At 41.6% G+C, this 57671-nt stretch carries 46 protein-coding genes, 7 tRNA genes, 3 rRNA genes and 1 other annotated feature (2 of these 57 cut by a window edge); of the genes, 36 read left to right on the forward strand and 20 right to left on the reverse strand.

Going from position 1 to position 57671, the window contains the following annotated elements; all coding sequences use genetic code 11:
* The 17 genes from frsA to luxS all read left to right on the forward strand — a co-directional run.
* Positions 1–48, forward strand: the 3' portion of a protein-coding gene (frsA, locus tag P3L56_RS04945) for an esterase FrsA (RefSeq protein WP_071547818.1). Its footprint begins 1203 nt before the window's first position; 48 of the gene's 1251 nt are visible here — the last part of the coding sequence; the start codon falls outside the window, past its left edge; its stop codon occupies positions 46–48.
* Positions 49–119: 71 nt separating this feature from the next.
* Positions 120–521, forward strand: a complete 402-nt coding sequence (gene crl, locus P3L56_RS04950; RefSeq protein WP_042848695.1) for a sigma factor-binding protein Crl — start codon at positions 120–122, stop codon at positions 519–521.
* A 117-nt stretch (positions 522–638) separates the two neighbouring features.
* Positions 639–1742, forward strand: a complete 1104-nt coding sequence (gene proB / locus P3L56_RS04955; protein WP_042848747.1) for a glutamate 5-kinase — start codon at positions 639–641, stop codon at positions 1740–1742.
* A gap of 2 nt (positions 1743–1744) precedes the next feature.
* Positions 1745–2998 carry a glutamate-5-semialdehyde dehydrogenase gene (gene proA / locus P3L56_RS04960; RefSeq protein ID WP_042848694.1) on the forward strand — a complete coding sequence of 418 codons (1254 nt, stop codon included), beginning with the start codon at positions 1745–1747 and terminating at the stop codon, positions 2996–2998.
* A 128-nt stretch (positions 2999–3126) separates the two neighbouring features.
* Positions 3127–3624, forward strand: coding sequence for a shikimate kinase AroL (gene aroL, locus P3L56_RS04965; protein ID WP_042848746.1), 498 nt, complete (start codon positions 3127–3129; stop codon positions 3622–3624).
* A 137-nt stretch (positions 3625–3761) separates the two neighbouring features.
* Positions 3762–5909 (forward strand): bifunctional acyl-ACP--phospholipid O-acyltransferase/long-chain-fatty-acid--ACP ligase, encoded by a 2148-nt coding sequence (gene aas, locus P3L56_RS04970; protein ID WP_042848693.1) that lies wholly within the window; start codon positions 3762–3764, stop codon positions 5907–5909.
* A 1-nt stretch (position 5910) separates the two neighbouring features.
* Positions 5911–7113 carry a lysophospholipid transporter LplT gene (lplT, locus tag P3L56_RS04975; protein ID WP_042848691.1) on the forward strand — a complete coding sequence of 401 codons (1203 nt, stop codon included), beginning with the start codon at positions 5911–5913 and terminating at the stop codon, positions 7111–7113.
* 14 nt (positions 7114–7127) lie between these two features.
* Positions 7128–7643, forward strand: a complete 516-nt coding sequence (gene pncC / locus P3L56_RS04980) for a nicotinamide-nucleotide amidase (RefSeq protein ID WP_048608226.1) — start codon at positions 7128–7130, stop codon at positions 7641–7643.
* Between the two features lie 92 nt (positions 7644–7735).
* Positions 7736–8803 (forward strand): recombinase RecA, encoded by a 1068-nt coding sequence (gene recA, locus P3L56_RS04985; RefSeq protein ID WP_048608224.1) that lies wholly within the window; start codon positions 7736–7738, stop codon positions 8801–8803.
* 325 nt (positions 8804–9128) lie between these two features.
* Positions 9129–11756: an alanine--tRNA ligase gene (alaS, locus tag P3L56_RS04990; protein WP_042848688.1), complete on the forward strand. Its 2628-nt coding sequence runs from the start codon at positions 9129–9131 to the stop codon at positions 11754–11756.
* Positions 11757–11984: 228 nt separating this feature from the next.
* Positions 11985–12170 (forward strand): carbon storage regulator CsrA, encoded by a 186-nt coding sequence (gene csrA / locus P3L56_RS04995; RefSeq protein WP_004264815.1) that lies wholly within the window; start codon positions 11985–11987, stop codon positions 12168–12170.
* Between the two features lie 436 nt (positions 12171–12606).
* Positions 12607–12699, forward strand: a tRNA-Ser gene (locus tag P3L56_RS05000).
* 10 nt (positions 12700–12709) lie between these two features.
* Positions 12710–12786, forward strand: a tRNA-Arg gene (locus tag P3L56_RS05005).
* 139 nt (positions 12787–12925) lie between these two features.
* Positions 12926–13002, forward strand: a tRNA-Arg gene (locus tag P3L56_RS05010).
* 93 nt (positions 13003–13095) lie between these two features.
* A tRNA-Arg gene (locus P3L56_RS05015) sits at positions 13096–13172 on the forward strand.
* A gap of 183 nt (positions 13173–13355) precedes the next feature.
* Positions 13356–14915 carry a glutamate--cysteine ligase gene (gene gshA, locus P3L56_RS05020; protein WP_042848687.1) on the forward strand — a complete coding sequence of 520 codons (1560 nt, stop codon included), beginning with the start codon at positions 13356–13358 and terminating at the stop codon, positions 14913–14915.
* 154 nt (positions 14916–15069) lie between these two features.
* Entirely contained in the window at positions 15070–15585 is a 516-nt protein-coding gene (gene luxS, locus P3L56_RS05025; protein WP_042848686.1) for an S-ribosylhomocysteine lyase, read from the forward strand.
* An 88-nt stretch (positions 15586–15673) separates the two neighbouring features.
* Here luxS and P3L56_RS05030 read toward each other — a convergent pair whose 3' ends face one another.
* Together P3L56_RS05030 and P3L56_RS05035 are read right to left on the reverse strand one after the other, a co-directional pair.
* A complete protein-coding gene (locus P3L56_RS05030; RefSeq protein WP_042848685.1) occupies positions 15674–16960 on the reverse strand; it encodes a CNNM domain-containing protein in 1287 nt (428 codons plus the stop codon).
* A gap of 39 nt (positions 16961–16999) precedes the next feature.
* Entirely contained in the window at positions 17000–17791 is a 792-nt protein-coding gene (locus P3L56_RS05035; RefSeq protein ID WP_272686169.1) for an inner membrane protein YpjD, read from the reverse strand.
* Between the two features lie 388 nt (positions 17792–18179).
* Between P3L56_RS05035 and ffh the strand changes: the two genes are divergently transcribed.
* From ffh to P3L56_RS05075, 8 genes are all read left to right on the forward strand, one after another.
* Complete coding sequence (ffh, locus tag P3L56_RS05040) at positions 18180–19541, forward strand: signal recognition particle protein (RefSeq protein ID WP_272686170.1); 1362 nt, start codon at positions 18180–18182, stop codon at positions 19539–19541.
* 136 nt (positions 19542–19677) lie between these two features.
* Positions 19678–19926, forward strand: a complete 249-nt coding sequence (gene rpsP, locus P3L56_RS05045) for a 30S ribosomal protein S16 (RefSeq protein WP_042848682.1) — start codon at positions 19678–19680, stop codon at positions 19924–19926.
* An 18-nt stretch (positions 19927–19944) separates the two neighbouring features.
* On the forward strand, positions 19945–20490 hold the full coding sequence (rimM, locus tag P3L56_RS05050; RefSeq protein WP_042848681.1) for a ribosome maturation factor RimM: 546 nt from the start codon (positions 19945–19947) through the stop codon (positions 20488–20490).
* A 38-nt stretch (positions 20491–20528) separates the two neighbouring features.
* On the forward strand, positions 20529–21293 hold the full coding sequence (trmD, locus tag P3L56_RS05055; RefSeq protein ID WP_042848680.1) for a tRNA (guanosine(37)-N1)-methyltransferase TrmD: 765 nt from the start codon (positions 20529–20531) through the stop codon (positions 21291–21293).
* Positions 21294–21334: 41 nt separating this feature from the next.
* Positions 21335–21688, forward strand: a complete 354-nt coding sequence (gene rplS / locus P3L56_RS05060) for a 50S ribosomal protein L19 (RefSeq protein WP_042848679.1) — start codon at positions 21335–21337, stop codon at positions 21686–21688.
* A gap of 979 nt (positions 21689–22667) precedes the next feature.
* Positions 22668–23762 (forward strand): 3-deoxy-7-phosphoheptulonate synthase, encoded by a 1095-nt coding sequence (locus P3L56_RS05065; protein WP_042848677.1) that lies wholly within the window; start codon positions 22668–22670, stop codon positions 23760–23762.
* Positions 23763–23775: 13 nt separating this feature from the next.
* A complete protein-coding gene (gene tyrA, locus P3L56_RS05070) occupies positions 23776–24897 on the forward strand; it encodes a bifunctional chorismate mutase/prephenate dehydrogenase (protein WP_042848676.1) in 1122 nt (373 codons plus the stop codon).
* A gap of 316 nt (positions 24898–25213) precedes the next feature.
* On the forward strand, positions 25214–26761 hold the full coding sequence (locus tag P3L56_RS05075; RefSeq protein WP_129466806.1) for a methyl-accepting chemotaxis protein: 1548 nt from the start codon (positions 25214–25216) through the stop codon (positions 26759–26761).
* 76 nt (positions 26762–26837) lie between these two features.
* Here P3L56_RS05075 and pheA read toward each other — a convergent pair whose 3' ends face one another.
* The 3 genes from pheA to bamD form a co-directional block, all read right to left on the reverse strand.
* The gene (gene pheA / locus P3L56_RS05080; RefSeq protein WP_198861164.1) at positions 26838–28010 is read right to left on the reverse strand and encodes a bifunctional chorismate mutase/prephenate dehydratase; all 1173 of its coding nucleotides are present in this window, start codon (positions 28008–28010) and stop codon (positions 26838–26840) included.
* Between the two features lie 25 nt (positions 28011–28035).
* Positions 28036–28157: a sequence feature (Phe leader region), on the reverse strand.
* Between the two features lie 140 nt (positions 28158–28297).
* Entirely contained in the window at positions 28298–28627 is a 330-nt protein-coding gene (raiA, locus tag P3L56_RS05085) for a ribosome-associated translation inhibitor RaiA (RefSeq protein ID WP_042848673.1), read from the reverse strand.
* Between the two features lie 315 nt (positions 28628–28942).
* On the reverse strand, positions 28943–29674 hold the full coding sequence (bamD, locus tag P3L56_RS05090; RefSeq protein ID WP_042848672.1) for an outer membrane protein assembly factor BamD: 732 nt from the start codon (positions 29672–29674) through the stop codon (positions 28943–28945).
* A 138-nt stretch (positions 29675–29812) separates the two neighbouring features.
* Here bamD and rluD point away from each other — a divergent pair, with 138 nt between their 5' ends.
* The 9 genes from rluD (at position 29813) to P3L56_RS05135 (ending at position 40302) form a co-directional block, all read left to right on the forward strand.
* Positions 29813–30790 carry a 23S rRNA pseudouridine(1911/1915/1917) synthase RluD gene (gene rluD, locus P3L56_RS05095; RefSeq protein ID WP_042848671.1) on the forward strand — a complete coding sequence of 326 codons (978 nt, stop codon included), beginning with the start codon at positions 29813–29815 and terminating at the stop codon, positions 30788–30790.
* On the forward strand, positions 30790–31524 hold the full coding sequence (gene yfiH, locus P3L56_RS05100; protein ID WP_042848670.1) for a purine nucleoside phosphorylase YfiH: 735 nt from the start codon (positions 30790–30792) through the stop codon (positions 31522–31524). Before rluD ends, yfiH begins: the two co-directional genes overlap by 1 nt.
* Positions 31525–31647: 123 nt before the next feature.
* Positions 31648–34221 carry an ATP-dependent chaperone ClpB gene (clpB, locus tag P3L56_RS05105; protein WP_042848669.1) on the forward strand — a complete coding sequence of 858 codons (2574 nt, stop codon included), beginning with the start codon at positions 31648–31650 and terminating at the stop codon, positions 34219–34221.
* Positions 34222–34744: 523 nt separating this feature from the next.
* Positions 34745–36284 (forward strand): 16S ribosomal RNA (locus P3L56_RS05110).
* 65 nt (positions 36285–36349) lie between these two features.
* Positions 36350–36426 (forward strand) — tRNA-Ile (locus P3L56_RS05115).
* A gap of 155 nt (positions 36427–36581) precedes the next feature.
* Positions 36582–36657: transfer RNA gene (locus P3L56_RS05120), tRNA-Ala, on the forward strand.
* 336 nt (positions 36658–36993) lie between these two features.
* Positions 36994–39901 (forward strand): 23S ribosomal RNA (locus P3L56_RS05125).
* Positions 39902–40047: 146 nt separating this feature from the next.
* Positions 40048–40163: ribosomal RNA gene (rrf, locus tag P3L56_RS05130) — 5S ribosomal RNA — on the forward strand.
* The 16S, 23S and 5S rRNA genes sit together here with 3 tRNA genes alongside, the layout of an rRNA operon.
* 62 nt (positions 40164–40225) lie before the next feature.
* Positions 40226–40302, forward strand: a tRNA-Asp gene (locus P3L56_RS05135).
* Between the two features lie 82 nt (positions 40303–40384).
* Here the strand turns inward: P3L56_RS05135 and P3L56_RS05140 are convergent.
* The 7 genes from P3L56_RS05140 to P3L56_RS05170 all read right to left on the reverse strand — a co-directional run bounded on the left by P3L56_RS05140 (position 40385) and on the right by P3L56_RS05170 (position 47433).
* A complete protein-coding gene (locus P3L56_RS05140) occupies positions 40385–41095 on the reverse strand; it encodes an ArsR/SmtB family transcription factor (protein ID WP_272678746.1) in 711 nt (236 codons plus the stop codon).
* Complete coding sequence (locus tag P3L56_RS05145) at positions 41055–41480, reverse strand: amino acid-binding protein (RefSeq protein WP_042848415.1); 426 nt, start codon at positions 41478–41480, stop codon at positions 41055–41057. Before P3L56_RS05145 ends, P3L56_RS05140 begins: the two co-directional genes overlap by 41 nt.
* A gap of 5 nt (positions 41481–41485) precedes the next feature.
* A complete protein-coding gene (locus P3L56_RS05150) occupies positions 41486–41797 on the reverse strand; it encodes an antibiotic biosynthesis monooxygenase family protein (RefSeq protein WP_042848413.1) in 312 nt (103 codons plus the stop codon).
* Between the two features lie 145 nt (positions 41798–41942).
* The gene (locus tag P3L56_RS05155) at positions 41943–42275 is read right to left on the reverse strand and encodes a YfiM family lipoprotein (RefSeq protein ID WP_131680524.1); all 333 of its coding nucleotides are present in this window, start codon (positions 42273–42275) and stop codon (positions 41943–41945) included.
* A 68-nt stretch (positions 42276–42343) separates the two neighbouring features.
* Entirely contained in the window at positions 42344–43699 is a 1356-nt protein-coding gene (gene pssA / locus P3L56_RS05160) for a CDP-diacylglycerol--serine O-phosphatidyltransferase (protein WP_042848412.1), read from the reverse strand.
* A gap of 159 nt (positions 43700–43858) precedes the next feature.
* Positions 43859–46504, reverse strand: a complete 2646-nt coding sequence (locus P3L56_RS05165; protein WP_048606336.1) for a bifunctional acetate--CoA ligase family protein/GNAT family N-acetyltransferase — start codon at positions 46502–46504, stop codon at positions 43859–43861.
* A 227-nt stretch (positions 46505–46731) separates the two neighbouring features.
* Complete coding sequence (locus tag P3L56_RS05170) at positions 46732–47433, reverse strand: tRNA-uridine aminocarboxypropyltransferase (RefSeq protein ID WP_042848409.1); 702 nt, start codon at positions 47431–47433, stop codon at positions 46732–46734.
* A 171-nt stretch (positions 47434–47604) separates the two neighbouring features.
* Between P3L56_RS05170 and P3L56_RS05175 the strand changes: the two genes are divergently transcribed.
* A complete protein-coding gene (locus P3L56_RS05175; protein ID WP_131680476.1) occupies positions 47605–48690 on the forward strand; it encodes a tRNA/rRNA methyltransferase in 1086 nt (361 codons plus the stop codon).
* 89 nt (positions 48691–48779) lie between these two features.
* On the opposite strand, the gene P3L56_RS05180 is transcribed toward P3L56_RS05175, so the two are convergent.
* Complete coding sequence (locus P3L56_RS05180; RefSeq protein ID WP_042848406.1) at positions 48780–49343, reverse strand: NAD(P)H-dependent oxidoreductase; 564 nt, start codon at positions 49341–49343, stop codon at positions 48780–48782.
* Positions 49344–49446: 103 nt separating this feature from the next.
* Here P3L56_RS05180 and P3L56_RS05185 point away from each other — a divergent pair, with 103 nt between their 5' ends.
* The gene (locus tag P3L56_RS05185) at positions 49447–49800 is read left to right on the forward strand and encodes a winged helix-turn-helix transcriptional regulator (RefSeq protein ID WP_198861166.1); all 354 of its coding nucleotides are present in this window, start codon (positions 49447–49449) and stop codon (positions 49798–49800) included.
* Positions 49801–49958: 158 nt separating this feature from the next.
* Here the strand turns inward: P3L56_RS05185 and P3L56_RS05190 are convergent, their stop codons facing one another.
* The 7 genes from P3L56_RS05190 to proW all read right to left on the reverse strand — a co-directional run.
* Positions 49959–50381: a hypothetical protein gene (locus P3L56_RS05190; RefSeq protein ID WP_233102491.1), complete on the reverse strand. Its 423-nt coding sequence runs from the start codon at positions 50379–50381 to the stop codon at positions 49959–49961.
* Between the two features lie 109 nt (positions 50382–50490).
* Positions 50491–52026, reverse strand: a complete 1536-nt coding sequence (emrB, locus tag P3L56_RS05195) for a multidrug efflux MFS transporter permease subunit EmrB (RefSeq protein ID WP_042848401.1) — start codon at positions 52024–52026, stop codon at positions 50491–50493.
* Between the two features lie 14 nt (positions 52027–52040).
* Complete coding sequence (emrA, locus tag P3L56_RS05200; RefSeq protein WP_042848400.1) at positions 52041–53222, reverse strand: multidrug efflux MFS transporter periplasmic adaptor subunit EmrA; 1182 nt, start codon at positions 53220–53222, stop codon at positions 52041–52043.
* A gap of 216 nt (positions 53223–53438) precedes the next feature.
* Positions 53439–53954 (reverse strand): transcriptional repressor MprA, encoded by a 516-nt coding sequence (gene mprA / locus P3L56_RS05205; RefSeq protein ID WP_042848398.1) that lies wholly within the window; start codon positions 53952–53954, stop codon positions 53439–53441.
* A gap of 663 nt (positions 53955–54617) precedes the next feature.
* Positions 54618–55817: an MFS transporter gene (locus tag P3L56_RS05210; protein WP_042848397.1), complete on the reverse strand. Its 1200-nt coding sequence runs from the start codon at positions 55815–55817 to the stop codon at positions 54618–54620.
* A 134-nt stretch (positions 55818–55951) separates the two neighbouring features.
* Positions 55952–56947 carry a glycine betaine/L-proline ABC transporter substrate-binding protein ProX gene (proX, locus tag P3L56_RS05215; RefSeq protein WP_042848394.1) on the reverse strand — a complete coding sequence of 332 codons (996 nt, stop codon included), beginning with the start codon at positions 56945–56947 and terminating at the stop codon, positions 55952–55954.
* A gap of 94 nt (positions 56948–57041) precedes the next feature.
* Positions 57042–57671, reverse strand: the 3' portion of a protein-coding gene (proW, locus tag P3L56_RS05220) for a glycine betaine/L-proline ABC transporter permease ProW (protein ID WP_042848392.1). It continues 534 nt past the right edge of the window; the window shows 630 of its 1164 coding nt (coding positions 535–1164); its start codon lies off the right edge, out of view — the gene reads right to left on this strand; it ends in the stop codon at positions 57042–57044.

The raw sequence follows: 57671 nt of genomic DNA on the forward strand, positions 1-57671 counted from the left end.
AAGGCACTAAGTGAAACTACTAATTGGCTGAAAGCAAAAATACTTTAATTATATTTAATATCTTGCTTATTTTTTCCCATTTGTTAAAAAGGGGTCTACCCAAGAAGGAGATCCTTAACATGGCTTTACCGACTGATTATTCAAATGGAAAGTATTTAAAGAAATTTGCTGCAATGGGGCCTTATTTACGCGAAAAACAATGTATCAATGGCTGTTATATATTCGATAGCCTTGTTGTTTGTATTAATGCGAGTATTGCGCCTGAGAAACGTGAATTTTGGGGGTGGTGGTTAAAATTAGTTGCAACTGAAAAAGGCTTTGAGTTCACTTATCATTTTGGTATTTATAATAGCCATGGTAGTTGGCAAGTCAAAGCATTCAAAGATGCGGCTACCACTGAAGCCGTTGAAAAAAATTTAGTATCATTTCATCAAGCACTTACTAAGCAATTACTTGAGCTTGAGTTAAGCCTCTTCCCTTCGCCACTAATGGCAGAATTAAAACTGGAATTAAGCGCATAAATTTGTTTTAAACCAACTTTTGTTGAATTTTGCGTTATGCCTGTTGGCATAACGCGCTTCTCCTGATAAAAATGGTATCTACTTTTTTGTTTTCTTAATCCTAATGGCAGAAAAATGATGAAAAATAGCCAGACGCTGGTTGTTAAGCTAGGAACCAGTGTGCTAACAGGGGGCTCGCGCCGTTTGAATCAAGCTCATATTGTTGAGTTAGTCAGGCAGTGTGCGCAGCAATATGAAAAAGGGCACCGTATTATCATTGTGACATCAGGGGCAATTGCCGCGGGTCGCGAACACTTAAATTACCCCGAATTGCCGGCTACCATTGCATCTAAACAGTTGCTTGCGGCAGTCGGCCAAAGTCGTCTTATTCAGTTGTGGGAAAGGTTGTTCTCCATTTACGGGATCCACATAGGGCAAATGCTGTTAACACGTGCAGATTTAGAAGACCGTGAGCGTTTTCTAAATGCTCGAGACACCTTACAAGCATTACTGAATAATGGCATTATTCCCGTTATTAATGAGAACGATGCCGTTGCGACAGCAGAAATAAAAGTCGGTGATAACGATAATTTATCCGCATTAGCCGCTATTCTTGGTGATGCTGATAAACTGTTGCTACTGACTGATATAGAAGGTCTATATGATGCAGACCCCCGTAGCAACCCAAATGCGAAATTAATTCCTGAAGTCTATGGTGTCAACGACGAGCTTCGTCAAATGGCAGGGGGAAGTGTCAGCGGTTTAGGTACAGGGGGCATGGCAACTAAGCTACAAGCGGCTGATGTTGCTGGCCGCGCAGGGATAGATGTTATTATCGCAGCAGGTAATAAACCTGATGTCATTAGCGCTGTGATTGAAAATATTCCAGTGGGGACTCGTTTTTATGGGCAGAAAAACCCCATGGAAAATCGTAAACGTTGGATTTTCGGGGCGCCAGCTGCGGGTGATGTGTATATTGATGATGGTGCACAATTAGCAATTATAGAAAAAGGTAGCTCATTGTTACCAAAAGGAATTAAAAAGATTGAAGGTGATTTTTCCCGAGGCGCCGTGATCCGCATTCTAAATATGGCGGGGAAAGACCTTGCACACGGTGTTAGTCACTATAATAGTGATGCACTAAGGATGATAGCAGGTCATCATTCACAAGAAATTGGCAGAATACTTGGCTATGAACACGGCTCAGTCGCTGTTCATCGTGACGATATGATAGTGAGTTAATTATGTTAGAAACAATGGGTAAGGCTGCACGAGCAGCGTCATGGCAATTAGCTCAGCTAAGCACCAAACAAAAAAACTCGGCACTATTGCAAATTGCTGAATTACTAGAAAAAGAAAGCGCGGTGATATTATCTGCTAACCAGCAGGATATGGAACAGGCAAAAGCCAGTGGTATGGCAGAAGCCTTACAAGACCGTCTATTGCTGACTCCAGAACGCTTGAAAAGCATTGCTGATGATGTCAGAAAGGTTTGTCAGCTTGCTGACCCTGTTGGGCAAATCATTGATGGTAGCCAGCTTGATAGCGGTTTAAACTTACAGCGCCGACGCGTACCTCTAGGTGTTGTCGGGGTGATTTACGAAGCGCGTCCAAACGTCACTGTCGATGTGGCTTCGTTATGTTTAAAAACCGGTAACGCAGTCATTCTACGTGGTGGTAAAGAAACCCATAATACGAACCTTGCTGTGGTGAGTGTTATCCAAAAAGCACTCAAAAATAGTGGGTTGCCAGAAGAATCTGTACAAGCTATCAATAACCCTGATCGTGAATTAGTTTCTCAATTATTAAAATTAGATCGTTATATTGATATGCTGATCCCTCGTGGTGGTGCGGGGTTACATAAATTATGTCGTGAGCAATCAACGATCCCTGTGATCACCGGCGGTATAGGTGTTTGCCACACCTTTGTCGATGAGTCAGTTGATTTTAATAAAGCGATTAACGTAATCATCAATGCAAAAGTACAGCGCCCAAGTGCTTGTAACTCACTGGAAACTTTGCTAGTTCATAAAGATATTGCGGGTAATTTCTTACCATTTTTAAGTGAGAAAATGGCTGAACAGCAAGTCACACTGCACGCTAGTGAAAAAGCAATGCCATTATTGGAACAAGGCCCAGCAACAGTTGTTGATGTAAAACCTGAAAATTTGGTTGATGAATGGTTATCCTTAGACCTCAACGTAGAGATTGTTGATGACATTGACGCCGCTATTAACCATATTCGCCAATATGGTACTGCGCATTCTGATGCTATTTTGACCGAGTCTATCCGCCAAGCAGATTATTTTGTACAGTGTGTCGATTCGGCGGCTGTTTATGTGAATGCGAGTACTCGCTTCACAGATGGTGGGCAATTTGGTTTAGGGGCAGAGGTTGCGGTTAGCACTCAGAAATTACATTCTCGAGGCCCTATGGGGCTAGATGCCTTAACAACCTATAAATGGGTTGGTTATGGCGATTTTTTAAATCGCCCATAAAGACTAAAATAGATTAATAGGCCACACTTGTGTGGCTTTATTTTTTATTATTTGCCGCATTAGGCAACTTTCATAAGCAGATACATAACCAGTTTTGCTTAGTATTCATGATGATGGGGTGGAAATTAATGTTTTACATTATCGGTCCAAGAGGTTCGGGTAAAACGACAATTGGTAAAAAATTGGCCGAATCTAAAGGCTACCAGTTTGTTGATACAGATAAATTGATACTCGAAAGAGCAGGTAAAACGATAGCAGAAATTGTTGAACAGTACGGATGGGAATATTTTCGTCAATTAGAAACGGAAACGTTAAAATCAATTCTTCAAGATAAAACGATTGTTTCAACAGGGGGCGGGCTGGTTCTTGCTGAGGAAAACCAGAAGATCATGCGTGATAACGGGACAGTGATTTATTTAAATGCTAAGCCTGACGTTTTAGCTAAACGCCTAGCCGCAGAGCCACAAGCTGACCAGCGGCCAAGCTTAACAGGCAAATCATTAGTTGAAGAAATTGAAGAAGTTATGCAGCAAAGAGAACCTATCTACCGTGCGACGGCACACCATGTTATTGATGCCACACAATCCATTGATGATATTATCGCGCAACTTAATGATTTGACTTAAACTAATTAGGTATCAGTAAAGTACGTTTTCGGAATATACCGCTTAGTAGAAAGAGCAGAGCTAAGTAAGATAGGTATGATAACGGAAATACTTCACTTATTTGCATATAAAACATAATCATAATATAGGGATTCATTATGTTGGCAAACATCATCAAGGCAATACTTAAATTTTTATTTCGCGTCCAAGTTACCGGTGATGCAAAAGAATTTAATCAAGATAAATGCTTGATTACACCCAATCATGTTTCTTTCCTTGATGGTGTTTTGATTGCACTTTTTTTACCTGTAAAACCTGTATTTGCTGTGTATTCATCATTTGCGACACCAAAAATGGTGAAGCGTCTTAAACCTTATGCGGATATTGTTCCTCTTGACCCTGCTAACCCTTTAGGGATACGTCACCTTGTTAAAGAGGTGGAAAAAGGGCGCCCAATCGTCATTTTTCCAGAAGGGCGTATTACTGTGCATGGTTCTTTAATGAAAATCTATGAAGGGGCTGCATTTGTTGCTGCAAAGTCGGAGGCAAAAGTTGTTCCTATTCGTATTGAAGGTGCGGAGCGCAGTCACTTTGGTCGGTTAAAAGGCATTATTCCATTAAAATGGTTCCCAAAAATCACATTACATATTTTGCCTGCACAAAGCATTCCTATGCCTCAAGCCCCTCGAGCTGTTGAGCGCCGAGCCTTAGCTGGAGAGCATTTGTACCAAATTATGAAATCTGCGCGTATGGCTTGTTTGCCCCAAGTCACATTGGTCGAAGAGTTTATTCAAAGTGTTCATAAGTTTGGTCGATATACGCCCTGTATTGAAGATATCGCTTTTAAAGAAGACTCCTACCAAAGCTTATTGAAAAAAGCTCTGGGAGTCGGGCGTATTATAGAACGTTATACCCATGAAAATGAGCGTGTAGGCTTATTATTGCCAAATACAACAGTTACGGCTGCGGCTATTTTTGGGGCCCTAATGAGGGGACGAGTCCCTGCGATGCTGAATTATACTGCGGGAAGCCATGGGATCAGTAATGCATTAAAAGCATCTGCAGCCACTGTCGTATTTACCTCTCGCCAATTTTTAGAAAAAGGTCATTTAACGCATATTCCCGAGCAAGTTACTGAAGCTAACTGGATTTACCTTGAAGATTTAAAAGATACAGTGACATGGCAAGATAAACTTTGGATTGTTAAGCATTTATTTAATCCACGTAAAGCCGTTATCCCGCGCAAAACGACAGATGAAGCGATCGTGCTATTCACTTCAGGGTCAGAGGGAACACCGAAAGGGGTGGTTCATAGCCACGGGAGCTTAATGGCGAATGTTGAGCAAATTAAGACCATTGCTGACTTCACTCCTCGTGACCGTTTTATGTCATCATTACCATTATTCCATGCATTTGGTCTAACTGTTGGTTTGTTCATTCCTCTATTTTCAGGAAGCCGAGTGTTTCTTTATCCAAGCCCTTTGCACTATCGAGTCATTCCGGAATTGGTCTATGACAAAAATTGTACAGTGCTTTTTGGGACTTCGACATTTTTAGGTAATTATGCGCGTTTTGCGCATCAGTATGATTTTGCACGTTTGCGCTATGTCGTTGCTGGCGCTGAAAAGCTCTCTGATAAAACTAAAAAAATCTGGTTTGATAAATTTGGTATTCGTATCCTTGAAGGGTATGGGGTGACTGAATGTGCTCCTATCGTTTCAATTAACGTACCAATGGCCGCTAAAGAAGGTTCAGTAGGTCAAATTTTACCCGAAATGGAGGCGAGGATTATCCCTATCCCAGGTATTGAACAGGGGGGGAAATTACAGCTAAAAGGGCCAAATATCATGAAGGGGTATTTACGTGTTGAAGCCCCTGGTGTCTTAGAAACGCCTAAAGCGGAAAATGAGCAAGGTGAATTAGAAGATGGCTGGTATGACACGGGTGATATCGTTACTTTAGACAATCAAAACTTCTGTACTATTAAAGGTCGTGTTAAGCGTTTTGCAAAACTTGCAGGGGAAATGGTTTCTCTTGAAAGTATTGAACAAATGGTCGCGGGTATTTCACCAAATGAGAATCATGGCGTTGTCACTAAGCCTGATAGTAGTAAGGGTGAGGCGCTTGTTTTATTCACGACAGATAAAGAATTAGACCGCAGCGCATTGTCTGCGGCAGCGAAAAGCAAAGGCTTAACTGAATTAGCTGTCCCGCGTGACATTCGTTTAGTAAAAGAACTGCCAGTTTTGGGAAGTGGTAAAACGGACTTTGTTACACTAAAACAGATGGCGTTAAAGGATGAATAATATGCAAGAAAGCATGCAAAATGCGCCATTAATGAGCCGAGGAATGAAAGCCGTATTGGCGTCTCAATTCCTCTCTGCATTTGCTGATAATGCATTATTATTTGCAATACTTGCACAGCTTAAAGCAGAGTTTTACCCTGAGTGGAGCCATCCTATTCTGCAAATGGTGTTTGTATTTACTTATATTGTACTGGCACCTTTTGTAGGGCAAATCGCCGATAGGTTCTCAAAAGGGCGCGTAATGTTGTTTTCTAACATTTTTAAATTTATTGGGGCTCTTGGTATTTGTTTGGGGTTAAACCCTTTCCTTTGCTATGGTCTAGTGGGGGTAGGCGCTGCATCTTATTCCCCTGCTAAATACGGTATTTTAGGGGAATTAACAGGGGGAGATAACCTTGTTAAAGCAAATGGAGTTATGGAAGCATCGACAATCGCGGCTATTCTAGTGGGCTCAGTGGTCGGTGGGGTGCTTTCCGATATTAACCTTATATTAGCGCTCGGAACTTGTGCTGTATTGTATGCATTAGCTGTTATTGCCAATTTCTTTATCCCACCGCTAGTGGCTGCACGGCCAGGCAAAGGCTGGAATATTAAACTATTAGTGACTGATTTTTTCGGTGCTTGCCGTATTCTATGGTCTAACCAAGAAAGTCGCTTCTCACTTGTGGGGACCAGTTTATTTTGGGGGGCGGGTGTCACCTTACGTTTTTTATTAGTGGCATGGGTACCTGTCGCTTTAGGCTTACAAGACAACACAACCCCAACAATCCTCAATGCGATGGTTGCTATAGGGATTGTCGTTGGAGCGGGGCTTGCTGCTAAATTTATTACCTTAAAAACGGTTTATCGTTGTATTCCTGCTGGGGTTATCATCGGTATCATGGTGGTTTTACTCTCATTGCAAACTAATATTATTCCAGCATATTTTATTCTGATAATACTTGGGGTATTTGGTGGCTTATTTGTGGTTCCACTTAATGCATTACTTCAAGAAAAGGGGAAAGAGACTGTTGGAGCAGGGAATGCCATTGCTGTGCAAAACTTAGGCGAAAACAGTGCAATGCTAATTATGTTAGGCTTGTACTCTTTGGCAATTAAAGCTGGTTTGTCAGTAGTGAATGCAGGGATTGGTTTTGGTGCTGTATTTGCGATAGCTATTGCGGGTTTGTGGGTTTGGGATCGCGCTCGTAAAAAAATGAAGTAAAGGTAGGTAGCATCATGATAGATGAGAAGCAACTCGAAATATTGAGTATTCAAATTGGTCAGAAATTAACAGAACAAGGTAAAACAGTCACCGCTGCTGAATCTTGTACTGGTGGCTGGGTTGCTAAGGTATTGACCGATATCGCAGGGAGCTCAGCTTACTTCCAGCGTGGCTTCGTCACTTATAGCAATGAAGCCAAACACCAAATGATTGGTGTTAAAGAGGAGTCTTTACAACAATATGGCGCAGTAAGCCAACAAGTTGTCGCAGAAATGGCTTTAGGGGCATTGCGGGAAGCGAGGGCCGATTTTGCTGTTTCAATCAGTGGAATTGCCGGCCCCGACGGCGGTAGTATAGAAAAGCCTGTTGGGACAGTCTGGTTTGGTTTTGCTAAAAAACAGGCTGATAAAACCATAACCGTAACAACACAGCACTGTGTATTCCAAGGGGATAGAAACCAAGTTCGTTTACAATCAACGGGTTATGTCCTAGAAACACTTTTAAAGTTGTTAAATGAAAAATTTTCTTGATACTGTATGATTATACAGTATAATTAATTTTAACAAACCCAATTCAATCGTTTTATTCGCAGTGGTCAAGCCATTGCACTTAGGGAGTAATCATGGCTATTGATGAAAACAAACAAAAAGCACTTGCAGCAGCATTAGGCCAAATTGAAAAACAATTTGGTAAAGGCTCCATTATGCGTCTTGGTGAAGACCGCTCTATGGATGTTGAAACGATTTCAACAGGCTCCTTATCCCTTGATGTTGCATTAGGCGCTGGTGGCTTGCCATTAGGTCGTATTGTTGAAATCTACGGTCCTGAAGCTTCGGGTAAAACAACATTAACTTTACAGGTTATTGCTGCGGCACAACGCAGTGGTAAAACTTGCGCATTTATCGATGCAGAGCACGCCTTAGACCCTATCTATGCGAAAAAATTAGGCGTAGATATTGATAACTTATTATGTTCACAACCCGATACAGGTGAACAAGCTCTTGAAATTTGTGATGCATTAACACGCTCAGGGGCGGTTGATGTCATTATCGTTGACTCTGTTGCTGCGTTAACACCTAAAGCTGAAATTGAAGGCGAGATTGGTGATTCTCATATGGGTCTAGCAGCCCGTATGATGAGCCAAGCAATGCGTAAATTGGCGGGGAATTTAAAAACGTCAAATACCTTACTGATCTTTATCAACCAAATTCGTATGAAGATTGGTGTTATGTTTGGTAATCCGGAAACCACTACAGGTGGTAACGCATTGAAATTCTACGCATCTGTCCGTTTAGATATTCGCCGTATCGGTGCGGTGAAAAACGGTGAAGAAATTGTAGGTAGCGAAACCCGTGTTAAAGTTGTGAAAAATAAAGTCGCAGCACCATTTAAACAAGCTGAATTCCAAATTCTTTATGGTGAAGGGATTAACACCTTCGGTGAGCTTATTGACTTAGGTGTAAAACATAAATTAATTGAAAAAGCGGGTGCTTGGTATAGCTATAACGGGGACAAAATCGGTCAAGGTAAAGCTAACTCAACAACTTATTTAAAAGAGCATCCTGAAATAGCACAGGAAATTGATACGAAACTACGCGAAATGTTATTAAATCATACTGGTGAATTTAGTAGCGCTGCGGAAGATTTCGTCAGTGGTTCTGATGAAGAAGAAACACCAGAAGAAATTTAATTCAAGTGTAACTATTTGATTATCATCTAAATTAGTGGCGCACCTTTCATAAGGGGGCGCCATTTTTATTTTGGCCTATTACATTAATAGTTTATCGAACAGTTTTTCTGTGGAAAAATACCCCAGCGCGGGGTATAAACATGCTTTCAGAAAATATCTAGACGCTTTACAATGAAAGCTGCTAATGGATGTATCTATATTTTACTTCTGCATAAAGAGACTTTATCTTATCAGTCACTTTTTAATCGGAGAGTTGATTAGAGGTGATGTTACATACCATCTCAACAATTCGTAATTCTGTTTCCAGCTTGATATCGGGATAAATATGAGTAAAAGCACCGCTGAGATCCGTCAAGCGTTTCTCGACTTTTTTCATACGAAAGGTCATCAAGTGGTCACCAGCAGTTCGCTAGTGCCAAATAATGACCCTACACTACTGTTCACAAACGCAGGGATGAACCAGTTCAAAGATGTATTTCTTGGCCTGGATAAGAGAGCATATTCCCGAGCGACAACTGCGCAACGTTGCGTTCGAGCAGGTGGTAAACATAACGACTTAGAAAATGTGGGTTATACCGCTCGCCACCATACATTTTTTGAAATGCTAGGTAACTTCAGCTTCGGTGATTACTTTAAGCATGATGCTATCCGCTTTGCTTGGGAACTATTAACTAGCGAAGAGTGGTTTAATTTACCAAAAGAAAGGCTGTGGGTAACTGTCTACGCGACAGATGATGAAGCGTATGATATCTGGAACAAAGAAATTGGTGTTCCAGCTGAGCGTATTATTCGTATTGGTGACAATAAAGGTGCACCATATGCGTCAGATAACTTCTGGCAAATGGGTGATACAGGCCCTTGTGGTCCATGTACAGAGATTTTCTATGACCATGGTGAGCATATTTGGGGTGGTCCTCCGGGGAGCCCTGAAGAAGATGGTGACCGTTATATTGAAATCTGGAACCTTGTCTTCATGCAATTTAACCGTCAATCAGACGGTACTATGGAGCCACTGCCAAAACCTTCAGTCGACACAGGGATGGGTTTAGAACGCATTTCTGCGGTACTTCAACACGTAAATTCTAACTATGAGATTGATATTTTCCGCGAACTCATTGCTGCTGCTGCGAAAGCAACAGGGGCAACTGATTTGGAAAATAAATCATTGCGTGTTATTGCTGACCACATTCGTTCTTGTGCATTCCTTGTTAGTGATGGTGTCATTCCATCAAATGAAGGGCGTGGCTATGTTTTACGGCGTATTATTCGCCGAGCAGTGCGTCACGGTTACATGCTTGGTGCAAAGGATACCTTCTTCTACAAATTAGTTGCTCCACTAATTAACGTGATGGGCTCTGCTGCGGATGAGCTTGCACGTCAGCAAGCAATGGTAGAAAAAGTTCTTAAAACTGAAGAAGAACAATTTGCTCGTACTTTAGAACGCGGTTTGCAATTATTAGACGAAGAACTTGCTTCCCTAAAAGGCGATACGCTTGATGGTGAGGCTGCATTCCGTTTATATGATACCTATGGCTTCCCTATCGATTTAACGGCGGACGTTTGCCGTGAACGCAATATTAAAGTCGATGAGCAAGGTTTTGAGCATGCGATGGAAGACCAACGTCGTCGTGCTAGAGAATCGAGCGGTTTTGGCGCAGATTATAACTCATTAATCAAAGTTGATAAGCGTAGCGAATTCTCTGGTTATCAATACGATGAGCAACAAGCAACAATCACGGCTTTGTATAAAGATGGTCAACCTGTTGATACCCTTAAAGAGGGTGAAGAAGGGTTGGTTATCCTAGATAAAACTGCATTCTATGCAGAGTCCGGTGGGCAAGTGGGTGACACTGGTTATTTAAATAGTGACAGTGCAAGCTTTAATGTAACAGACACTCAAAAATACGGCCAAGCGATTGGCCACATAGGTAAAGTAGAGTCAGGTACATTAGTTGTTAACCATCGTATTACTGCTTTGATTAATAGCGCGAGGCGTGATGCTATCCGCTTAAATCACTCAGCGACACATTTACTTCATGCTGCATTACGTCAGGTATTGGGTGAGCATGTGTCACAAAAAGGCTCATTGGTTAACGATAAATATCTCCGTTTTGATTTCTCCCATTTTGAAGCGATGACACAGGAAGAGCTACGTCAGGTAGAAGATATTGTGAATGCTCAAATCCGAAAAAACTCAGAAATTGAAACTGAGTTGATGGATTTAGAGGGAGCTAAAGCGAAAGGCGCTATGGCATTATTCGGTGAAAAATATGAAGAACGTGTACGCGTTTTGAGTATGGGGGATTTTTCTATTGAATTATGCGGTGGTACACATGCTAGTCGAACTGGGGATATTGGTTTATTCCGTATTCTTAGCGAATCAGGCACTGCTGCTGGCGTTCGTCGTATCGAAGCAACAACGGGGGCGATGGCGATTGAAAATATTCACAATCAATCCGAGCAACTTTCAGCAATTGCTCACCTATTAAAAGGTGACTCCAATAGTCTTGTGGAAAAAGTTAAAGCTGCATTAGACAAATCTCGTCAGCTCGAGAAAGAAATTTTGCAACTAAAAGATCAGCAAGCATCGCAAGAAAGTGCTTCAATAGGTAGTAAAGCGAAAGATGTGAAAGGCATCAAGTTGTTAGTGACTCAATTGAGCAATACTGATCCTAAGCTACTGAGAACTATGGTAGATGATCTCAAGAACCAGCTGAAATCTGCGATTATCGTGCTTTCAACAACAAGTGGTGATAAAGTCAGTATGATCGTTGGGGTGACTAATGATTTAACTGCTAAAGTTAAAGCAGGTGACTTGATTTCCTTTATTGCAGGGCAGGTTGGCGGTAAAGGTGGTGGGCGACCAGACATGGCACAGGCAGGGGGTACTGACGTGAATGCATTACCTGCTGCGATGGCAAGTGTCGAAGAATGGGTTGAATCACGGCTATAAGCGTCGACAAAGTTGCCTCATTAAAATATGAGGCAACTTTAAGCTGTTGCGGCATTGTTAATGTATCGCTTGTAGTGTTATATTTTGCTTGTAAATAATTAGAATGCTTGCATTGATGGCATCAATGCTTTAGGTGAATATCATTGCTTTACGTTTTCACGGTGTGTGATGGACAATAGCGGGGGATACCTAAAGACCCGACTCTTTTAATATTTCAAGGAGCAAAGAATGCTTATTCTGACTCGTCGAGTTGGTGAAACACTCATGATAGGCGATGAGGTAACAGTTACTGTATTGGGTGTCAAAGGCAACCAAGTTCGTATTGGTGTTAACGCCCCAAAAGAAGTTTCTGTTCACCGTGAAGAAATTTATCAACGGATCCAGGCTGAAAAAACTCAACCAGATAATCAATAATAAAAAAGAAGCGTCCAATGATTGACCACACAGCAAGAATGGACGCTTGTCTTTCCTATTCTATTATTCCCTTTTGTTAATCTAATATGCAGTTTTTTTGGTGTTTAGCGACTGTATTTTGCTGAGCATTAATTTTCATCGTGCTCGATTCATTTTTTTATTGCATGTCTATTTTTCACTTGGCTAAAAAATATACTTTTTGTTGAGTGCTATCATCATTTTTTTTCCTGCTTTTTGTTTATAAACTTAGTGAGATAAGGGCTGAAAAAGATCTTTTTCGGTGCTAAACTAATCATCTTGCTTGTGAAATGTGCAAACAGACTACGGAATGCAAAAAGTTTGGAAAAATTGTTTGACTTCTAAGTCTAGGAAAGTAATATGTGCGCCACACAGCAACGAGATGTTTGAAAAAACAAATCGTGTGTAACTAAAATATGGTGAGGTGGCCGAGAGGCTGAAGGCGCTCCCCTGCTAAGGGAGTATGCGGTCAAAAGCTGCATCGAGGGTTCGAATCCCTCCCTCACCGCCATTTTAGATATGCATCCGTAGCTCAGCTGGATAGAGTACTCGGCTACGAACCGAGCGGTCGGAGGTTCGAATCCTCCCGGATGCACCATCTTTAACCCTATAAGAGTATCTGATGGGGTTTTGTTTTGGTTCTAGAATATTGAAAACCAAAACATGCAGTAACTTAGAAGTTAGTTTTTAGTAGTTGATAAAAATTTTGAGATAAAAATCAGTCTTGCACTAAACATGCATCCGTAGCTCAGCTGGATAGAGTACTCGGCTACGAACCGAGCGGTCGGAGGTTCGAATCCTCCCGGATGCACCATCTCTTAGTTGCTAAATTTAGCATATCAATAATACATTTTAATCTAATTCATAAAAAGTTATTGGAACATCGATTTATAATCGAAATAATTTTGCATCCGTAGCTCAGCTGGATAGAGTACTCGGCTACGAACCGAGCGGTCGGAGGTTCGAATCCTCCCGGATGCACCATCATTAGAAACTCCTCACTTTGAGGAGTTTTTTTTTGCCTAAAATTAGAAAAAATGCCATTCACCTAATATCTTTGTATGTAATCCTCGATAAACCACACATCTAGACAGCGACAATTTATGTGATTTAAGCTAAAGTAATTGCCTCAATAAAATAAATTAACATCACAGGCGGGAGGTCGATTTGATCCCGGACGTATCAAAAGCGCTCTCATGGTTAGAGGCGCACCCAGAAGCACTAAATGGAATTCAACGTGGTATTGAGCGCGAAACATTGCGTGTGTCCCCAACAGGTGCGATAGCTGAAACATTGCATCCAGAAGGGCTGGGAAAAGCTTTAACACATAAATGGATCACGACAGATTTTGCGGAGTCCTTACTCGAATTTATTACTCCTGTAGATAAAAGCATCAGCCATAATTTGGCCTTTCTTCGGGACTTACATCGTTATACTGCGCGCCAACTTAAAAATGAAAGAATGTGGCCGCTCAGTATGCCGTGCTTTATTGAAAGTGAAGATAGAATCACTCTTGCTCAATATGGTTCTTCTAATGTCGGGCGTTTTAAAACCCTGTATCGAGAGGGCTTAAAAAATCGTTATGGTGCGCTAATGCAAACGATAGCAGGGGTGCATTATAACTTTTCTTTGCCAATTGAATTTTGGCAGGCTTGGGCTGGTGTAAAAGATGAAGAAAGCGGTAAGGAAAAAATTTCAGAGGGCTATTTACGTCTGATCAGAAATTATTACCGCTTCGGTTGGGTTATTCCGTATCTATTCGGCGCATCTCCAGCCATTTGTGGCTCTTTCTTAAAGGATAGAGACACAGCGTTATCATTTGATAAAACAGATTGTGGCACTTATTACTTACCTTATGCGACATCACTGCGCATGAGTGACCTAGGCTATACAAATAAGTCGCAAAGTGATCTAAATATTACGTTCAATAAACTGGATGAATATATAGAAAACTTGAAAAAAGCCATTCATAAACCTTCGGCTGAGTTTGAAAAGCTAGGAGTAAAAAAAGATGGCGAATATGTTCAGTTAAATACGAATGTATTACAGATAGAGAATGAGCTGTATGCCCCTATACGGCCGAAACGTGTACCTAAAGGTAATGAATCACCTTCAGATGCTCTAATGCGTGGTGGTATTGAGTATATTGAAGTTCGTTCACTGGATATCAACCCGTTCAGTGCAATTGGGGTAAATGAAACACAAGCTCGGTTTGTTGATCTATTCTTAATATGGTGTGTGCTTGCAGATGCACCTGAAATGAATGCTCAAGAGCTTGATTGCTGTCGCCAAAATTGGAACAGGGTGATCCTTGAAGGGCGTAAACCTGGACAAGTGATTGGTTTTGGTTGTGGTAGTGAAGTCAAACCATTAGTTGAGGTTGGTCAGCAATTATTTAATGATTTAATTCGGGTTGCTGAAGTGCTTGATACTTGCTGTGATGAAAGGTATCAAGAAGCTTGCCACCAGTTTGTTGCCATGTTTGAAGATCCAACACTGACATACTCAGCGCTCGTTATGGATGAGATGTTGGAAAAAGGCATTGGTGGTTATGGGCTAGAATTAGCTGAGAAGTATTTTGAACAGTTAGTTAATGAACCTTATGAAGTGATTACTGAAGAGCAATTTGAACAAGCACGGTTAGCTTCAATTGAGAAGCAAGCAAAGATGGAGCAAAGTGAAACTGAAAGCTTTGAAGACTATCTGCGCATCCATGCAGGACGCTAAAAGAAATGGCCACACTAGGTGGCCAAATAAAAATCTCTTAGAGAATTAGGGATGATAACAAATTGCGCGTCTTTCAATATTTCAGACTCTGCATTTTCAAAATAGTTTCATTTATTTTTAGAAATAATTTTTATATTTTTGAGGAGGTCACAAAATGCCATTATTAGATAGCTTTACTGTCGATCATACTCGCATGTCAGCGCCTGCTGTACGTGTGGCAAAAACCATGAAAACACCGAATGATGATACTATCACAGTGTTTGATTTACGTTTTACCGTGCCAAATGAAGAAGCCATGACAGAGAAAGGAACGCATACTTTAGAGCACTTATTTGCAGGCTTTATGCGTGATCATCTCAACAGTGATGGTGTAGAAATTATTGATATCTCTCCAATGGGCTGCCGTACAGGTTTTTATATGAGCTTAATCGGCCAACCAGAGGAGCAGCGTGTTGCTAATGCGTGGAAAGCGGCAATGGAAGATGTTTTGAAGGTTGAAGATCAAAACAAAATTCCTGAATTGAATGTATATCAGTGTGGTACATATAAAATGCATTCATTAGAAGAAGCGCAACAAATTGCACGTAATGTTCTCGCTTCCGAGATTGGTATCAATAAAAATGATGAATTAGCGTTACCAGCAGACAAACTAGAGCAACTGCACGTCTAGTTATCTATTTTTTAGTTGATCTATATATAAAACAAAAGAGCCAATATCTGGCTCTTTTTAGGTTGTGAGCTAAGAGTGGCAGTTTAAATTAAAGGTCTGGGATTTGGGAGCTAAATGCCAGAGGGGTTATCCTGACTTGCTTAACAATATTTTCGCTCATGACTAATACCTCGATAAGGTAATGGCCTACCACGATTTGCTCTTCAGGTTGAGGGATATCACCTATCACCTCTAATACCATGCCATTAACCGTCCTAGGGCCATCAATAGGGAGATTCCAATCGAATGCCTTATTTAGCTCACGGATATTGGCAGAACCGTCTACAAGTACGCTACCGTCACTTTGTGGCAAAACCTCTTCAGCTAGTGATGGAGACATAGATGTTGTAAAGTCCCCTACAATTTCTTCTAAGATATCTTCGACAGTAATAAGACCTTGAATTTCACCATATTCGTCAACAATGATGCCTAGCTTTTCTTTGTTATGCTGAAAATTAACAAGTTGAATATTAAGTGGCGTACTATTCGGGATGAAATAGATATTATCAGCTGCTTTAATCAGATTTTGCTTGTTGAATTCGCGTTTTTCCATCATCAAACGATAGGCTTCTCGAACACGCAAAATACCAATGGAATCATCAAGGGAATCACGATAAAGCACTATACGTCCATGAGGTGAATGCGTTAGCTGTCGAATAATTGATTTCCAGTCATCATTTACGTCAATGCCCACAATTTCATTTCTTGGCAACATAATATCGCCAACGGTGACTTTGTCTAAATCCAATATTGAAATCAGCATGTCTTGGTTGCGACGGCTAATTTTATGCTTTGATTCGTTAACAATGGTCCGCAATTCTTCCTTGTTGACGGCATCCGTACGGGCAGTTAGCGACCGTATACCTATACAACGTAACAACAAGGCTGAAATGGTATTAAATGCCAACACAATCGGCATCATAATGACTTGTAGTGGCTTTAAAAGGTAGCTGCTAGGAAACGCAATTTTTTCTGGATACAGCGCAGCGAGTGTTTTAGGCATAACCTCGGCAAATATAAGGATCACAAATGTTAGAATCCCCGTCGCCATTGCTACACCGGCATTGCCGTATAAACGCATGCCAATAATCGTCGCTAATGCAGAGGCGACAATATTGATTAAATTATTGCCAATAAGCACTAAACTTAAGAGTTTATCGGGGTGCTTGAGTAATTTTTCGACGCGGATCGCAGAGCTATTGCCATGTTTTGCTAAATGTTTTAAACGATAGCGGTTTAATGTCATCATCGCTGTTTCGGAAGCAGAGAAATAGGCCGACATAAAAATTAAAACAATCAATATGATGATTAGCGTACTGGTAGACACATCATCCAAAACAAGGTTCCTTATATGAGGCTAATGGTGGTTTAGTTGTCAAAATATTATAAATTCCTGTATAAGGCGGTTACCAAAAAAAGCCATTGTTAAGATAATGGAGCCCCCAACGTGGAAAAACAACACGCGTTTACCCCGCCATCCACCATGGAAATGCCCCCAAAGCAAAGTAATATAAACAAACCAAGCAATAACAGATAATACTGATTTATGGATATTTTCTTTACCAAAAATATTATCCATATAAATAAAGCCTGTGCATAAGGTTAATGTAAGCAAAATCACACCAACCTGAGTGATATGAAACATCTTGCGTTCTACAACCATCATGGGTGGCATATCTGGGCTAAATTTTAAGGTTTTATTTTTTAATTGGTGGTCAATCAACGCCACTTGGAGAGCATATAACGCTGCAATGAGCAACGTTGCATAGCTCAATAAAGCTAAGCCGATATGAACGAATAGAGGGACGCTCGCTTCTAGATGAGTAATAAACTCACCGGGCATGATGGTGGATAACATTAAATTAATGATAGCAAAACTATATACAATCGGAGTTAAGTACCAGGCTTTTCCCCAATAAGCCACAACGGTCATAATCACACACATAAGCAAGCTAACCGCAGAACCTAGATTCAACAGTGTGAGATTTTGCCCCTCGGCCTCACTGAAAATAAGTAATTTCAGTGTTATTGCATGAGTCACTAACGCAATAACAGCAAGCAAAATCGCTAGGCGACGATAGAATAGCTGCTTACGCACTTGACCGGGGACGATCAGTAGCAGACTGACCATGTATGTACAAACTGCTATGACTGCAAATACGGGCATAGTATAGTGTCGTTGTTCTTGGTTAGTGGAAAGTTATTACATAGTATAACTTGTACGGGTGTAGGCTCCAACCATTGGACGGGCTAATCACAGCATATTCGTTGTTGATAGCACTTCATGCGCCAACTGATTTGATTTATCACCATAAATTAGAACCATAATAACCTGTATCATCAGTTTCAAACAGGGGGCAGCGAAAAAACAATGGGCATGTTACAATAGCATAATTATTTTGCCCGAATTATTTTAGCGTTGGTTTTTCTTTCATGATTATGAAAGGATTGATACTTATAATTCAAGTCGTTATAACCAATACACTTGAAATTAGCTGTATTAGCAACCAGATCAGGCTGAGCATCGGCCCATCAACAGAATTGAGCTAAGACATATGTTTGATAATTTAACTGACAGACTATCGCGCACGTTGCGCAATATCAGTGGGCGGGGACGCCTTACTGATGACAATATTAAAGACACATTACGCGAAGTTCGCATGGCCTTACTGGAAGCAGACGTTGCTTTGCCAGTTGTCCGTGAATTTATTCAAAAAGTCAAAGAAAGTGCTGTTGGTCAAGATGTTAATAAAAGCCTAACACCTGGCCAAGAATTTATTAAAATTGTTCAAAATGAACTGACTAGGTCGATGGGGGATGAAAACCATCAGCTTAATTTATCTGCGCAACCGCCTGCGGTAGTCTTAATGGCCGGCTTGCAAGGTGCGGGTAAAACGACCAGTGTTGCCAAGCTTGGTAAGCATTTAAAAGAAAAACAAAAGAAAAAGGTACTGGTGGTCTCAGCTGACGTTTATCGCCCTGCGGCGATCAAACAGCTAGAAACATTAGCTCAATCTGTTGGGGTTGATTTTTTCCCTTCCGATGCACAGGAAAAACCCGCAGCCATCGTACAAAAAGCATTAAAACATGCACAGTTACAATTCTATGATGTGTTGTTAGTGGATACCGCCGGTCGTTTACACGTTGATGAAGCGATGATGGAGGAAATCCAAGAAGTTCACCGCATTATCAAACCCGTTGAAACCTTATTTGTCGTTGATGCAATGACAGGTCAAGATGCGGCAAATACTGCAAAAGCGTTTAATGAAGCATTACCACTGACAGGGGTTGTATTAACCAAAGTTGATGGGGATGCTCGAGGCGGTGCGGCACTGTCAATCCGTGCTATCACAGGCAAGCCAATTAAATTCTTAGGGGTTGGTGAAAAAACTGATGCCTTAGAGCCTTTTTACCCTGAGCGTGTCGCTTCCCGTATCCTTGGTATGGGGGATGTGATTTCTCTGATTGAAGAGATCGAACATAAAGTTGACCGTGATGAAGCTGAAAAATTAGCGAAAAAGCTAAAAACGGGTGATAGCTTTGATTTAAATGACTTCCTGAGCCAATTAAAGCAAATGCGTAATATGGGCGGCATGGCGAGTATGATGAGTAAAATGCCGGGGATGTCCCAATTACCTGATGCCGTCAAATCGCAAATGGATGATAAAATCACTGTTCGAATGGAAGCGATGATTAATTCTATGACGCGTAAAGAGCGTGAGAAACCGGAAATTATTAAAGGTTCACGTAAACGTCGTATCGCAGCAGGTTCTGGTACAACAGTACAAGAGGTGAACCGCCTCTTAAAACAATTTGATGATATGCAGCGCATGATGAAGAAAATGAAAAAAGGCGGCTTAGCCAAGATGATGCGCGGTATGAAGGGTATGATGCCTCCGGGTTTTCCGGGGCGTTAAACAATAAAGCCTCAAACAAAACGTACTTTTGATTGATTTTTGCGTCAAAGTGAGTAAACTTTTCGGGCTTTTTATATGACAGCCGGACTCTATCCCTCGATGGAGTCTGGTTGTTTTGTTAACTAATGAGGATGTTATGGTAACAATTCGTTTATCTCGTGGCGGCGCTAAAAAACGTCCGTTCTACCAAATCGTTGTAACCGATAGCCGCAATGCGCGTGACGGTCGTTTCATTGAGCGTATCGGTTTCTTCAACCCGATCGCAGCAGGTCAAGCAGAAGAACTGCGTTTAGATCTGGACCGTGTTGAGCATTGGGTTGGCTTAGGCGCAACTATTTCTGACCGTGTTGCACAACTGGTCAAACAAGCTAAGAAAGTAGCTTAATCTGTCACGGTGGTAACAATGAGCAAGCAAACTAAGTTACTGCCACCTGAAAACCCAATTGTATTGGGCAAATTAGGTGCAGCATACGGTATTCGCGGTTGGCTCAAAGTTTTTTCGTCCACCGAACATGCTGAAAGTATTTTTGATTATCAGCCTTGGTTTATCCAACGTTCAGGTCAATGGCAACACATTGAAATTGAAGATTGGAAACATCATAACAAGGATATCATTGTTAAGCTGGGTGGGGTCGATGACCGCGACGCAGCAGCACTCTTGACTAACTTTGAAATTGCGGTGAATTCAACCCAACTTCCTGAGTTAGAAAACGAATACTACTGGAAAGACCTTATGGGTTGCCAAGTTGTTACGTTACAAGGGTATGGCCTTGGTATTGTTACTGACATGATGGAAACTGGTTCAAATGATGTACTAGTTATTAAGGCGAATTTAAAAGATGCATTTGGCATCAAGGAGCGGTTAGTTCCGTTTCTTGATGGGCAGGTTATCAAGAAAGTCGATCTCGATGCCAAACTTATTGAAGTGGATTGGGATCCTGGTTTTTAAATCTCCGGTTGAACGGTTTTGATAAGTGGGACGAAATTATGTGGATTGGTGTAATTAGCCTGTTTCCCGAAATGTTCCGCGCAATAACCGAGTACGGGGTAACTGGTCGGGCAGTGAAAAATGGCCTGCTGACTGTTGAGTGCTGGAATCCTAGGGATTTTACCCATGATAGGCATAAAACAGTCGATGATCGCCCCTATGGAGGTGGTCCAGGTATGCTGATGATGGTTCAACCTTTAAAGGATGCAATCAACACAGCAAGAACTGAGGCCGGTGTTGGTGCAAAGGTTATTTATCTTTCACCTCAAGGGCGCAAATTAAGTCAAGACGGCGTTTGCGAACTAGCAACCAATGAGAAGCTAATTCTTGTTTGTGGTCGCTATGAAGGTATTGATGAGCGTATTATTCAAACCGAAGTTGACGAAGAATGGTCAATTGGTGATTACGTTCTCAGTGGTGGGGAACTCCCTGCTATGGTGTTGATAGACTCAGTCTCGCGGTTTATTCCGGGGGTACTTGGTCATCAAGCTTCTGCACAAGAAGATTCTTTTGCTGATGGCTTGTTAGATTGTCCACATTATACCCGCCCTGAAGTGTTAGATGGCATGCAAGTTCCTGAGGTACTGCTTTCAGGGAATCATGCCAAAATAGATAGTTGGCGCATGAAACAATCACTTGGTCGTACCTGGCTTAGAAGACCTGAGCTTCTGGAAAGCCTAGCTCTGACTGACGAGCAGAGGATGTTGCTGACTGAATTCCAAAATGAATATCAGTCCGAGCAACAAATGAATCCAGACAATTAATTGTCTAAACATATCAGTTTACCTAGGGTAAGAGAGTTATTATGAGCAATATTATTAAACAACTTGAAGACGAGCAAATGAAGCAGGACGTACCTTCGTTCCGTCAGGGTGACACCGTGGAAGTTAAGGTATGGGTCGTTGAAGGCTCTAAAAAACGTCTGCAGGCATTCGAGGGCGTGGTTATCGCTATTCGTAACCGCGGTCTGCACTCTGCATTCACTGTTCGTAAAATTTCTAACGGCGAAGGTGTTGAGCGTGTATTCCAAACTCACTCTCCAGTCGTAGATAGCATTGCTGTTAAACGTCGTGGTGCTGTTCGCAGATCTAAACTGTACTACCTGCGTGAGCGTTCTGGTAAGGCAGCTCGTATCAAAGAGCGTCTGAACGCCAAGTAATACGCTTTCGCTACATCCGAAAGTTATGTTATGAGAGAGGCCCGCAGATGCGGGCCTTTTTATATTTGTCACTATATTCGTCATATTTCAAGTCGTAGCTGTGTTGGCAGCACTCATTCGCACTAGTCACATACTTGTGTATGCTCCTAGCGCCTCATTCCTTTGCCGCCTTGCTACACCTCGAACTATTTAGAATATAGCTGAGAGAGTTTATCTCAAGTTGTAGTTGTATTGGCAGCACTCATTCGCACTAGTCACATACTTGTGTATGCTCCTAGCGCCTCATTCCTTTGCCGCCTTGCTACACCTCGAACTATTTAGAATATAGCTGAGAGAGTTTATCTTAAGTCCTAGCTGTGTTGGCAGCACTTATTCGCACTAGTCACGTACTTGTGTTTGCTCCTAGCGTCTCATTCCTTTGCCGCCTTGCTACACCTCGAACTATTTAGAATATAGCTGAGAGAGTTTATCTTAAGTCCTAGCTGTGTTGGCAGCACTTATTCGCACTAGTCACATACTTGTGTATGCTCCTAGCGCCTCATTCCTTTGCCGCCTTGCTACACCTCGAACTATTTAGAATATAGCTGAGAGAGTTTATCTCAAGTTGTAGTTGTATTGGCAGCACTCATTCGCACTAGTCACATACTTGTGTATGCTCCTAGCGCCTCATTCCTTTGCCGCCTTGCTACACCTCGAACTATTTAGAATATAGCTGAGAGATTAATCTCTTAATCTGTAAATAAATATTTACTAAAAATTGGTGTTGAACTCTGATTTAAATACTATAAATGTTAATTTTATGTAAATTGATATAATTATCAATAAATTGAACATATGTAAATTATTGTTTACACATATGGAAATATTTTACACAAATGGATTGAATTGTTTACGATGCATGGTATGTTATTAGCCATACACCCAAACACAATATGTAAACAATAAACTAAGCAAATATAAGCTAATAAGTAGGTAAAAAATGATCATGCAAAAAGATGTACTCAACAATGTGAATATTCAAGATGAGCAGGTATTAATTACTCCTGAGAGTCTGAAACAGAAATATCCGCTGAGTCACAGCAGCCTGCATGCCATTGCGACATCGCGCCAAGTGATTGCCGACATCATTCACCAACGTGATCCTCGCTTACTCGTGGTATGTGGTCCTTGCTCAATCCATGATGTGGATGCCGCTATTGAATATGGTGAGCGCCTGAAAAAATTAGCCGAAGAATTAAGTGATAGCTTATATATTGTGATGCGCGTGTACTTTGAAAAACCTCGTACTACAGTAGGTTGGAAAGGTTTAATTAGTGACCCATTCATGGACGGTTCTTTTGAAATGGAAAAGGGGTTACATATTGCTCGTGATTTATTAACCAGCTTAGTCAATATGGGGCTGCCATTAGCAACTGAAGCATTAGACCCTAATAATCCACAATACTTAGGGGATTTATTTAGCTGGTCTGCAATTGGTGCTAGAACAACAGAATCTCAGACTCACCGTGAAATGGCATCTGGTTTATCTATGCCTGTTGGCTTCAAAAACGGAACTGATGGTAGTTTATCTACGGCAATCAATGCATTAAAAGCTGCTGCTATGCCTCACCGTTTTATGGGGATTAACCAATCTGGTCAAGTGTGTTTATTACACACAAAAGGTAATAGTAATGGCCATGTTATATTACGTGGCGGTAAAAAGCCTAACTATGAAGCTGAAGATATTGCAGCTTGTGAAGTTGAAATGAAAAAAGCGGGCTTAGCACCATCGTTAATGGTGGATTGTAGCCATGGCAACTCGAATAAAGACTACCGCCGTCAGCCACAGGTTGTTGATTCAATTATTGAACAAATTGTTAATGGTAATGAGTCAATTACAGGTATTATGTTAGAAAGCCATATTAATGAAGGTAATCAAACGTCTGAACAAGCACGTGATATGATGAAATACGGCGTCTCTGTGACAGATGCTTGCATTAATTGGCAAACAACAGAAACTGTATTGCGCAATTTGCATCAAGCACTGCTACCAGTGCTAGAACAACGCGCACAAAAACTGAGTAAAGTGAGCTGATCAAGGTATTGGTATGTCTGCTGAATTATCCCATTTACGGGAAAAAATTGATGAGGTTGATAAATCTTTATTAGATTTATTGGCAAAAAGGCTGCAATTGGTTGCTGAGGTCGGTGAGGTAAAAAGCTTACATGGGTTACCAATATACGTGCCTGAACGTGAATCAAGCATGTTAGCTGCTCGTCGTGCTGAAGCTGAGCGAATGGGGGTCCCTCCTGATCTTATCGAGGATATTCTTCGGCGGGTCATGCGTGAGTCCTATGCTCGTGAAAATGATAAAGGGTTCAAAACATTGAACCCATCAGCAGGGCCGATAGTCATTGTCGGTGGCGATGGAAAAATGGGGCGGTTATTTCATCGTCTCCTCACTTTATCGGGCTATCAAGTTAAGTCATTAACTGAAAATGATTGGTCTAAGGCCGAGTCGATTGTCGCGGGCGCTAGTATAGTAATGGTGAGTGTACCTATTCATTTGACGGTTCAAGTGATCAACAAATTACCCAAACTAGACAAAGACACAATCTTAGTGGATATCGCTTCTATTAAGCAGCAACCACTAGACGCTATGTTAGCGGCTCATGATGGGCCAGTATTGGGGCTTCACCCAATGTTTGGTCCTGATATTGGTAGTGTTGCGAAGCAGGTCTTTGCCTATTGTCATGGCCGTGGTGCTGGATCTTATCAATGGTTCCTTGAGCAGCTATTAGTTTGGGGAGCTAGACTGAAAGAAATTTCGGCAAAAGAACACGATAAAAACATGAGCTTTATCCAAGCGTTACGTCATTTTACGACCTTTACGTATGGGCAAAATTTAGCGAAAGAAAATATCGACTTGCAGCAATTGCTTGAATTATCGTCACCTATTTATCGCTTAGAATTAGCGATGGTTGGGCGGTTATTCGCGCAAGACCCGCAGCTATACGCAGATATCATTATGTCTTCTGAAGAAAATGTTGAGTTGATCCGTCGTTACCATCAGTTGTTAGGAAACTCAATTGACTTACTTGAAAGCAAAGATAAAGCGGAATTTATTCGCCAATTTAATCATGTTAGTGAATGGTTTGGTGAAGATGCCCACCATTTTATGAAAGAAAGTCAGTCGTTATTGCAAAGAGCGAACGATAACCGTAAATAATCATTCCTCGCCTTCTATCGTATTTCTTGCGGTAGGAGGCTTTATTTCTTCTGCGAATGCATTGTTATGCCTTACAAATACTAATTTTAGACAATCTAATTCTGATTATTTATTTAAAATAAGTAATTGTACTTACTTCTGTAGTTTCTCTCGAATAATATCCTTAGCTTCTCAAAAAGCAAGTTATCCACTATTTAATTCTAAATTAATCAATTTTTAAAATTGATATTTATAAATCGATCGATTTAAATGATAAGGGTTTGGCTGGCTTTACCGATAACACTAATCATTAAATGATGGCTAGTGTGGTAAACATATGTCTTTTAAGAATCTCAAAATCAGTATGAAGTTAACGATAGCATTTGGCGGGTTTGTTGCGCTTATTATCTTGAGCTCAATATTTTCTTTGGCAAACATGAACCGTGCAAACGAAGGAATGAAGCAGGTGCTTTATGAAAGCTATCCAATTGCATCGACCGCAGGGCAAATGATGGATAACTTTTATTCTTTTATTGGGATACAAGAGCTTATTTTGCTTGATGATAGAGGTAGCGATAAACGTCGTGAAGAACTCTCTAAAATTACACTTAAAATAACGGAATTACTGGAAAAACTGGAAAGTAGTGTAACGGATGATCGTTCTAAAGAAATATTGGCCGATCTACGGGGAATTCGTCAGCAATTCCATGCATCACAAGCCCGTATGAATACATTCTTGCAGCAAAATAATCGCCAAGCTGCAATTGATGAAATGATGACAAAAACCTCTAGTATTCAACGCGAATACCGTGAGCAAATTCAGACGCTAATGGCTATTCAAGACCTACAAATGCAAGAGATCGGTCGTAATGTGAATGCTGACTATGAAAGTAATAAGATATTGCTTGCGGTATTGTCGCTCTTCAGTATTGGGATTGGCTGTGTAGTTGGTTGGTTTATTACTACCATTATTACTCGCCCTCTAGAAAATGCAGTCCATTTCGCTCAAGCCATAGCAAGCGGCGATTTAACTAAAGATATGCAAGTAACCTCAAAAGATGAAACTGGTGTGCTGCTGCAAGCACTCAACGACATGAAGGGGCGTTTGTTAGAAATTGTCCAAGAAGTTCAACAAGGTTCGGAGAGTATTTCGGCTGCGGCAGGGCAAATTGTTGCAGGAAACCAAAATTTAGCGTCTCGTACAGAAGAGCAAGCTGCATCTGTTGAAGAAACCGCGAGCTCAATGGAACAAATTACTTCAACAGTCCAAAACACGACAGAGCATACTCACGAAGCAAGTATGTTGGCTGATCAAGCCGCAATCATAGTACAAAACAATGGTGATATGATGAGTCAAGTAACTAATAAAATGCGGGCTATCAATACATCATCGTTACAAATGACAGAAATTATTAATCTGATTGATTCAATTGCATTTCAGACAAATATTTTGGCATTAAACGCCTCAGTTGAAGCCGCTAGAGCAGGGGAGCACGGCCGTGGTTTTGCTGTCGTCGCTGGCGAAGTCAGGCTGCTAGCTCAAAAAAGTGCGGCATCAGCTAGTGACATTCGCGAGCTTATTGAAAATTCTTCATCCCAAACTCAAGACGGTATGGATTTAGTTGAAAAAGCCACTGATCAAATTTATGGAATGATTGACAGTGTAAAAGAGATGAACACATTACTACGAGAAATTGGCCAAGCGAGCCGAGAACAAAGTGATGGGATTGCACAGATTAATAGTGCTGTCGGGCAACTTGATTTAACAACGCAGCAAAACGCTAGCTTGGTAGAGGAATCTGTTGTGGCAGCAGACTCATTAAATGAGCAGGCATTCCACTTAAAAGAACTAGTGAATTACTTTAAAATAAAAGCTATTAATTAGTACAATAGAATCGTTGCAAATCTGATGATAAGGCTGCACAACTACCTGTGCAGCCAACGTATTTTGATATAGACAATTAAGGTGTGATCTTTTCTGGCTCAACGGGGACAACATTCTCTGATGGGTAACAACCCAATACTTTTATTGAGCGTGTAATTGCTGATAGCTCTTTTAAAGCTTGTTGCATATTTTCTGAACGCAAATTAGCGTGCACATCAACGTAAAACATCTCTTCCCAAGGTTTACCGTTAATTGGGCGAGATTCTAATTTACTCATTATTATCTGATTGTTTTTTAGAATAACCAGTGCATCAACTAAAGCACCTGCTTGTTGACCTGTAGTCATTAATAACGTGGTTTTAGCAGGAACTTGTTCTGTTACTTCAATCTGTTGTGGAGCGACTACAATAAAACGGGTCATATTTATCTGTTGATTGGCAAGGCTATGCTCTATTACACTTAAATTATATAAAGCCCCCCCAGCTTCACTGCCTAGCGCCGCGACGTTAGGTAAATTTTGTTCTGCTACCATTTGCATCGCAGTGGATGTGCTGTCGCAATATTTAATCTTCCAGTGGGGGTATTGTGCTAAATATTGACTACATTGTTGGAATGGTTGCGGATGACTATACACCGTATCAATTAAGCTTAAATCAGTATTGCCCGTTGTTAAAAGGCAATGGTTAATTGGTAGTCGAATTTCGCCAACAATTGATAATGTTGTATTCTGCAGTAAATCGTAAACATCATTAATTGCACCGGAACTGGTGTTTTCTATCGGTAAAATACCGTATTCAGCTTGCCCACTTTCAACCAATGAAAATATATCTTGGAATTTATGACAACTACATTCAACTAGTTGATCAAAATGGCGTGCAGAGTATTGACGAGCGGCGATGTGTGAGTAAGAACCTTTAGGGCCTAAAAAAGCAAACCTAGCCGTATCACTTGGCGTTAGATTTAAATGTTTTTGTAAAATGGCTTGTTGTGTGAGAACCGAGTCCTCGATAATCATCTGAAATAGACGAGTAATATAAAACCCGTCTAGTCCAAGGGGTTTGCCTTTATTAATCAAAACATCAAGGAGTTGGCGTTCGCGATCTTTATCTCGAATGGGGCGGTTATCATCAATCTTTGTTTCTGCCACTTCAACGGCATAACCACGACGTTTTGCCAAAAGGCCAAGTAATTCACTATCCAATTGGCTGATTTTCTCTCTTACTTTCAGTAGATTATTACTGTTATCCATTCTGCCCACCCTGTAAATATCATGATATAAAAAAGCCCCCTAGCTGGGGGCTTTCTAATCTTGTCTTCTTTTTTTCTCGAACGACAAAAGCCCCTTATTTAAGAGTCACTAAAAAAGAAGAAAAAAAAGACAAAATTAAGATTCATCTGCAACACCTATTATTAGACCTGTATTAAATAGACCCGATACTTAATAAGATGTCAATAAAAAAGGTTAAGAACACAAAAAAACGCGCCTATAGTAGGCGCGTTTACAAGGTTCAAGATAAGTTGATAGATAATATAAAATTATAACGTAACGAGGTTCGCTTCTTTTACACTATTGTTGGCTCTTCTTGATTCTCCTTTATGTTGCACTTTATTAAGTTGTCTTTCGAGTTTGTTAATTAGTTCATTAATTGCAACGTACATATCTTCATGTTTGGCGCTTGCGACCAGTTTACCTGTCGCTGTTTTTATGTTTGCATCAACCATGAAACCTTGTGGCTCTTTTGATAACACTACGTGAGTGTTAATGAGTGAGACTTGCCACTTATCAAGTTTTGTTAGACGGTTCTCAATGTGCTCGCGAATTGCTGGGGTAATATCCATTTGTTTGCTAGTAATGTTCACTATCATATAGTTACCTCTCATTGTTTCCGTCTTTGATGAGTCCAGAATACCTATTATCTCTAATAAAAAATTGATATAGATCACATCTAATTAAGGGGAGGGAGTCGGTACATTTGAAGTGTGATTTCACGTATAAAAGGGGTGAAAAAGCATTGCCAAAATGAGTAGATTAAGACAAACTGGTTAAGTTGGCTATCGATACGGCAAATAGTCGGAACTTTTTTTGGGTTAAAATTAAGCCAATGAAAGTATTGTTAGTCTCAAAATAGCAAACAAAGAAAAACAGCAGCCAAGGCTGCTGTTTAAGATTACTCGGTTATATTATTGTGGGTTTGCTGCAATAATATTCGCAACCTTAGTCGCTTCTTGATTTAACCCCATTTCTTTATAAGCAATTTCCATGTATGCCAAGGCATTACGTGTTGCTTCTGTGTCTGGGTAATCTTTTAGCATCTGTTGGACACGGTTAACAACCGCGACATAAGCCCCGCGTTTGTTGTAGTATTCAACCACGGAAAGGTCGAATTTCGCTAAGCGGTCTTTTAAGTAGACTAAACGCTTACTCGCATCATTTGAGTATAAACTGTTAGGATAGTAGCGAACTAATTGGCTAAAGTCCTTAAATGCAACGCGTGCATGTTGTGGATCTCTATCTGAACGGTCGATACCAAAGAGCCCTTGCAGTAAACTATCATCTAATGCCATAGCAGTAAGACCACGCATGTAAAGGACGTAGTCAATATTTGGGTGAGTTGGGTTCAAACGCATGAAACGGTCAATCGCAGCTATCGCCATTGGCAGCTCTGCTGATTTATAATATGCGTAAATGAGGTCTAATTGGACCTGCTGAGCATATGGACCAAATGGATAACGGTTATCGAGTGCTTCAAATTGTTTGATAGCAGCTTTAAAGTTGCCGTCCTGTAATTTTTGCTGACCCGTACTATAAATTTCAGCTGGGGAGCTATCAGGACTGACTTCATTGTTACTGGAGCAGCCGACTAAGACCAGACTTAACGTGGCAGCGGCCACCAGATTTTTCATACGTATCATCACGTGTAGGTTATCCTCTGAGTGTTTCGAGGGAGACTATCCATAAGGCTCCCGGCAAAATTCGAGTTACAATAGCATATATTTTAAATGAAACGGCTGTGCCGTCAAAATACAAACACCAAAAAAGTAGATTAATTTATGGCTCAACAAGTACAACTTAGTGCAACTATCGCTGAATCACAGCTTGGTCAACGTTTAGATCAGGCTTTAGCCGAATTGTTCCCTGATTATTCTCGTTCACGCATAAAAGAATGGATTTTAGCTGATAGAGTGCAGGTTAATGGCAAAGTTATCAATAAGCCAAAAGAAAAAGTTTTTGGTAGCGAACAAATTTTAATCGATGCCCTTATCGAAGAAGATAATCGCTGGGAGCCTCAAGATATCCCACTTAATGTTATTTATGAAGATGAAGATATCCTAATTATTAATAAACCACGTAATTTAGTTGTTCATCCTGGCGCTGGCAACCCAGATGGGACGATCCTTAACGCATTATTGTATCGTTACCCTGAAATTGCCGATGTACCAAGAGCGGGTATCGTCCACCGTTTAGATAAAGACACGACTGGCTTGATGGTTGTTGCAAAAACGGTTCCTGCGCAAACTCATTTAGTTGAAGCGTTACAACGCAGAGAAATTACGCGTGAATATGAAGCCGTAGCGGTAGGCCGCATGACTGCTGGTGGCATGGTGGAAGAGCCAATCTCACGCCATCCAACCAAAAGAACCCACATGGCTGTTCATCCAATGGGGAAACCTGCGGTGACACATTACCGTGTGATGGAGCATTTTAGAGCTCATACTCGTTTACGTTTACGTTTGGAAACAGGTCGAACTCACCAAATCCGTGTCCATATGGCTCATATTAATCATCCTTTAATTGGAGATCCTTTATATGGCGGTCGTCCGCGTCCATTAAAAGGCGCAACAGAAGAGTTCTTCGAAGTCATGCGTAGCTTTGATAGGCAAGCGCTGCATGCGACTATGTTGCGCCTGTATCACCCAATTTCAGGTATTCAAATGGAGTGGCATGCACCGTTACCGGATGATATGGTTAAGCTTATTGATGCCTTAAAGGCAGATACTGAACTTCACAAAGACGATATGGACTGGTAATGAGCATATTGATTTTCCCTGACTGGCCACAGCCTAAAAGTGTATCAAGCTGTAGTACGACCCGTGCTGGTGGTGTGAGCCTACCACCTTTTGATAGCTTAAATTTAGGTGATCACGTTGAGGATCGCTTTGAGGCCGTCAGTGAAAATCGCCAACGTTTAGTTAAACTTGCTCAATTACCGCAACAACCGGTGTGGCTTGAGCAAGTACACGGTACCCGCGTGCTTCATCTTGATGGCAGTAAAATCAAGAATAAACAAGCTGATGCGGTATATACCAATCAAAAAGGTCAGGTTTGTGCAATCATGACCGCAGACTGTTTACCCGTGCTTTTTTGTAATATGGCAGGTAGTGAAGTCGCAGCGGCACACGCGGGTTGGCGAGGTTTATGCAATGGTGTACTTGAGAATACGGTGAGCCAATTTGTCAGCCCAACAAATGAAATTATGGCATGGTTAGGGCCTGCGATCGGAGCTGAGAAATTTGAAGTTGGCGGCGAAGTGAAAGACGCATTTGTTAATCAATCGTCTGATTTGGCCTCAGCTTTTACTCCCCATAATGGAAAATATTTAGCCGATATCTATTTATTAGCACGTAAAAAACTGAGTACGATGGGAATTAATGCCATTTATGGTGGTGATTTTTGTACAGTAACGGATGAAAACAGATTTTTTTCCTATAGACGTGAAGGAAAAACGGGCAGAATGGCCTCTCTAATATGGGTATCCAACTAATTTTAGAGTTATAATCTAAATTAACAAATATAATAAAAATAATCCCATGCAAAACTTGAATAGTTAAAAATAGACCTCATTTAGTAACCAGTAGCAAATTTAATCTCATTTATCGGAGGTGTTATGCGTCTGGACCGTTTAACTAATAAATTCCAGCAAGCTCTCGCTGACGCCCAATCATTAGCCCTTGGGCGCGAAAACCAATTTATCGAACCAATTCATCTATTAAGTGCCTTGTTTAATCAAGACGGTGGCACTGTTCGTCCTTTACTGACAACGCTAGGCGTTAATGCTGTGCAGTTTAAGCAAAAGATTGAAGATGCATTGGAACGTTTGCCTCAGGTGCAAGGTGTTGCGGGGGATGTTCAACCATCAAGTGACTTAATGCGTCATTTGAATTTATGTGACCAATTGGCACAAAAGCATGGGGATGAATTTATCTCCTCAGAATTATTTCTTATCGCCGCTTTAGAAGCCAATACAACATTAGCAGACATGCTCAAAGCAGCAGGTGTTAATAAAGATAACTTAATAAAGGCAATAGAACAGATGCGTGGTGGAGAAAAAGTGAATGACCAAAGCGCTGAAGACCAGCGCCAAGCTTTGAAAAAATATACTGTCGATTTAACCGAGCGAGCAGAACAAGGTAAATTAGACCCTGTGATTGGTCGTGATGAAGAAATTCGTCGTACGATCCAAGTGTTGCAGCGCCGTACTAAAAATAACCCAGTACTTATTGGTGAACCCGGTGTTGGTAAAACTGCGATTGTTGAAGGTTTAGCTCAGCGTATTGTTAATGGTGAAATTCCTGAAGGGTTAAAAAACAAACGTGTACTTTCACTCGATATGGGCGCACTAATTGCTGGCGCTAAATACCGTGGTGAATTTGAAGAACGTTTAAAAGGCGTTTTGAATGACCTTGCAAAGCAAGAAGGTAATGTCATTCTATTTATTGATGAATTACACACCATGGTTGGTGCTGGTAAAGCTGACGGTGCAATGGATGCCGGCAACATGTTAAAACCTGCGCTAGCTCGCGGTGAATTACACTGTGTTGGTGCGACAACGTTAGATGAATATCGCCAATATATTGAAAAAGACCCTGCGTTGGAACGCCGTTTCCAAAAAGTCTATGTCGCAGAACCGTCAGTTGAAGACACTATTGCGATTTTACGTGGTTTGAAAGAGCGCTATGAGCTACATCACCATGTACAAATTACTGACCCAGCAATTGTCGCAGCGGCAACATTATCCCATCGGTATATTACCGATCGTATGCTGCCAGACAAAGCTATTGACTTAATTGACGAGGCTGGTGCAAGTTTGCGTATGCAGATGGATTCAAAACCTGAATCCTTAGATAGACTAGAACGTCGGATTATTCAGCTTAAACTCGAGCAGCAAGCTCTGAAAAAAGAATCTGATGACGCAAGTAAAAAACGTCTTGAAATGTTAGAGGAAGAACTAACAGAGAAAGAACGTGAGTATTCTGCGTTAGAAGAAGAATGGAAAGCAGAAAAAGCATCTCTTACTGGTACACAGCATATAAAAGCTGAACTAGAGAATACACGTATAGAGATGGAAAAAGCACGCAGAATGGGCGATTTAGCTAAAATGTCTGAATTGCAATATGGCCGCATTCCAGAGCTTGAAAAACAACTTGAAGCCGCAACGAAAGCGGAAAATAAAAGCATGAAGCTTTTACGTAACAAAGTCACTGACGTTGAAATTGCTGAAATTTTAGCGCGTTGGACTGGGATACCTGTATCAAGAATGCTTGAAAGTGAACGGGAAAAACTGTTACGTATGGAGCAGCAATTACATCAACGTGTTATTGGTCAAGATGAAGCGGTTGTTGCTGTATCTAATGCGATTCGTCGTAGTCGCGCAGGTTTATCTGATCCAAATAGACCTATAGGTTCATTTATGTTCTTAGGGCCTACAGGGGTCGGTAAAACTGAGCTGTGTAAGGCGCTGGCGAACTTTATGTTTGATAGCGATGACGCAATGGTGCGTATCGATATGTCTGAATTTATGGAAAAACATGCGGTATCGCGTTTAGTGGGTGCGCCTCCAGGTTATGTCGGTTACGAGGAAGGTGGCTATTTAACTGAAGCCGTTAGACGTCGTCCATATTCTGTTATTTTATTGGATGAAGTTGAAAAAGCGCATCCAGATGTCTTCAATATTTTATTGCAAGTACTGGATGATGGGCGTTTAACTGATGGTCAAGGTAGAACGGTAGACTTCCGTAATACGGTAATTATCATGACATCTAACTTGGGTTCTGACTTAATCCAAGAAAGGTTTGGCATGATCGGTTATTCAGAAATGAAAGATATGGTAATGGAAGTGGTATCCCATAGTTTCAGACCTGAGTTTATTAACCGTATTGACGAAGTGGTTGTATTCCATCCATTAGGTAAAGAGCAAATTACGAATATTGCTAATATTCAGTTAGCTCGTTTATATAAACGTCTTGAAGAACACGGCTATGAAGTGACAGCGACTCCAGCTGCACTTGAGAAAATTGGTGAGGCAGGTTTTGACCCAATCTTCGGTGCAAGGCCATTGAAACGTGCTATTCAACAAGAAATTGAAAACCCTCTGGCACAAGAAATTTTGTCAGGTAGGTTATTACCGGGTAAACCTGTCATTTTAGATGTAGAAAATGACGAGATAGTTGCTAAGCAGTAATTGATATTATTATAGAATCAAAAGGTGGCTAATATTAGCCACCTTTTTTATATCAAATTACGTATAAAACCGCATTTTTTGCTTGAGAATTGGGCGTAAAGTATAAAATATAATCACTTGAGGTTTTTTTTTCAAAAAACACTTGCCAGATTTTTCTGACTCCCTATAATGCGCCACCACTGACGGGAACAAGACAACGCAAAGCGCGATGAACACTGAAACGGCAGCGAGAGATTCTGAAAAGAAAAAGCAAAAAATTGCTTGACTCTCACAGAGGAAAACGTATTATACGGCTCCTCGCGACAACGACCTCGAAGTCGAAAATCAAACAGATTTAGTCGCAACGCTCTTTAACAATTTATCAGACAATCTGTGTGGGCACTCACAGGACACTATCAAAAAAATATTTGATTTTAAGTCTTGAAGAGTGACTAACACGTTAATTCATATATATGAACTAATAGGTAATCTGGTTTCTTCGGAAATCAGGCGACAGTAAACATTCTTTGAGCATCAAGCTTTTTAATTGAAGAGTTTGATCATGGCTCAGATTGAACGCTGGCGGCAGGCCTAACACATGCAAGTCGAGCGGTAACAGGGGAAGCTTGCTTCTCGCTGACGAGCGGCGGACGGGTGAGTAATGTATGGGGATCTGCCCGATAGAGGGGGATAACCACTGGAAACGGTGGCTAATACCGCATAATCTCTTAGGAGCAAAGCAGGGGAACTTCGGTCCTTGCGCTATCGGATGAACCCATATGGGATTAGCTAGTAGGTGGGGTAATGGCTCACCTAGGCGACGATCCCTAGCTGGTCTGAGAGGATGATCAGCCACACTGGGACTGAGACACGGCCCAGACTCCTACGGGAGGCAGCAGTGGGGAATATTGCACAATGGGCGCAAGCCTGATGCAGCCATGCCGCGTGTATGAAGAAGGCCCTAGGGTTGTAAAGTACTTTCAGTCGGGAGGAAGGCGTTGATGCTAATATCATCAACGATTGACGTTACCGACAGAAGAAGCACCGGCTAACTCCGTGCCAGCAGCCGCGGTAATACGGAGGGTGCAAGCGTTAATCGGAATTACTGGGCGTAAAGCGCACGCAGGCGGTTGATTAAGTTAGATGTGAAATCCCCGGGCTTAACCTGGGAATGGCATCTAAGACTGGTCAGCTAGAGTCTTGTAGAGGGGGGTAGAATTCCATGTGTAGCGGTGAAATGCGTAGAGATGTGGAGGAATACCGGTGGCGAAGGCGGCCCCCTGGACAAAGACTGACGCTCAGGTGCGAAAGCGTGGGGAGCAAACAGGATTAGATACCCTGGTAGTCCACGCTGTAAACGATGTCGATTTGAAGGTTGTTCCCTTGAGGAGTGGCTTTCGGAGCTAACGCGTTAAATCGACCGCCTGGGGAGTACGGCCGCAAGGTTAAAACTCAAATGAATTGACGGGGGCCCGCACAAGCGGTGGAGCATGTGGTTTAATTCGATGCAACGCGAAGAACCTTACCTACTCTTGACATCCAGAGAACTTAGCAGAGATGCTTTGGTGCCTTCGGGAACTCTGAGACAGGTGCTGCATGGCTGTCGTCAGCTCGTGTTGTGAAATGTTGGGTTAAGTCCCGCAACGAGCGCAACCCTTATCCTTTGTTGCCAGCGATTCGGTCGGGAACTCAAAGGAGACTGCCGGTGATAAACCGGAGGAAGGTGGGGATGACGTCAAGTCATCATGGCCCTTACGAGTAGGGCTACACACGTGCTACAATGGCGTATACAAAGAGAAGCGACCTCGCGAGAGCAAGCGGAACTCATAAAGTACGTCGTAGTCCGGATTGGAGTCTGCAACTCGACTCCATGAAGTCGGAATCGCTAGTAATCGTAGATCAGAATGCTACGGTGAATACGTTCCCGGGCCTTGTACACACCGCCCGTCACACCATGGGAGTGGGTTGCAAAAGAAGTAGGTAGCTTAACCTTCGGGAGGGCGCTTACCACTTTGTGATTCATGACTGGGGTGAAGTCGTAACAAGGTAACCGTAGGGGAACCTGCGGTTGGATCACCTCCTTACCATTGAAGTGTTTTTGTGAAGTGCTCACACAGATTGTCTGATGAAATAGAGTAGCAGTATCAATAGGCTTGTAGCTCAGGTGGTTAGAGCGCACCCCTGATAAGGGTGAGGTCGGTGGTTCAAGTCCACTCAGGCCTACCAAATTTTGTTTATTCGTTGTTGCAGATTAGCTCGTTTACCCAAAAGTAAACTTCGCCAATCCGCGCCTAGACTAAACAAAATTGGTAACTTTAAGCATACTAAAAGCGAGAAGTATAAATTTTATTATTTATCATTGATACTGAAATTACCTTTATGGGGCTATAGCTCAGCTGGGAGAGCGCCTGCCTTGCACGCAGGAGGTCAGCGGTTCGATCCCGCTTAGCTCCACCATAAATTTTTCTGATTATTCAGAATAGATTAGTCAAATAGTCTATTGCGAATAATTATGCTCTTTAACAATCTGGAACAAGCTGAAAATTGAAAACAACGCACATTGTTTATCGCTTAAACAATGTGAGAGTCTCTCAAAAATCTCAACTTGAAGTGTTTTTCAAACACACAAACGAGTGGCATGAGCGAGCAGTGTGAAATTCAAGGCGGCTAGCGCACAGCAAGCGCAGCGTACAATAGTACGTGAGCATTGCGAGCACTACCCAACGAAGAAGTTCACCACGCACAGCCATGACGTTAAGTGTCGTCTGATAAGAAGACATCTTCGGGTTGTGAGGTTAAGCGACTAAGCGTACACGGTGGATGCCTAGGCAATCAGAGGCGATGAAGGACGTGCTAATCTGCGATAAGCGTCGGTAAGGTGATATGAACCGTTATACCCGACGATTTCCGAATGGGGAAACCCAGTGCAATCCGTTGCACTATCGTTTGATGAATACATAGTCAAACGAAGCGAACCGGGGGAACTGAAACATCTCAGTACCCCGAGGAAAAGAAATCAACCGAGATTCCCCTAGTAGCGGCGAGCGAACGGGGAGCAGCCCAGAGTCTTAATCAGCATTAGTATCAGGAGAACGGTCTGGAAAGTCCGGCAGTAAAGGGTGATAGCCCCGTATCTGAAGATATTAGTGTTGTGAACTCGACGAGTAGGGCGGGACACGTGTTATCCTGTCTGAATATGGGGGGACCATCCTCCAAGGCTAAATACTCCTGATTGACCGATAGTGAACCAGTACCGTGAGGGAAAGGCGAAAAGAACCCCGGCGAGGGGAGTGAAATAGAACCTGAAACCGTGTACGTACAAGCAGTGGGAGCCTTGATTTATCAGGGTGACTGCGTACCTTTTGTATAATGGGTCAGCGACTTATATTCTGTAGCAAGGTTAACCGTATAGGGGAGCCGTAGGGAAACCGAGTCTTAACTGGGCGAATGAGTTGCAGGGTATAGACCCGAAACCCGGTGATCTAGCCATGGGCAGGTTGAAGGTTGGGTAACACTAACTGGAGGACCGAACCGACTAATGTTGAAAAATTAGCGGATGACTTGTGGCTGGGGGTGAAAGGCCAATCAAACCGGGAGATAGCTGGTTCTCCCCGAAAGCTATTTAGGTAGCGCCTCGTGAACTCATCTTCGGGGGTAGAGCACTGTTTCGACTAGGGGGTCATCCCGACTTACCAACTCGATGCAAACTACGAATACCGAAGAATGTTATCACGGGAGACACACGGCGGGTGCTAACGTTCGTCGTGAAGAGGGAAACAACCCAGACCGCCAGCTAAGGTCCCAAAGTCATAGTTAAGTGGGAAACGAAGTGGGAAGGCTCAGACAGCCAGGATGTTGGCTTAGAAGCAGCCATCATTTAAAGAAAGCGTAATAGCTCACTGGTCGAGTCGGCCTGCGCGGAAGATGTAACGGGGCTAAACTATGCACCGAAGCTGCGGCAGCGATATGTAAATATTGTTGGGTAGGGGAGCGTTCTGTAAGCCTGTGAAGGTGTACTGTGAGGTATGCTGGAGGTATCAGAAGTGCGAATGCTGACATAAGTAACGATAATGCGGGTGAAAAACCCGCACGCCGGAAGACCAAGGGTTCCTGTCCAACGTTAATCGGGGCAGGGTGAGTCGACCCCTAAGGCGAGGCAGAAATGCGTAGTCGATGGGAAACGGGTTAATATTCCCGTACTGGTGATAATTGCGATGGGGGGACGGAGAAGGCTAGGCTGGCCGGGCGACGGTTGTCCCGGTTTAAGGATGTAGGCAGGTGAATTAGGCAAATCCGGTTCACTATATGCTGAGTCTGATGACGAGTCACTACGGTGGCGAAGTAGCTCATGCCCCGCTTCCAGGAAAAGCCTCTAAGCTCTAGATTATCACTAATCGTACCCCAAACCGACACAGGTGGTCAGGTAGAGAATACTCAGGCGCTTGAGAGAACTCGGGTGAAGGAACTAGGCAAAATGGTGCCGTAACTTCGGGAGAAGGCACGCTGGCGCTAGGTGAAGTGGTTTACCCATGGAGCTGAAGCCAGTCGCAGATACCAGCTGGCTGCAACTGTTTATTAAAAACACAGCACTGTGCAAACACGAAAGTGGACGTATACGGTGTGACGCCTGCCCGGTGCTGGAAGGTTAATTGATGGGGTTATCCGTAAGGAGAAGCTCTTGATCGAAGCCCCAGTAAACGGCGGCCGTAACTATAACGGTCCTAAGGTAGCGAAATTCCTTGTCGGGTAAGTTCCGACCTGCACGAATGGCGTAATGATGGCCAGGCTGTCTCCACCCGAGACTCAGTGAAATTGAACTCGCTGTGAAGATGCAGTGTACCCGCGGCAAGACGGAAAGACCCCGTGAACCTTTACTATAGCTTGACACTGAACATTGAGCCTTGATGTGTAGGATAGGTGGGAGGCTTTGAAGTGTGGACGCCAGTCTGCATGGAGCCAACCTTGAAATACCACCCTTTAATGTTTGATGTTCTAACGTTGCCCCGTTATCCGGGGTGCGGACAGTGTCTGGTGGGTAGTTTGACTGGGGCGGTCTCCTCCCAAAGAGTAACGGAGGAGCACGAAGGTTGGCTAAGCATGGTCGGACATCATGCGGTTAGTGCAAAGGCATAAGCCAGCTTGACTGCGAGAGTGACGGCTCGAGCAGGTACGAAAGTAGGTCTTAGTGATCCGGTGGTTCTGAATGGAAGGGCCATCGCTCAACGGATAAAAGGTACTCCGGGGATAACAGGCTGATACCGCCCAAGAGTTCATATCGACGGCGGTGTTTGGCACCTCGATGTCGGCTCATCACATCCTGGGGCTGAAGTAGGTCCCAAGGGTACGGCTGTTCGCCGTTTAAAGTGGTACGCGAGCTGGGTTTAGAACGTCGTGAGACAGTTCGGTCCCTATCTGCCGTGGGCGTTGGAAGATTGAAAGGGGCTGCTCCTAGTACGAGAGGACCGGAGTGGACGCACCACTGGTGTTCGGGTTGTCATGCCAATGGCATTGCCCGGTAGCTAAGTGCGGAAGAGATAACCGCTGAAAGCATCTAAGCGGGAAACTTGCCTTGAGATGAGTCTTCCCTGACCCTTTAAGGGTCCTAAAGGAACGTTTAAGACTAAGACGTTGATAGGTTGGGTGTGTAAGCATAGCGATATGTTGAGCTAACCAATACTAATGAACCGTGAGGCTTAACCTGACAACACCAAAGGTGTTTTAGAGATTGAGAGATGACGTTGATTCAATAAGCGTGAGAAGCCGAGAGGCGAGGGACACAGCAGCTTGTTCAAGATTGCAGTTCTGGTTTAGTGACGAAATGCGCTAAACGGGAACAAACCGAATTTGTCTGGCGGCAATAGCGCGGTGGTCCCACCTGACCCCATGCCGAACTCAGCAGTGAAACGCCGTAGCGCCGATGGTAGTGTGGGGTCTCCCCATGTGAGAGTAGGGAACTGCCAGACATTAATTAAAAATTTATTGCTTATAAGAAGCAGTAAATTGCCGAAAGGCGAAAAGAATAAGTGGAGCGGTAGTTCAGTTGGTTAGAATACCTGCCTGTCACGCAGGGGGTCGCGGGTTCGAGTCCCGTCCGTTCCGCCACTTAATCAAGCCCCGTGATGAAAATCACGGGGCTTTTTTACATATATGAACCGAAGAATGCTAATAATATTAAATAGTTAAATTAGGTGATATCAATTTCAAAATAGCGCTTTAAGGCTTTTTTGCCCGTTGATGTAAAACTTACTTCCCTATAGCCTTTTATTCTGTTTATCCATCCGTTTTGCTCAAATATTTTTAATAATTCAGCGCCAGCGACTCCACTCAGATGCATACTTCGTTCGCTCCAGTCTAAACATTCACACACCATTTTTTTTGTTGTCTTTATTGGCAATTTGATGCCTAGCTGTTTAAAACCGTCAATGCCAAATGTAGAAAGTTTGTTCTCTTCGATTAATATCCAGCCTCTTTTTTGCATAGATTGATAGATTTTTACTGCGATTTCTCCTGCTAGGTGGTTATAACAGGTGCGCGCTTTGCGTAAGGTAATAGGTGTGGTGGTGGGGTGTTGACTCTTCATTTTCATTGAAACCCCCATTAAAGTTTCAATTAGAGCTGCGATATCTGTACCAGCGAGGCGATAGTAGCGGTGTCGCCCTTGAGACAGATAGGTAATTAATTGACTATTTAACAATTTTGCCAGATGGGCACTGGCCGTTGAAGGTGTGACCCCTGCAACGGTACTTAACTCTGTTGCAGTCCAAGCCTTGCCATCCATTAGTGCACAAAGAATACTGACCCTTGAGGGGTCAGCAATTGCAGAGGCAACATTTGAAATTGAGCGTTCTAAGTGTTCATTTTCCTCGGTTAGGAGGTCTGGCTGGATTGATCTCACGGGGAACACTCCATTTTTTCGTGATTTTAATAGCGAGCTCATTGTTATCGGTTAATAGTATCAACCTATTGTTGTGATCACTATATTGCACAAGGATATTAATATGATAATGAGCGAGGTGTGCAGCTATTTTGCCAAGCTCTCCTGGGCAATCTTGATTGAGTTGACAAATTACAGGTTGTGAAATGCTTTCAAGCTGTAAACCTACGGAGAATAGAGCTTGATGAATATTTTCTGTGTGCTCAATTAAAAAATGTGCATGGCTTTTTCCCTCGACAGAAAAAACACCGCCACCTTCGAGACTGATGCCATGTTGGCCTAATGTAGCGCCAAGTATCGCTAATTTGCCCGGTTGATTATCAAGGATCACATAAATATCATACATAAAGGTTAGTCTCTTTTATTTAATGAATAATCTCTGATAACTTGTGCTACCCGAATATGGTATTGTGAAAAAATGGTGCTTTTCCCTTCAAATTGAGCATGTTGGTGTTGCATATTGTTTTTCCATTCAATTATGGCTTCTTCATTTTCCCACCACGATAGAGACAAAATCTTCCCAGTGGTTGTTAGGCTTTGAAAACGCTCAATAGAAATAAATCCTTTAATATTTAGTAACTCTGACTTGAGTTCAGCGGCTAGCTGAAAGTAACGGCTTTGTTGTTCAGGAATTGGATTTGCTTCAAATAGTACTGCGATCATAAAACCCCCTTCAGTTAGAAAGCCTTAATATAGTCAATTTTTTTAGGGATGCTTCGATAGAGAACGAAATGTATAAGATAGTGAAGAGGGGGCATCCGGTAAGGAATGATTTAGTGAAAGGGGACGATAAAGATGAAACCAAAGATTATTTAAATGATTGATATAAGCTATATCCTGCTACAGCTCCAGCAACGTCATAAGTAAAATCATGCCAGCTCCAACCTGTTCCTTCTGGCCGACTATCATATAATTCTTTTGCAGCACCTAGTGAGACTGAAAATAAAATACCGAATTGTGCTGCGTCTCTATGTCGCATATTTTGCCTATCAGCATATGCATTTCCTGCTGCAGCCATTGCTGCGGAAAATGCGAAGTGTTGGGCTTTATCTTTGCCTTTCCAGTTATCATTAGACCAATGATAGCCACTACACCCAGTGATTAACATTATGAATATACTAATAATGAATGGCTTAAACATAGTAGGTATCATCACCGAGTCAACGGCCATAAAAAGCGCCACTAAAGTGACGCTGACTTGGACTGGGGTTATAAAATCCGGCTAATTAGCCTATCCACACGTATTCGACGTAATCTGCGGATAAGTTTTTTTACTTTTACTGGGTAGGTTTGAATGCTATCAAGTTCCCGAAAATGGCCTACCACTTTTGTGTGCGTGCGGATGCACTCTAATTCGTGGCTACGTTGATCTTGTAATTCTTGTTTTGGATCGTGGATAAGCACTGCATTTTCAAGATCTAGCCCCCATGCCCGAGGATTCAAGTTATTACCTGTTATTAACTGCCACTGATTATCTACCCACATCCCTTTTAGATGATAGGTATTTTCACCATCTTTCCACAGCCTAACGGTCAGTTGTTGATTATCGATAAAACGTTGCAGACGGCTTACAAAGCGGCGCAGGTTTATCTCATAGAGATAAGGTAGTGCACCTATAATTTTAAATGGTTCTTCAGGTGGGATATAGAAATCATTAGCTGTCTTATCACCAATAATAATTTCGACTTGCTTACCCTCTCTTAGCAACCGACTAATAATTCTAACTAAAACTGCTGGTAGATTAAAATAGGGCGTACAAATTGTGAGCTTTTTATTGGTAGAGCCCATTAAATGAGTGATCACACGGTTTAAATCATTCTTTTTACCAAGGCCGACAAATGGAGTTACGGATAGCTCATCGTTTGAGGCATTCCCGATAAATTGATAAGAAGAACCCCTTAACCCCAAACGAAATTGTTTGATTAAGTGTTTAAATTCAGCTGTTTTAGGGCGAGTTGTTGTATTTAGTAAATGAACAGCCTCGGCTTGTAATAACGAGTCATCAATAAATTTTTTCATTGATGCGGTAAGTTGGCTATTTTTGATCAAATGATACCGATCATAACGGTACTTATCATGACGTTGTAAGTAAACATCATTAATACTTGCACCGCTGTACAGTAAAGTATCATCAAACAAGAAACCTTTTAGGTGCAACACACCTAAGGCTTCCCTAGTATTAACAGGAATGCCATAGACTGGAATATCGATATTAGGATAATGCTGAGCAACGTCATAGTACCAATCGGCGTTAGTTGCATTTGCTGCAACGCCTATTCTGCCACGTTGAGCACGGTGCCAGTCTACGAGAATTTTGATATCCAATGATGTATTAGCTTGTTTTGCAGCATATAACGCATGAAGTACGTCTTTGCCTGCATCATCTTTCTCTAAATACAAAGCGGTTATGTAGATAGTATTTTGAGCCTGAGAAATTTGTTTCAGCAGTTCATCACGAAAATCTTCTGTCTTATATAGCGTTTTTACATCAGCAATTTCTTGAGACAGTTTAGGTAAACTAACCAAATATTGTTGATGTTTTGCTTGTTTTAATTTTGACAACATCACAGTGTGAATTTTCTCTTATTAGTCCAATAGCAAATCGCTTTACGCACATTTTCAAGCGAATGATCTATGGATGATAGCATATTTAGCCAAACCATTTAGTACAAATTAACAGCCTGTTTAATTACCATACAAGTTATGTAGTTATACCCAGTTTTTTTACAGATAGAGTGTTAGGTTTACGACCCCATCCTCAAACTGAACATCAATTTCAAAGCCTAATTTTTTTGCCAAGCTGATCATATTTCTATTTTCAGGCATGGTTATTGCCGTCAATTTTTTTATACCGTGGTTACGGGTGTAATTAAGCAGCTTTTGCATTAGCTGGTAACCAAGAGTTTGCCCTTTCATATCTGAGCGCACTAATACAGCAAATTCAGCTTCTTGGTTATCTGGATCGGCCATTGCACGGGTAACGCCAATAATCTCAGGATTAGAACCTTGGTTTTTGACGGCCACGAAAGCCATTTCTCTGTCGTAATCAATTTGAGTCATGTTTGCGAGATCATCATGGGTGAATTCGCTGATCTCGCTAAAATAACGATAGTAAAGATCTTCTTTGGTGACTTGTTCGATAAAGGACTTCAGTAATGGTTCGTCTTCAGGAAGAATAGGCCGTAGCAGGCAGGTTAGGTCTTCTTTTAAGGCGATAGTTTCTTCGAGTTCGCTCGGATAAGGGCGAATAGCAAGCCTCGATGTTGTTGCACTATCTGTTGGACTTAATGTCATAGAGACATCAAGCAAGGTAAATTCGTCACCTGAAGCTAACAATGGATGAATGTCTAAACGTGTAATATTCGGGCAATCAATAATTAGATTTGAAACACGGACCAATAAGCTAGATAGCCCTAGTATATTTAAAGGTTCTAGGGCACTTCTGGATTTGATTTTATATCCTTTAATTGCATTGATTACCAGATAACGGGCCAAAGCCATATTAAGTGGCGGCAAGGCGACGGCTGCTTGGCTTTCTTGTTGCCATTCAATACCGCCTTCTCCTAACATAATTAAGGGACCAAATACGGGGTCTAATTCAACAGCAATTCTTAGCTCTTGGGCCCCAGCTCGGTTTGCCATACTTTGTACCAGTAACCCTTCAATGCGTGCATTAGGGAAATTAGTGGAAACACGCTCAATAATTGCTTTTGCGGCATCCTCGACTTCTTTCGCATTACGTAAATAAAGCATAACCCCCTGTACTTCAGATTTATGGACAATATCTGGAGAACGTAGTTTTAATGCAACGGGATAACCAATTTTTTCTGCAATTTCAATGGCCTCATCACTTGAATGGGCAATCCATGTTGGAAGGCTGTTTAAGCCATATGCCTTTAAGATAGGCTGGACTTCATGGGTATCTAAATGAAGGTTGTTGTTAGTTAATGCTTGTTGGATGTATTCATGAGCTTGCTGAGTGTTTGCCGTAATACCCACAGGGAGCGCTGGAGTTTCTTTGAGTTGTTTTTGATTACGGCGGTATTCCACCATATGCATATAGGCGGTAATAGCCCCTTCAGGAGTACGATAAGTTGGAATACCAGCTTCACTGAAAAGTCGGCGTGATTCTTGAGATGAATATTCGCCGCACCAATTGGTTAGGATGGTTAGCCATTTCCCCCTAGGGTGCTGTTTTATGGCCTTAATAATTTTTTCTGCCATTATTTTGCTTTCAGTGATCGCACTCGGTGTGTGGATCAATAACAAAGCATCGTGGTCGTGGCTATCAAGCATTTTATTTAGCACATTGATGTAGCGTTCAACCGTTGAGTCATCCCCTAAGTCGATAGGATTTTGCGTTGATAAATCAAGAGGCAATAAAGAGCTTAATTCATTTTCGGTTTCAATACTTAGCTTAGCCAGCTTACCATTGCGTAACAGTAGTTCATCTAATGCCATCGCTGCGGGTGCTGAACCATTGCTCATGATAGACAGGCGTTCCCCCCGTAATGGCGTCATATAACTTAATGTTTCTACGGCGGAAAACATTTCATGAGTGTCTTGTACACGTAAAAGCCCGGCCCGTTGGATAGCCGCATCATAGGCGGCGTCTAAGCTAGGTTTATCACCGAGTAGTTCTTGTGCTTTACGCGTACGACCACTTTTTATGACTAAAATTGGCTTATTACGTGATGCACTACGAGATGAAGACAAAAAGCGCCTTGCATCACTGATGTTCTCAAGATAAAGCAAAATAGCACTTGTTTTACTGTCCCGAGCTAAGTAATCCAATAAGTCATCGATATCGATATCGATGCTATCACCAAGGGCAATAAAGTAGGAAAAACCGATTTCTCTGTGCCTTGCCCAGTCAAGAACAGTGTTTGAGACCGCGGCAGATTGAGAGATAAAGGCGAGTTTTCCTTTTAAAATTGGAATAGGTGAAAAACTGGCATTTAGCCCTTGCCATGGGGCAAGGAAGCCTAAGCTATTTGGGCCAAGTAACCGCATTTGGTACTGTTGAGCAACTTTTTTAAGTTCATTAAATTGAATAGAAGGGGATGATAAAACAATCACAACCTTACAACCAACAGCGCCTAATTGATGCAAACAATCGATATTCCGTGAGTAATGAGTGCAAATTACAGCAAGATCAGGTTTAAGAGGGAGTTCATCAACTGATGGATAAGCAAATACACCAAGTACTGAATGACGGTTTGGGTTAACAGGAAGGATTGGCCCTTTGAAGCCACTGGTTAGGAGATTTTTCATCATCACCGAACCTGCACGGTTCGGATTTTCAGATGCCCCAATAACAACAATAGACTTTGGTCTGAATAAAGATTCTAGCTGACTCACTAAACCCATGATTGGTAACCTTCCGTTTTGCTGGAACGAACTAAAAGCTCAATAGATAAAATAGGCTGAGTAATACTTATGAATACTATGCCCTAACTTTGACTTTGCGCTAGTTTATCCTGCCAATTTAATTAATTTATACAAGCACGTTCACGTTTTATGATGATGATGGTCCGAAAGTTAAAATTTCTTGGTACTACGTGCGTAAAATAAATTAAAAAATTACCCAAAAATAGTTAGAGCGAGGTTTCATTTAGCATCATTTGTGCCATTGGATGGTGAGGTTTACCTTCAAGATATTTGTGGCGAAATAGGTTGAAGTGGCTGAACAATTGTTGAGATGCGTTGGTATCCCCAGCTAATTCTAAAACTGTTGCAGCAACTTCCGCTGTACAGTGTTGTTCTTCCCTTGATGGCGTCCGTAATAAATAATCAGTTCTTGCTTTGGTATTGATTGAAAGCATTGGAAGATTATTGAGATAAGGGCTTTTTCGAAACATTTTACGGGCTTCAGGCCAAGTGCCATCCAATAAAATAAACAACGGGGGTTTTTCAGAGATATTTGGTTGATTTACCACGGTGCGTTCACTTTCAGCGTAGCTCTCTGGAAAAATAAGATATGGTTGTTTTGTGGTGTCTTGTAATATAGCTAATAACTGCGCGTCCGGTTCAGTCCTTGACCATTGGAATGCGAGGGTATTAGGCAAAATATCTGCAATCAATTTCCCAGTATTACTTGGTTTAAATACTTCGCCATCAAACATAATTAAGCAAAATTGGCTTTTTGCTTGTGATGATACCGTATCTTTGCATAAGCATTGTGGAACAGGTAACAAGCAATATTCACAGCGTTTTACTCGACAACCTCTGGCTTTAAAAGGCTTAGTTGATAATGCAAGGCGCTGCTGGCGAAGGTGATAAACTGCATTCGGGGTCATGGTTAATTAAGGTTTTTAGGGGATTTAAAATGAGGGGCTTATTGTACGCAAAACGATTTCTATACGATAGAAGTATATTCAATAAGTTTTCGGTGAGATAATAGCGTGAATCGGTGGCGTAGCCTTGCAACATCATGTAATCTTCGCGCCATAGCTTAGTAGGGGATAGTGATGAACGACTCGAATGAATTTAGTGGTAAAAACGGCAAAGTAAAAGTGATGTATGTCCGTAGTGAAGAAGCGGACAACAATAAAAATAATGATAAACGCCGTGGCGGTCGTGACGGAGGGCGTGACGATAGACGTGGTAATGATAAACGCAGTAATGACCGACGTGATGGAAGAAATGACCGTGGTGGGCGCCCTAATCGTCCGGAGCGTCGTTCTGATAGCCGCGATGATGTATCTCGTGAGCGTTCACCATGGCGCACTGTTTCTAAACCAGATAGCGAAGAACTGGTTAACGACCATGGTGGAATTGCGGGTAAAAGCCAAATAGACCCGGAGCAATTACGTAAGCAACGTCAGGAAGAAACGCGTATCTATGGTGAAAACGCATGCCAAGCTATGTTTAAGAACCGGCCTGATGCGATTGTTCGTGCGTGGTTCTTACAATCTGTGACGCCACGTTTTCGTGATGCATTAAAATGGATGGCGGCAAACCGTAAAGCTTACCATGTTGTTGATGATGAAGAGTTATCAAAGGCATCGGGCACTGAACACCATGGTGGTGTCTGTTTTATCATCAAAAAGCGTGGTGGAATGAGCGCAGATGCTTATATACAGCAAGCGGCAGAGAAAGATTGTGTATTAGCACTAGAAGATGTAGGTAACCCACATAACCTAGGCGGAATGATGCGTAGCTGTGCCCACTTCGGTGTGAAAGGCGTTATTTTGCAAGATGCTGGCATGCTAGAGTCTGGTGCAGCAATTCGTACCGCAGAAGGCGGCGCTGAGCATATTAAAGCGATTGATGCTGACGGTTTAACCTCAACGTTGGATAAATTTCGTCAAGCAGGTTATACCATTGTGACTACCTCTAGCCATAAAGGAAGCCAAGATTTAGCGAAAGCTAAGTTACCCGCTAAAATGGTCTTAGTATTAGGCCAAGAAAGTGATGGCTTAAGTGATAGCACGTGGGATCAAGGGGATATGAGTCTGTATATTGGCGGTACAGGTAAAGTAGAAAGCTTGAACGTGTCTGTTGCAACTGGAATTATGTTGGCGCAATGGTGGCAGCAAAACCAAGTTAAGTAATAGCGCACTGAGTAAAAATTAAATCCAGGCTAGCTAAATATAAAGCTAGTTCTGGATTTACATTTAGCTCGTATAAAGTGAGAGCTAACTTAACAATTTATTGATTCAATAAATTCTAAATATTGGGTCATTTGTTTATCCGTAATATTCCCTTCAGGTGATAATTCAGTTAGTCCTTTTTCGTCATATGTTTCGGTACCATAAAACCCAAAAAAGCCGCCCCATTTAGCATTAATGTATAAGACGGTAACTTCGAACGGCCGCAATATCTCAGCGAGTGTATACTGATATTTTCCTTCAGCATGGTAGTCCTCATCCCTAATTCCAGCGGTAACGGCTAAAGCGATCGTTTTTTCTTTCAGTCTGTCGTGACTTTGTGAACCATATGCCCACCCATAAGTAAATACATCGTCTAGCCATTTCTTAAGTAATGGCGGAGAGTTAAACCAATAAATAGGAAATTGTAAGATCACATTGTCATGGGCTTCAATTAGCGCTTGCTCTCTAGCAACATCAATATTCCAATCTGGATAAGCTTCATAAATATTATGGATCGTAAAGTCATTGGTTTGTTTGGCGGCTTGTTCTAATAGATGACGATTAATAACAGAGTCTTGCATATTAGGATGAGCGACGACGATTAAAGTTTTCACTAAATTATTCCTTTGTTTGAAAGTATTGGCAGTATAAAATCCAATTTCAAAAAAGAAAATACGCACACTGACGACACATACTTACCTAAAGGATAGTGATAATATGAAAAATAGAGAGGAAATATTATGTGCTTTGAGTGGTATTAACCCGCAAGAAACTGGCTTCGGGTATACGCTTTCCGTTATCAATGGCAAATATAAAATGATCATTTTGTATTGGTTAGCCCAACATAAAGAAGTGATCCGTTTTAATGAGTTACAACGTTGTATCGGAACGATTACTTACAAGACATTAAGTTCGACGCTTAAAGAGTTAGAAAAAGATGGTTTAGTATTTAGAGAGGAATACCCTCAAATCCCCCCTAAAGTAGAATATAGTTTAACTCCCCGAGGAAAAACGTTAATTCCAGTTCTCAATATGATGTGTGAGTGGGGGAACAAATACGTGACGAAATAGCAAATTAAAAGTCATGCGGGCTTAACTTCTATTATGGGGGGTATTTTTAGCAATAGCCGATTAATTATTTATGGCTTAATGAGTTTCACTCGTTGAGTTGTTATTGCGCTATAAGCCTATGACTGAGCAAATATGTAATATTTTTTGTATAAAGAATATTATTTATGCAATAAGCAAACTAGCTCAGTTAATTTAGGGGCTAAAAATTCCTCTTCGGAATAATTACATGAATAAGCTTCTAGCAAATGATTTGCGAATTGAATAAGGTCTAAGCGGGTTAATGGTGTTACTTTTGTCACGATTTTATAAGCTGCAGAAATTTCATTTAAACTGATGCAGTATTCATAATAGCCTGTTTCGATGGCTTGAGTAACTTCTTGTGGAATACAAGTAAAATCAAGGTCATCAGCTTCAAGTTTTAGCTGCAGATAAGCCTGAACATCGTCCAATATATCGAAAGGGTAAATTTCTTGGTATTGATTGACATAGCAAATAAGTTTTTTGCGGTATTGCTCTGCTTGGAAGTCATCTAAGGTGTTGATCAGTTCTACTAGCTGGCTATTTTCAACCCATGATTTCATGATAATTTACCTGAGCAATCTGATTAGTGAATTAGTGTATTGGTTAGAAAGGCGATAAGCAAAAAAATAACCCCACATAAAAAGTGGGGCTAGGATGATAAAGCGGGGGCTAATGTGCACCACCACCTTTTGAACCTGCACCGAATGGGGGTTTTGCAAACCAAACAATGACCATTAATAAGATAAAAATCCCTGCGGATAACCAAAAGATCTCATTTGCGGAGATAATAAGCCCTTGGTCTGTAATGGTTTTCGCTAAATATGCAGCACTTTGTTGCTCATTCAAACCAATCTTTGCCAGTTCATGATACATATATTGGGCATTAGGGTTGTAAGGGTTGACAAACTCTGTGAGGTTTTCATGGTGCATTGATTCCCTTTGTGTCCACATCGTGGTAGTAATCGATGTCCCTATTGCCCCTGCTAATGTACGGGTAAAGTTGGATAGGCTGGATGCTGAAGCCATTTTCTCAGGCGGTAGGCCTGATAAGGTAATGGTTGTTAGTGGCATAAAGAAACAGGCGATGGCTAGGCCTTGTACAAATTGTGGCCATGCTGCTGCTGCGAAACTCATATCCGGTTCAAAGGTATAAGCTCGCCAATAGTAACAAACAGCATAGATAATAAAGCTGAATGTAACCAGATAGCGCATGTCAATTCGGTTACCAAAACGACCAATTATTGGGGTAATTAACAAGGGTAATAAACCAACGGGTGCAGAAGCCAAGCCTGCCCATGTTGCGGTATAGCCGTAAACCTCCTGCAATAATTGGGGCAGTAATACAATGGTCCCAAAATATAGCATGTAAGCGAGGCTTAGGGATAAGCAGCCAATAGTAAAATTCCGTTCTTTAAATAGTGAAAGGTCAATTACGGGGTGTTCATCCGTGAGCTCCCATACGATCAGGAAAGCAATAGCAACAACGGCAATTATGGTCAAAACAATAATTTCGGTAGAGTTAAACCAATCGAGTTCTTTGCCTTGGTCAAGCATGATTTGTAGTGCGCCAATCCCTACTACAAGCAATACTAAACCAATAGTATCAATGCGTTGTATCGATATTTTTGTTTCACGACCTTTTAGTGTTTTCATGATGGCAAAAATAATCGCGATACTAAATGGTACGTTGATAAAAAATATCCAGCCCCAATGATAGTTGTCACTAATGTACCCACCAAGAATTGGCCCGCAAATAGGCGCAATGACAATGGTCATTGACCAAAGAGCTAATGCCATATTTCGCTTAGCTGGTGGGTAGTTATTAAGAAGCAGGCTCTGAGATAATGGGATCAGTGGTCCCGCAACTAAGCCTTGCAATACACGGAATAAAATTAGCATTTCTAAACTACTAGAAATGCCACATAGCCATGAAGTTAAAGCAAATAGCCCTGTCGACCACAAAAATAATCTTACTTCGCCTATCCGGCGAGCTAGCCAGCCAGTGATTGGAATTGAAATTGCATTAGCGACACCAAAGGAGGTAATTACCCAAGTTCCCTGTGAGTTAGAAGCACCTAAGTTACCCGCAATAGTTGGGATCGCTACGTTAGCAATCGTAGAGTCAAGTACTTGCATAAAGGTTGCCAATGAAAGGGCAATAGTCATCCAAGCAAGTTTTGATCCTGTTAACGGTGCTGGCGTCACGGTTGCTCCCTCACTTATTTATTCCCTGAGTTATTATTAATTATCTCAGTAACTATTTTATCGGCAGGTGACATATCAACGGCTAATGCTGCAGTGTGGTATGCAGGTGTATCGCGCATGCCTTTAGAAAGTACTTTGCCATCTTTATTTAAAGTATCGACGGTCACTTCAGTTGATAACCCTATGCGCAGGGGATGCTCTTCAACTTGATTAGCATCTAAGGCGATACGAACGGGGAGACGTTGTACGACTTTGATCCAATTACCGCTCGCATTTTGTGCAGGGAGTAATGAAAATGCACTTCCTGTCCCCATATCTAAACCGACGACGGTTCCATTGAAAACAATATCTTTACCGTAGAAATCAGTGGTGACCTTTGCAGTTTGGCCAATACGCATATCCGCAAGTTGAGTTTCTTTAAAATTAGCGTCAATCCACATGCCACTAGAAGGGACGATAGCCATTAATGGTGTTGAAGGCGTAATCTGTGAACCTACTTGTACACTGCGGCGGGAAACATAACCATCGACGGGGCTGACGATTTTAGTTCGTTGTAAGGTTAACCAAGCGTTTCTCACTTGTGTTGCGGCTTGTTCTACAGCGGGTTGTTTTGCTATTGGGGTGTTAAGAACAATGGCTTGATTGGCATTGTACTGTTCAATTGCCATATCTAATGCGGCTTTTGCACTGACGACAGCCTCTCTGGCATGTTGTAGTTCTTCTTTGCCGATAACATTGCTACTACCTAGAACTTCTCTGCGTTTTAAATCATTTTGTAATCGGTTAAGTTCTGAACGCTTAACGGCAATGTTCGCTTGCAATTGGCGGCTGTTAATTATGTGTTGGCGTGTTTGGCGCACACTATTGGCAAGTTCTGTTTTTGCTTTTTCAAGTGCTATTTCTGCATCCCTAGGGTCGAGCGTGACTAGCGTGGTCCCACTTTTGACGAAGTCAGTGTTATCAACATTGACCGTCATGACACTTCCAGAAACTTGAGATTGAATTTGTACTTGGTTACCTGCGACATATGCATTGTCTGTAGACTCATAATGACGAAGTACGAGATACCAGTAAACAGCCCAGCCAACGCCAATAGCAATAAAAATAATGGTTAAAAACACGAGCGCATTTCTACGTTGTCTTTTTTTATTTGGTTGGGGAGTCTGCGTTTGTTGCATTTCCTCAGGGGAACTCATACTCATATTCTCCATGTTCGATGGATAGGGATCACAATTGTTTCCAGTAGTTAGGGATTAACCACTGGAAACTAAGACTACAAATGATTTTGCTGCTCGATGGGATATCGCAAAGCATAAGAATGAAAGGATAACGAAATATTGTTAGCTGAAAAGTTTTTTTTCACCTTTGAGCGTAAGAATGCCTCAAATACATTAACCCTATAAAGATCATGGTTAATCTTTTATCGTATCCAGTTTGGTGAGTAATTTACGCATCAGCATATCCAGCTGTTGTTTTTCATTAGCATCCAAAACAGACCAAATATCAATAAGGGCGCCATGCTGAGGTGGCAATAAACCATTTAAGAATTCAGTTCCTTTCTCAGTCAAATGCAAGTGTAGGCAACGTCTGTCGTTATGGCTTTCTTTACGTTCAATCCAACCATTTTTTTCAAGCTCATCGGCTATGCGTGTGGCGTTGGTTCGTGAGGAACCGAGTGCTGCACTAAGTTCAGAGGGCTGGATACTACGGGAGTCTTTTGTATCAAGGATCATTAATGCCATGAATAAAGTTTCATTAATACCTTGAGCTCTTAACATGTTATTACGTGATTCAAGTAGCTTGCCATGAACATGCATACATAGGCGTGTTAAGAGAATTTCTTGATACGGAATCGGTGCTTCATGTGAATCTTGCTGTGCAACACGAGCGTTTAGTAGTTCTTCAGTCGGTGTAAATGAACTTTCCATTATTTGGATACCTTATTAGTTTCAGTTGGTAAGATTACAACTGTCATCAACCACCTAAATGGTATATTAAAAGATAGAATTAGCAATTATACTTACTTAATACCGTCGATTTTATTTTGATTATGATACATCATTCATAAATTTTATGAATGTAATTTACAGGTTTCAGTATAGCGTAACCAATCATTTTTGCTTTTTTAGACATGATTGGTTATGAAGCAACCAAAAATAAATCGATTTAGGCACTAAATATAATCATATAAAACAATATATAATCACATCACATTAACTCAATACCACTTTTTTTATTACTCAATAATTACAAGTTAGATGGAACATTTTAATTATTACGTATAAATACCGAGTTTTGTTTAATTTATATATTATTCTATGTGTTAATAATTGCCACAACTAACTATTAGTATACCTTTTAATTAAGATATAGTATTTGTTTAACAGTGTCATTTGCTAACTTTCGCCTTAGTTATTATAACAAATAAAACTATTTAATGAATATATGAATATTTATTAATTCAATATTCAAAATATTTATTTGATAAACTTATAGGGTATCACTTTGATATGTTAGGTTTGTTTATGTGTTAAAGCACTGCAGCTAGCATTTTGTCTGAAATGTTAGCTGCGTTTTTATCTGCAGAAACGTTATTGATCCTGCGCGGTGATGGTAGGGTCAAAACGAATACCAATTGCCCAAATAATTAAACTGATTGCAGTTAAGATAACACCGGAAATGGCTACGCCTTCCCATCCTGCATGTTCATAAGCATAACCCGAAAGTAGTGAGCCTAGCGCTCCACCAATAAAATAACTGGTCATATAACCGGCAGTAAGCCGATTACGAGCCTCTGGTAAAATACGGTATAACGTACTTTGACTTGTTACGTGAACAGCTTGTACTGCAAGGTCGAGAACTAAGACGCCAATAATAAATGCAACGAGAGAGTGTTTAGCTAACCCTATAGGTATCCACGATAACAACAACAAAACGAGCCCAATTGTGGTCAGGAGTTTGCCTTTCCCTTTATCAACAAGATGTCCTGCCTGAGATGCCATGAATGCTCCAGCAGCCCCAACCAGACCAAATAAGCCAATAGTGCCTTCAGAGTAATTAAACGGTGGGCTTGCCAATAAAAAAGCCATCGCTGTCCATAGTAAACCAAAATTAGCAAATGAAAGTGCTCCGAGCGAGGCTCTTACGGCAAGCACGGGAGTACCAAAAAATAAGCGACCGATAGAGCCAAGTAACTGAAAATAGTTCAGATTGGTTTTTTGGTGATAGCGAGGCAATTTGATGGCTAGCACAATCATCAATAGGATCAATAAAGCGAAAGCTACCCAATAGATAGCTCTCCAGCCACCCACCATGGCGACAGCCCCTGAAACTGTCCTTGCAAGTAAAATTCCAAGCAGTAACCCACTCATAATGATACCAACCGCTTTACCGCGTTGATGTGGTTTGGCGATAGATGCTGCTAGTGGAATAAGTACTTGAGCGACCACTGAAAATAAACCAGTGAGAGCTGTACCTAATAATATTTGCCATACATGATTTGATAAAGCTGTAATTAGGAGACCTAACGCGGAAAGAAAGGTCATAACCAAAATTAAGCGTTTACGTTCAAATAAATCCCCTAAAGGGACTAAAAATAGTAAACCAGCAGCGTACCCCAACTGGGCAGCGGTCACAATAAACCCAGCCATATTGGTGGTAAGGTTAAATTGCTCGGCAATAGTCTCTAACAGAGGTTGAGCATAGTAATTACTAGCGACAACTAAACCTGTCGAAATTGCCATTAAAATGGTTAGGCCAGTAGTGAGTTCAGCCGTTTGTGGTTGTTTCATTTTTTATTACCAATCATCAATTAGGCAAATACTATAAACAAAATTCAAAAGCTTGGTTTATTTCTTTTCGCTATTTATAAAAAAAACCATCTTCAAGAAGAAGATGGTTTTTAGTTTTTGCTCAGTAGTTTAACTTATTTGGCAGCTTGTTTTGCTTCTTCAACCCAGCCATCGAAAGTGGATTGGTGTGCTTTAATCCATCCATTCACATGGCGTTCAATATCAGCTTGAGAAGCTTCTCCATTATGCATCCTTAAGTTTTGCGCATTCACATCGGCAATAGGTAATTTCATAATGGAAAACAATTTCGCCGCAGCAGGGTTATCGGCAGCCCATTTTTTATTCGCTACAATGTGCATTGTGTTTGGTGGGAAACCATAGTTTTTGCCATTAGGAAGCGTAGTATCTGTTTTTTCACCATTCGGCATTGCCGAGAAAGGCACTTCTAACCAAACTACATCACGGCCTGGTTTTAACACATCACTGATCCAGTAAGGGGTCCAGGTATAGTAGAAAATAGGTTTCCCTTCTTTGTAGCGCGTGATGGTATCGGCCATCATAGCCGCGTAGTTTCCTTGATTGTGATCGATAGATTTTTCAAGGTCGTAAGCTTTTAAATGTGTATTGATCGCAGCTTCACAGCCCCAACCGGGGTTACAGCCAGTTAAGTCCGCTTTACCGTTACCGTTAGAGTCAAATAATTTTGCGATTTTTGGGTCTTTTAATTGCTCAATGTTGGTAATGTTATATTTATCAGCGGTTTTTTTATCAATTAAATAGCCTTGTGCTGCATTGACAACATAGTCCCCTTGGCGATAAAAGGCTTTATCACCACCGGCAGCTTCATATTGTGCATCATGTAAAGGTACCCAACTTACGGCTAGGAAAGTTGCGTCTCCATTGGCAATAGAGGAATAGGCAACGTTGTAATCCACTTCTTTGATAGGGTTAATATCATAGCCGAGCTTTTCAAGGGCTTTTGAGACAATTAAGGTTTGGAATGTTTCCTCACTGATGGTGCTTTGTACAGGGTTTATTTTAATTCCTTTACCCGGTAATGACTCCGCATACGCGAGTGAAGAGCTAAGAATAGCAGTCAGGGCAGTTGCAAGAATAATTGGCTTTCTCATTATGTTTATCCTTCTATTTTGGTTCGTCGCTTGGCTTTGCAAGCGAAGAGCCAAATAATGGCTCTATCGTGGATGGAGGATGTGTTGAACGTGTTTATTTTTTACTGAATGGGCGAGTGATTAACCCAATAGGGCCTTTTTGATACCAGCGTGATAGTGCTTTGCCACGTGTATCTTGGCCTAACGATTGTGTAAAGCGGTCTAATACGATAGCAAGGATGACGATCCCAACCCCACCAACAGAGGCTAATCCCATATCTAAGCGTCCTATCCCGCGTAGAACCATTTGTCCTAAGCCCCCGACAGCAATCATAGAGGCGATCACCACCATGGATAGTGCTAACATCAATGTTTGGTTTACCCCTGCCATAATTGTCGGCATAGCTAAAGGTAACTGGACTTTGAATAGCATTTGGCTAGGGCTGGCTCCGAATGACTCTGCGGCTTCAATTAAGTCTGCTGGGACTTGTTTAATACCTAAAATGGTTAAACGAATGATCGGGGGTAATGCAAAAATAATGGTGACCACCACGCCAGGTACATTACCAATACCAAATAACATCACAATGGGGACTAGGTAGACAAACGCGGGTGTTGTTTGCATGGCATCGAGTAGTGGACGGACTACTTTTGCTGCTCTATCACTACGTGCAAGCCATATTCCGAGGGGTAACCCGATAACAATACAAAATAACAGAGACGTTAATACTAATGATAATGTGAC

Source organism: Providencia sp. PROV024, assembly GCF_032709665.1.
In the GTDB taxonomy this organism is placed as follows: Bacteria; Pseudomonadota; Gammaproteobacteria; order Enterobacterales; family Enterobacteriaceae; genus Providencia; species Providencia huashanensis.

Excerpts from the sequence above, each read along its gene's own strand:
- raiA (WP_042848673.1), bottom strand. The coding sequence starts at position 28,627 with ATGATAGTGAACATTACTAGCAAACAAATGGATATTACCCCAGCAATT.
- aroL (WP_042848746.1), top strand. The coding sequence starts at position 3,127 with ATGTTTTACATTATCGGTCCAAGAGGTTCGGGTAAAACGACAATTGGT.
- P3L56_RS05150 (WP_042848413.1), bottom strand. The coding sequence starts at position 41,797 with ATGATCGCAGTACTATTTGAAGCAAATCCAATTCCTGAACAACAAAGC.
- pheA (WP_198861164.1), bottom strand. The coding sequence starts at position 28,010 with ATGGATAACAGTAATAATCTACTGAAAGTAAGAGAGAAAATCAGCCAA.
- P3L56_RS05145 (WP_042848415.1), bottom strand. The coding sequence starts at position 41,480 with ATGTATGATATTTATGTGATCCTTGATAATCAACCGGGCAAATTAGCG.
- yfiH (WP_042848670.1), top strand. The coding sequence starts at position 30,790 with ATGAGCATATTGATTTTCCCTGACTGGCCACAGCCTAAAAGTGTATCA.
- luxS (WP_042848686.1), top strand. The coding sequence starts at position 15,070 with ATGCCATTATTAGATAGCTTTACTGTCGATCATACTCGCATGTCAGCG.
- crl (WP_042848695.1), top strand. The coding sequence starts at position 120 with ATGGCTTTACCGACTGATTATTCAAATGGAAAGTATTTAAAGAAATTT.
- P3L56_RS05190 (WP_233102491.1), bottom strand. The coding sequence starts at position 50,381 with ATGAAATCATGGGTTGAAAATAGCCAGCTAGTAGAACTGATCAACACC.
- trmD (WP_042848680.1), top strand. The coding sequence starts at position 20,529 with ATGTGGATTGGTGTAATTAGCCTGTTTCCCGAAATGTTCCGCGCAATA.
- rluD (WP_042848671.1), top strand. The coding sequence starts at position 29,813 with ATGGCTCAACAAGTACAACTTAGTGCAACTATCGCTGAATCACAGCTT.
- clpB (WP_042848669.1), top strand. The coding sequence starts at position 31,648 with ATGCGTCTGGACCGTTTAACTAATAAATTCCAGCAAGCTCTCGCTGAC.
- P3L56_RS05155 (WP_131680524.1), bottom strand. The coding sequence starts at position 42,275 with ATGTTTAAGCCATTCATTATTAGTATATTCATAATGTTAATCACTGGG.
- aas (WP_042848693.1), top strand. The coding sequence starts at position 3,762 with ATGTTGGCAAACATCATCAAGGCAATACTTAAATTTTTATTTCGCGTC.
- rplS (WP_042848679.1), top strand. The coding sequence starts at position 21,335 with ATGAGCAATATTATTAAACAACTTGAAGACGAGCAAATGAAGCAGGAC.
- rpsP (WP_042848682.1), top strand. The coding sequence starts at position 19,678 with ATGGTAACAATTCGTTTATCTCGTGGCGGCGCTAAAAAACGTCCGTTC.
- P3L56_RS05165 (WP_048606336.1), bottom strand. The coding sequence starts at position 46,504 with ATGGGTTTAGTGAGTCAGCTAGAATCTTTATTCAGACCAAAGTCTATT.
- P3L56_RS05210 (WP_042848397.1), bottom strand. The coding sequence starts at position 55,817 with ATGAAACAACCACAAACGGCTGAACTCACTACTGGCCTAACCATTTTA.
- proA (WP_042848694.1), top strand. The coding sequence starts at position 1,745 with ATGTTAGAAACAATGGGTAAGGCTGCACGAGCAGCGTCATGGCAATTA.
- P3L56_RS05075 (WP_129466806.1), top strand. The coding sequence starts at position 25,214 with ATGTCTTTTAAGAATCTCAAAATCAGTATGAAGTTAACGATAGCATTT.
- tyrA (WP_042848676.1), top strand. The coding sequence starts at position 23,776 with ATGTCTGCTGAATTATCCCATTTACGGGAAAAAATTGATGAGGTTGAT.
- bamD (WP_042848672.1), bottom strand. The coding sequence starts at position 29,674 with ATGATACGTATGAAAAATCTGGTGGCCGCTGCCACGTTAAGTCTGGTC.
- emrA (WP_042848400.1), bottom strand. The coding sequence starts at position 53,222 with ATGAGTTCCCCTGAGGAAATGCAACAAACGCAGACTCCCCAACCAAAT.
- lplT (WP_042848691.1), top strand. The coding sequence starts at position 5,911 with ATGCAAGAAAGCATGCAAAATGCGCCATTAATGAGCCGAGGAATGAAA.
- pncC (WP_048608226.1), top strand. The coding sequence starts at position 7,128 with ATGATAGATGAGAAGCAACTCGAAATATTGAGTATTCAAATTGGTCAG.
- P3L56_RS05175 (WP_131680476.1), top strand. The coding sequence starts at position 47,605 with ATGAACGACTCGAATGAATTTAGTGGTAAAAACGGCAAAGTAAAAGTG.
- proX (WP_042848394.1), bottom strand. The coding sequence starts at position 56,947 with ATGAGAAAGCCAATTATTCTTGCAACTGCCCTGACTGCTATTCTTAGC.
- P3L56_RS05185 (WP_198861166.1), top strand. The coding sequence starts at position 49,447 with ATGAAAAATAGAGAGGAAATATTATGTGCTTTGAGTGGTATTAACCCG.
- proB (WP_042848747.1), top strand. The coding sequence starts at position 639 with ATGAAAAATAGCCAGACGCTGGTTGTTAAGCTAGGAACCAGTGTGCTA.
- rimM (WP_042848681.1), top strand. The coding sequence starts at position 19,945 with ATGAGCAAGCAAACTAAGTTACTGCCACCTGAAAACCCAATTGTATTG.
- recA (WP_048608224.1), top strand. The coding sequence starts at position 7,736 with ATGGCTATTGATGAAAACAAACAAAAAGCACTTGCAGCAGCATTAGGC.
- mprA (WP_042848398.1), bottom strand. The coding sequence starts at position 53,954 with ATGGAAAGTTCATTTACACCGACTGAAGAACTACTAAACGCTCGTGTT.
- alaS (WP_042848688.1), top strand. The coding sequence starts at position 9,129 with ATGAGTAAAAGCACCGCTGAGATCCGTCAAGCGTTTCTCGACTTTTTT.
- P3L56_RS05065 (WP_042848677.1), top strand. The coding sequence starts at position 22,668 with ATGATCATGCAAAAAGATGTACTCAACAATGTGAATATTCAAGATGAG.
- pssA (WP_042848412.1), bottom strand. The coding sequence starts at position 43,699 with ATGTTGTCAAAATTAAAACAAGCAAAACATCAACAATATTTGGTTAGT.
- ffh (WP_272686170.1), top strand. The coding sequence starts at position 18,180 with ATGTTTGATAATTTAACTGACAGACTATCGCGCACGTTGCGCAATATC.
- P3L56_RS05170 (WP_042848409.1), bottom strand. The coding sequence starts at position 47,433 with ATGACCCCGAATGCAGTTTATCACCTTCGCCAGCAGCGCCTTGCATTA.
- P3L56_RS05035 (WP_272686169.1), bottom strand. The coding sequence starts at position 17,791 with ATGCCCGTATTTGCAGTCATAGCAGTTTGTACATACATGGTCAGTCTG.
- csrA (WP_004264815.1), top strand. The coding sequence starts at position 11,985 with ATGCTTATTCTGACTCGTCGAGTTGGTGAAACACTCATGATAGGCGAT.